The following is a 54,498-nucleotide window of genomic DNA, read 5'->3' as shown; positions in this document are numbered from 1 at the left end:
GCGGGCCCTGCTCGCCCTCCCGGACCGAGGTGTCGAGCAGGTGCACCCCGGCCGCCGCGACGGCGATCCGCACCTGGCCCGGGCCGGGCTCCGGGGCCTCGACGGTCTCGTAGGTGAGGTTCTCGGCGGGGCCGAAGGCGTGCAGACGTACGGCGTGCATGGCGAACTCCTCAGGGGTGCGGGCTTGCTGGACCGGCGGGAACGGCCGACCACCACCCACCCTTCAACCTCAAGCAGACTTGAGGTCAACCCAGGGTGTGGTGGCGGTCAGTCGGCCCGTGCCGGTCAGGGCGAGCGACACCGCCTCGATGGCGCTGTTGAAGGAGACCTCGCTGAGCAGCCCCGGCGCCGCCACCTGGTCGCCCACCAGGAACACGCCGTCGCCCCGGTCCACCGCGGGCCGGTCGCGCCAGGTCGTGCCCGGCCGGTCGACGGCGCCCGTGCGGCCGTTCGCCACCGAGGCGCGGCGCCAGGTCACGCGCTCGCGCCAGTCGCGGAACCCGAGGTCGAGCAGCTCCTCCGCGCGCCTGACGCCGTCCGCCTTCGACTCGTGCGGGGCGAGCGGGATCTGCCCCTGGACCAGCTGCTCCCCCTGCGGGGCGAGTGTGTGGTCCTGGGCGGTAAAACGCTCTATCCAGCCCGTGCCGTCCAGGTCCGACACCGCGAACAGATCGCCCCGGCGCGAGCGCAGCGCCACGTCCACGAGCGTGGTGCGCCCGCTCTCCCAGGTCAGCCCGTCGTCCCGCAGGAGCCGCCGTGCCGCGTCGAGCGAGGTGGCGACGATGACGGGCCCGCGCCGCGCGGGCTCCGCGATGTCGCCGACACGGGCCAGGGTCTCCACCCGGACGCCCAGGTTCCAGGCGCGGGCGGCCATCCGGTCCACGACCGTGCCCCAGCCGCCCACCGGGTAGTGCGCCTCCGGAGGCAGCTTCGCGGCCCGGCGGAACCGGGTGTGCACGAAACGGGCGGACAGCGCGCCCGGGTCGTGGTGGAAGAGCGCCACGGCGGTGTAGTGGGCCGCCGTGCGGGCGCCCTCCGGGCCCACCTCGCGCGTGGCCCAGGTCAGGAAGTCCTCGTCGACGGGGGCCTGTTCGGGCGCCCGGCGCAGCAGCCGCAGCATCGCGAGGGGCGGGGTGCGGCGCAGCGCGCCCCGGTGGCGGAGCCGCAGCCGCGTGCCCTCCAGGGGCGGCAGCGGGGCCAGTTCGCCGATCAGGTCCCGCTGCTTGAGCCAGGTCCAGTGCGGGCCGCCGTTGTACAGCGCGTGCGGTCCGTCGTTCGTCCGGTACGTGCCCTCAGAGGTGCGGGCGCGGCCGCCCAGCGTGTGGTGCGCTTCGTGCACGGTGACCCGGGCTCCGCCCTCGGCGGCGGCGATGGCCGCGGTGAGGCCGGCGAAGCCGCCGCCGATCACCGTGACGGTGGGGGAGGTCGAAGGGGTGCGGGGCATGGGTGGGGTCCGTTTCTGTCGTGGTCCTGTACGGGTACGACGGGTCTGCCCCTGAGCGGTGTGACATCAGCAGGCCAGGGCCTCGCGGGGGCCCGCGCCACAGCCCTGCCGCCCGCCCCGCCCCGGCTTTCGCCCGCGCGGGCCCGACGCGGGGCGCTGCGGCTGGCCCGAGTGCGTGGGGCGCGTAGTGGGGCGGGAGGGGTGGGGGGCGCGTGGGACCATCGAGGGGTGCTCGACATCGGCTACGCCCTCTCCCGCCGCTTCCCCGACCCGCCCCAGCTGGACTACCGCACCGCGGACGTCCACGCCCTGCGCCACGACCTGTTCTGCGGGGACGTGTACCTGGCCGACACCAAGGCCGACCGGGAGTTGTCCACAGCCTGGGGATGGGTGCCGGTGCTCGACTTCGCGTGGGCCCTGTGCGACATCGCGGAGCGGCTCGACCAGGACCCGATGGGCAGCAGGGCCGCGCGGCCCCAGCACGCCGAGCTGGACTTCACCGAGTCCACGGACCGGATGCTCTTCGAGCGGCGCTTCGGCTGGGTCGACATCGACGCGGACTGGCTGGACCCGGGCGAGCCGCCGCTCACCTTCTCGCACGCCGAACTGCGCCGCGAGGCACGCGACTTCCTGCACGACGTGGTGGCCGACCTGACCGACCTGCACGAGGGGCTCGGCGAGAACCCGGCGCTGTGGACCCTCCTGGCCCGCTTCCCGCGCGTGTCCTAGGCCCCGGCCGGAGCAGGCGTCTGCTCCTTCGCCCCGGCTAGAGGAGCCGCTGTTCCTTGGCCACCGCCACCGCGCCCGCCCGCGTCTCCACGCCGAGCTTGTCGTAGATGCGGCCCAGGTGCGTCTTCACCGTGGCCTCGCTGATGAACAGCGCACGGGCGATCTCGCGGTTGCCGAGGCCCTGCGCCAGCTGGCCAAGGATGTCGCGTTCGCGCGGGGTGAGGCCGGGCCGGGGCTCCCGCATGCGGGCCATCACGCGGGACGCGACGGGCGGCGAGAGCGCGGTGCGGCCGCACGCGGCGGCGCGGATCGCCGAGAACAGCTCCTCGGGCCGCTCGGCCTTGAGCAGATAGCCGGTGGCGCCCGCCTCGATCGCCCGGGTGATGTCGGCGTCGGTGTCGTACGTGGTGAGGACAAGGACGTGCGGCCTCCCGCCCCCGGCCGCCGCCGTGATGCGGCGCGTGGCCTCCACGCCGTCCATTCCGGGGCCCAGCTGGAGGTCCATGAGGACGACGTCCGGCCGCAGCTTCGCGGCGAGGGCCACCGCCTCCTCGCCGGAACCGGCCTCCCCGGCCACCTCGACCCCGGGCGCGCTGCCGAGCAGGGCGAGCAGGCCCGCCCGTACGACGGCGTGGTCGTCGCAGACGAGGAGCCGGACCGGCGCGTCGTCCGGGCTGCCGTCCGGGCTGCCGTCCGGGCCGCCGCCGGGCCCGCCGCCCAGGTCAGGATCCTCAGCCGCGTTCATCGTGCCTCCCGTGTCGGTCCTCTCGGCCTTCTCGGCCCTCGTCGTCGAGCCCCGCGTACGCGCCGTCCCCCAGTGGGATCGCCACCGAGAGCACCGTCCCCTCGCCCGGCGCCGACTCCACCGTCAGCGTCCCGCCCAGCTGCGCCGCCCGCGCGCGGATCGCGGGAAGGCCGTGCCCGCGCGCCCCCCGCGTACCGCCGGGCGCCTGGGGTGAGAACCCCCGCCCGTCGTCCGCCACGTCGAGGACGACCTGGTCGTCGAGGTACGTCAGGGTCAGCGCGGCCGTGCCCGCGCCCGCGTGCTCGCGTACGTTCGCCAGCGCGCCCTGCGCGATCCGCAGGAGCGCCGAGCGGGCCCGGCCCGCGAGCGGGACGGGGGTGCCCTCGGCGTGGAAGCGGACCGTCAGGCCCGCGCCCGACTCCCGCCCCGCCAGCGTCCGCAGCGCCGCGGGGAGCGCGTACGCCGGGTCGGGTCCCGCCTCCGCCAGGTCCACCGGGGCCAGGTCGTGGACGAGGCGGCGGGCCTCGGCGAGGCCGCGGTCGGCGATGGTCCCGGCGGTACGGACGTGCGCGCGGGCCGCCGCCGCGTCCGTCTCCCACACCCGGTCCGCCGCCTGGAGCAGCATCCGCTGGCTGGACAGGCCCTGGGCCAGCGTGTCGTGGATCTCCATGGACAGGCGCTGCCGCTCGGCGAGCGTGCCCTCGCGCCGTTCGGTGGCGGCGAGTTCGCGCCGGGTGCGCAGCAGGTCGTCGATGAGGGCGCGCTGCCGCGCCGTCTGCCGCTGCATGTGGACGAACACCGCCGTCGCCACGGCCGCCACGGCGGGCGGCGCGAACGCCAGGTTCGGGTCGAAGCCGTCCGCGAGCCGCAGCTGGGCCGCGACCACGAGGGCCGTGAGGACGGTGACGAGGGCGAGGGCCGCGCGCGTGGGCAGCGTCCGCAGGCCGGTGTAGAAGAGCGGCACCGCGCACCACGCGTAGCTCGGCGCGAGGACCACGAGGACCACCCAGACGCCGACGACCGCGCCGAGCCACAGCAGCCGCCGCGGGTTCGGCGTGGCGCCGAGGGCCGGGCCGAGTACGTACAGAAGGGCGAGTACGGCCGAGAGCGCGATGATCCAGGGCGTGCGGGGCTCGCCGGGGTGGCGCAGCAGGAAGCGGGAGAGCGAGGCGGCGAGCAGCAGGAAGAACGCGGTGTGCATGACGGCCGCGAGCCACCGGCCCTCCGGGCCGACGACTCCGGGACGGTCCGCTCCCGCACCGTCGCCTCCGTGCATCCCCGACCTCCTGTCACGCGCTTGAACTGGGCAAACACCCTCATTGTGGCCCGCTGGGCGCAGGCCCGGGTCAACCGATCGGCTGACCCGGACGTCGTCCGAACCGCGCGCGACCCGCAGCCGGTGTGCCGACGGGGCGGACCGGAACCCGCCGGGAGGATCGAAGCACAGGGCCCGCCTCCGGACCCGTACCGCCGCACAGACCGTGCCGCCCCAAGGAGTCACACCATGAAGCAGCTCTCGCCGCGTGCCCGCGTCCTCACCGCCGCCGCCGTCCTCGGCGTCGTCGGCGCCGGGACGGTCGGTGCCGTGTCCGCAAGCGCCGACGCCCCGCAGGCCGCCGCCAAGGCCGCCGTCAGCGCCGACGCGGGCAGCCGCAACCTGACGCAGAGCACGCACCTCACCGTGGCCGCCGCGACGAAGGCCGCGCAGGCGACGCTGGACGCAGCGAAGAAGGAGAACCAGCGCGTCACGGTCGCCGTGGTCGACCGCAACGGCAACACCGTCGTCACCCTGCGGGGCGACGGCGCGGGCCCGCAGTCGTACGAGTCCGCCGAGCGCAAGGCCTACACCGCCGTCTCCTGGAACGCGCCCACCTCCGAGCTGGCCAAGCGCCTGACGCAGACGCCGAACCTCAAGGACATCCCGGGCACGCTGTTCCTCGCGGGCGGCGCCCCGGTCACGGCGAAGGGCGCCCCCGTCGCGGGCATCGGCGTCGCGGGCGCGCCCAGCGGCGACCTGGACGAGAAGTTCGCGCAGGCGGGCGTGGCCGCGCTGGGCCGCTGACCCCGGGCGCGCGGGGGGCCCAGCGCGACGGGGAGCGGTGGCCATAGGATCACCGGGGTGATCTACCGAGCCACCGCCCCCCTGACCAAGGGGCCCCGCCGCACCCCCCTCGCGCTGCTCTGCGCCACCGCCCTCGCGACCGCGCTCACCGCGTGCACGAGCAGTGGCGTCGGCGGCACCCCGGGGGCCGCGGGCGTCCGCGACCCGTACTTCCCGAAGCTCGGCAACGGCGGCTACGACGTGGCTCATTACGGACTGAAGATCGGCTACGACCCCGAGTCCCGCCATCTGACCGGCACCGCCGACATCACGGCCCGCGCCACCAAGACGCTCAGCGCCTTCAACCTCGACCTCAAGGGCCTGGACGTGAAGTCCGTGACCGTCGAGGGCAAGGAGGCCCGCTTCCAGCGCGCGGGCAGCGAGCTGACCGTCCGCCCCCGCGACGACCTCGACCGGGGCGAGACCTTCCGCGCCACCGTCCGCTACTCCGGCACCCCGCAGACCATCACGGACGTGGACGGCTCCAAGGAGGGCTGGCTGAAGGGCGAGGACAGCGCCCTCGCGACGGGCCAGCCCGCCGGGTCGATGGCGTGGTTCCCGGGCAACCACCACCCGGTCGACAAGGCCTCGTACGACATAGAGGTCACCGTCCCCAAGGGCCTGAAGGCCATCTCCAACGGCGAGTTGACGAAGGAGACCACCGCCAACGGCCGGACCACCTTCGGCTGGCACAGCGCCGAGCCGATGGCCAGCTATCTGGCGACGGTCGTCGTCGGCACGTACGACACCGAGACGTCGATGACCGAGAACGGCATTCCCGTCTTCACGGCGATCGACCACACGCTCCCCAAGGACAAGCGGAAGAAGACCGAGAAGGTCCTCGCGAAGATCCCCGACATCATGGAGTGGGCGGAGCTCAACTTCGGCGGCTACCCGTTCTCGTCCACCGGCGCCGTCGTCGACGGCCGCGCGGGCCTCGGCTACGCCCTGGAGACCCAGACCAAGCCGCTGTTCCCCGTCCGGGACGCCGACACCTCGACCCTCGTGCACGAGCTGGCCCACCAGTGGTTCGGCGACTCGGTGACGCCGAAGAGCTGGCAGGACATGTGGCTCAACGAGGGCTTCGCGACGTTCGCCGAGTGGCTGTACGAGGAGGACAACGGCGGCGACACCGTCGAGGAGACCGTCGACGCGTTCTACGAGGACGAGTACTGGGACACCAAGGAGGACCACGAGTCCCTCTGGGAGTTCCCGCCCGCCAAGCAGCCGGACGCCGCGAGCATCTCCGACGACCCCGTCTACTACCGGGGCGCCATGGTCATCCAGAAGATCCGCGAGACCGTCGGCGACGAGACCTTCTACGAGATCGTCAAGGGCTGGACGAAGAAGTACCGCCACGCCAACGCGGACACCGAGGACTTCACCACGTACGTCGAGAAGCACGCGGGCGACGACGAGGCCCGCGGCGAGCTGAAGCGGGTGTGGTCGGACTGGCTGTACGGCGACGGCAAGCCGGACGAGCGCTGAAGCGCTCCGCTGGGGCTGCGGCGTCCTGTCGTCGGTCGTCCGCGGGCCCGTCGTGGCTGGGCGCGCAGTTCCCCGCGCCCCTTCAGGGCGCTCCCGTGCCGCGCACCCGGTCCACCCAGCGGCCCGGGTGCGCGGCGGCCTCTCAGAGGCCGAACTCCTGGGGTGACAGGCCGAGGGCCGCGCAGGCCTCGCGCAGGACCTGCTCCTCGGCCGGGGCCACATAGCCGTCCGCCCCGGCGATGACGAAGCCGGTCTGGACGACCGCGCGGGCCTCGGCGGGCTTCTTCGCGGCCTTGGCGATCTCCTGCATGACCGTGGCCTTGCCCTGCTGGAAGTTGAAGGACAGCTGGTCCGCGTGCTTGTTGAAACGCTGGCGGAGCTGGTCCGGGGGGAAGTTCTGCAACACGTCGTTCTGCAGGATCAGGGATTCGACGTGCTGGCGCTCGGCCGGGTCGACGGTGCCGTCGGCGGCGGCCACCAGGGCGCACATGGCCATGCTCGCGTCGCGGTAGGCGCCGCTCTTCAGCTCCGACTTCAGCGAGGTCAGCTGGGTCTTGAGCAGGCCGATCAGCTGGGCCTTGGACCCCTTGGAGCCGCTGCCGTGCGTGCCGTGCCCGGGGGCGCCGTGGCCGCCGGAGGTGCGCCCGCCCTGCGTCTGCTGCAGGTTCTTGGCCTGGTCTTTGATCCGGTCCCACATAGCCATTCCGCGCCACCTCGGCTTCTGCCCGTGTCGTACCCGTCGGCCGCGCGCGCTGTGCGCACGTCGTCCTGGCAACGCCGCCCCGCGCCGCGAAGTTCCCCGCGCGGCCCGCGTCTTGGGGCGGACGCGGGACGGGCCCCGGCCGGAAGGAGTCCGGCCGGGGCCCGTGGTCAGTCGCGGTGGACTCAGACGTTGACGCCGAAGTCCTGGGCGATGCCGACCAGGCCCGAGGCGTAGCCCTGGCCGACGGCGCGGAACTTCCACTCGGCGCCGTTGCGGTAGAGCTCGCCGAAGACCATGGCGGTCTCGGTGGCGGCGTCCTCCGACAGGTCGTAGCGGGCGATCTCGGCGCCGCCGGCCTGGTTCACGATGCGGATGAACGCGTTGCGGACCTGGCCGAAGTTCTGCGAGCGGTTCTCGGCGTCGTAGATCGAGACCGGGAAGACGATCTTCTCGATGTCGGCGGGCAGGCCCGCGAGGTTGACGTTGATCTGCTCGTCGTCGCCCTCGCCCTGGCCCGTGACGTTGTCACCGGTGTGGACGATCGTCTGGTCCGGCGTCGCCTTGTTGTTGAAGAAGACGAAGTGGGCGTCCGAATAGACCTTGCCCTGGGTGTTCACCGCGATCGCGGAGGCGTCCAGGTCGAAGTCGGTACCCGTGGTGGTGCGGACGTCCCAGCCGAGGCCGACCGTGACGGCGGTCAGGCCCGGTGCCTCCTTGGTGAGCGAGACGTTGCCGCCCTTGGACAGGCTTACAGCCATTGTTGGGAGTCCCTTCCCTAGTCGCCTATGTGCGGGCTTCACTCTGAGGGCGAAGCTACCGGCACCCTTATGAACGCCGTGGGGGGTATCCAAGGTTCCATATGCGGACGCGCTTCTTTACTTTCTTTACCGAAGCTGCCCCGGGAGGCGGCCGCGGCGGCGGAAAACAGGTGTCGTCCGGGGGCCCGGCGCGGGATCATAGGAGACATGTCTGGTCGCGAACACGTCATCCGTGGCTCGGTCGTCCTGCCGGAGGCCGAGCTCCTGTGGCGTTTCTCGCGCTCCTCGGGCCCCGGCGGCCAGCACGTCAACACCAGTGACTCGCAGGTCGAGCTCCGCTTCGACCTGGCGCGCACCGAGGCGCTGCCCGAGGTCTGGAAGCGGCGGGCCCTGGAGCGGCTCGCGCCCCGGCTCGTCGACGGCGTCGTGAGCGTCCGGTCCAGCGAGCACCGCTCCCAGTGGCGCAACCGGGAGGCGGCGGCCGTCCGGCTCGCCGCGCTGCTCGCGGAGGCCACCGCGCCGCCGCCCAAGCCCCGGCGCCCCACCCGTGTCCCGCGCGGGATCAACGAACGGCGGCTGCGGGAGAAGAAGCAGCGCGCGCAGACCAAGCAGGGCCGTTCGGGCAAGGGCTGGCAGTAGCCGCCGCGCCTCAGCCCAGTCGGCAGTAGCCGCCCCGCCTCAGCCCAGCTGCCGGTAGCGGCCCCGGAAGTACAGCAGCGGGCCGCCGTCCCCGCCGGGCAGCTCCGCCGTGAGGACGCGGCCGATCACCAGGGTGTGGTCGCCCGCCGCCACCGTCTGCTCGGTGCGGCACTCCAGGGCGGCGAGCGCGCCGCCGACCAGGGGCGCGCCGCTCTCCCGGCCGCGCACGCAGGGGATGTCCGCGAAGAGCAGGCGGTCGCTGATGCGGCCCTTCATGGCGAAGCGGCCCGCGATGTGCCGCTGGCTCTCGGTGAGGACCGACACGGCCCACAGGGGCTGCTCGGCGAGCAGGTCGTCCATGCGGGAGCCCGTCCGCAGGCTGACCATGACCAGGGGCGGGTCCAGGGAGACCGAGAGGAAGGCGGTGGCCGTCATGCCCACGTCCTCGCCGGCCGGCGCCATCGGGTCGTCCGGGTCCAGCGGGGGCTCCTGCGCGGTCACCAGGACCACGCCCGCGGCCAGGCGGGACATGGCGGCGCGGAACTCGTCGTTGCTCACCCCCACAGGATGAGGGGTGGACGGGGCGGGAGGGGGCTGTGTGTTCAAGGTCAGATCGGCAACCACACGACTGACGCTAGTGCCGGACCGGGCCGCGCCGCATCGGCCCCGGGGCCGAGACCGGTCCTAGGTCGGGACCTAGGACTCCGCTTGTGCCCCGGTCCGTCACCCACCCGTTCCTCCCGCGTCCCACCAGGGCAACGGAGCCTCATGTTCCGGTCTTAACCATGCGCTCTCACCTGTGACTTGAGTCACAGGGCCCATATTTTGTTGACCCTGTGTACCGGGTGGGCAGCTCGCTGTGATTCAGTGACCGTGGCAATCAGACAGACGCTGAGGGCACGGAAGCACAGCACCGTACGTAGAAGTACGAAGGCGTACAGCACCGTACGAAGCCAGAAGAGTCACGAAGAGTCAGAGATTACGGACACTGAGGACGCTGCGGATCCTGGAGTTGCTGTCGAGGTCTCGGGGAGAGCGAGCATGGAGACCGAGTCGGAGCCGTACGTCCGTCTTGCGACCCTGCGGCAGCTGCACCAGGTGGTGGCGGACCTCAACACGGCCCGCAGCCTCGCGGACACGCTGCAGACCGTCGCCGACGGCGTGGTGAACGGCCTGGGCTATGAGCTGGCGTGCGTCAACCTCGTGCGCCCGGACGGCGACCTCGTCGTCGCCGCCTTCGCGGGCAACCCCGCCGCCGAGGCGCTCATCACCGGCCGGGTCGGCTCCCGCGAGTCCTGGGACCGCCGCCTCGCCATGGGCGAGGGCTGGGGCGCCCTGCGCTTCATCCCGCACACCGAGGGCTGGGTCCTCGACGAGGACGACGTACCGCAGTGGTACACCGAGGGCCCCGAGCCCCGCTTCGAGGACGAGTGGCACCCCTCCGACCGGCTCTTCGCCCCCATGTACGCGACCGGCGGCTCCGGCGGCGAACTGCTCGGCGTGATCTCCGTCGACCGCCCGCGCAACGGCCGCAGGCCCGGCGCCTGGGGCCGCGAAGCCCTCCAGATGTACGCCTTCCAGGCCGCGATCGCCATCAGCAACGCCCGGCTGCGGGCCAACATGCAGCGCGCCCTCGTCCGCCTGGAGCGCGAGCAGCAGGCGCTGCGCGCCAGCGAGGAGTCCTTCCGGCAGGCCTTCGAGTACGCGCCGAGCGGCATGGCCATCGCCGAGATGGGCGGCGACCAGCACGGCCGCATCCTGCGCACCAACGACGCGCTGTGCCGGCTGCTCGGCCGCCCCGCCTCCGCGATGCGGCGCTACTCCTTCTCCGACCTGGTCCACCCCGAGGACATCGGCACGCTCCTGCGCACCTCCGCCGAGGGCGGCCGCGCCGAGCTGCGCTTCGGGCGCCGCGACGGCACCTACGTCTGGGTGTCGCTGCGCAACTCCGTCGTCGCGGACGCCGCGGACGGGCCCCGGTTCCTGCTCACGCACGTCGAGGACATCGAGGAGCGCAAGCGGCGCGAGCTCCAGCTCGCGCACCGCGCCTCGCACGACTCGCTCACCGGCCTGCCGAACTCCGCCGAGCTGCGCGCCCGGCTGAGCGCCCGTCTCTGTCGCAGGCCGCACGCGGGCCGGCCGAGCACGGTGGACTCGCTGGATGCGGCGTACGACAACAGCGGCCTGTACGGCGGCGCCGCCGGTCACCCGGCCGGACACGGGCACGCCGCCCCGCCCGGCGCGCACCACGGCGCCCAGGGCGATTTCGACCACCACGTGCACACCGTCGCCCCGCCCGAGGAGACCGAGGCGGACGACGGCACGAAGGGGCTCGCCGTCCTCTTCTGCGACCTCGACGGCTTCAAGTCGATCAACGACCGCTTCGGGCACCACACGGGCGACGCCGTCCTCATCGAGGTCGCACGGCGCCTGACCAGCGGCGTCCGCGACGGCGACACGGTGGCGCGGCTCGGCGGTGACGAGTTCGTGGTCCTCGCCGACGGGCTCGGCAGGGCCGACGCGCAGGACCTCGCGGTGCGGCTGCGGAACGCCATCATCCCGCCGATCAGGGTCGACGGCCGGGCCGTGCGCGTGGGCGCCAGCTTCGGCATCGGCTGGGCCCACTGCGGCATGTCGGCGGACGAGGTGTTGCACTCCGCCGACCAGCGGATGTACGTCGAGAAACGTTCCCGTGCCAAGCAGCACCGGCGGGCCGGATAGGTCCCGTACCGGGAACTTGTTGACGTCAACGGCACCTTGGGCGGTCACCTGGAGCGGGTAGGCTCGCCCGCATCCGCGATGCGAGGGAGTGACCTGCGAATGACGCCCGGCAACAACGGCGAGCAGACGCCGAACGCGCCACAGGGCGACGACGACCCGTTCGGCTATCTGTACGCCGACGGCCAGGCGGCCGGTGCCACCCCGCCCCCTGGAGGCGGCGGTTACGGCTACCCCGGGCCCCGGTCCTCGTACCACCAGGTGCGCCCGGTGGGCGAGCGGCAGTACGGGCAGCAGCCGCAGCAGCCCCCGGCCCAGGGCGGCTACGGCTACCCCCCGCAGCAGCAGCCCTACGGCCAGCCCAGCGCGCACTACACGGCCCCCGAGGCCCAGCCCGGCGCCACCGCGCCCGTCCGGCAGGTGCCGCCCCCGGCCCCCGCGGGGCGCGGCCGCGGGCCCAACACCAAGGGCCTGCTGATCGGTGCGATCGCGGTCGTCGCCGTGGTCTCGCTCGGCATCGGCGCGGCCATGCTCACCGGCGGCGACGACAAGGGCGACGACAACAAGGCCGGGCCCTCGCAGCGGCAGAGCGAGTCCGGCGACCCCAGCCCCAGCGCGTCCAAGGGCAAGGACAAGCCGGACAAGAAGGCCGAACTGCCCGAAACGGACGCCAAGGCCCTCAAGTTGGAGGGCGGCACCACCACCGCGTCCGACATCGACGGCGCCAAGTCCGCCGACGGCGTGTACGTGGCCGGGCTCAACAAGGTCGGCGCGCAGGTGACCTGGACCGTCAACGGCATCCCCAAGGATGGCGCGTACACGGTCTTCGTCGGCTACGGCGTGCCCGGCAAGGCGGCCGAGACGACCCTCGTGATCAACGGCACGCCGTCCCCGCGCAAGCTCAACATGGACAACTTCGCGCACGCGGAGGACGGGGCCTGGGACAAGGGCTGGACGAAGACGTTCGCCTTCGTGGAGCTGAACAAGGGCACGAACACGATCTCCGTGTCCTGTCAGCAGGGCGACAAGTGCGACGCGAACCTCGACCAGATGTGGCTGAAGGCGGGCCACGTCAAGGGCTGACCCTTTACGGCGCTTCGCGCCTCGTCCTCCCACGCCGGACGGGCTGATCGGCTTGCTGTCAGCCGGTCAGCTGGAGGAAGTGGGTGACTACCTCTGCCATCGCTTCCCGGGCAGGGGTCAGGTACTTGCGGGGGTCCACCGCCTCCGTGTCCTCCGTCAGGAAGTGGCGTACCGCCCCGGTGAAGCCGGTGTTCAGGGCCGTGCCCACGTTCACCTTCACCATCCCGGCGGCGACCGCCGCGCGGATCTCCTCGTCGGGGACGCCGCTCGACCCGTGCAGGACCAGCGGAACGGGAACCCGCGCGCGCAGGGCACGGATCAACGCGTGGTCCAGGGAGGCCGAGCGCTCCGTCATGGCGTGCCGGGAGCCGACCGCGACGGCGAGGGCGTCGACACCGGTGTCGGCGACGTAGGCGACGGCCTCGTCCGGGTCCGTGCGCACGCCGGGCGCGTGCGCGTCGAGGGGCGCCTCGCCCTCCTTGCCGCCCACGCGGCCCAGCTCCGCCTCGACCCAGATGTCCCGCTCGTGGCCCCAACGCACCGCGTCCGCCGTGGCCTTCACGTTCTCCGCGTACGACAGCTTCGAGGCGTCGAACATGACGGAGCTGAAGCCCGCGGGGTGCGCGGCCCGCAGCAGGTCCACGTCCGTGACGTGGTCCAGGTGCAGGGACAGCGGGGCCGAGGAGGCGCGGGCGACGGCCGCGGCGGCCTGGGCGATCGGGGTGAGGGCGCCGCCGTGGAACCGCACCGCGTTCTCGGATATCTGGAGCACGGCCGCGCGGCCCGCGCGCTCCGCGCCGAGCGCGACGGCCTCCGCATGCTCCAGGGTGATGACGTTGAACGCGGCGAGGCCGCGCCCCTCGGCACGGGCCCGGCCGACCAGCTCGCCGGTGGTGATCAGTGGCATGGTGCCCTCGATTCCCGGGCACACGCGGCCCGTGTCGCCCAACCCCGTTACGCGGCCGACGCCTTGCCGCTCACCGTCACCTTCGGCAGGACGTCCTCGTACACCGCCCGGTCGAACTCGCCCGCGGCGGGCGCCGCGACGGTCGCCGACGCCAGGGCCGTCGCCCGGGCGAGCCGGTCCGGCCAGGCCAGGCCCTCCACGAGCCCGGAGAGCAGGCCCGCGACCGCCGAGTCGCCCGCGCCCGTCGGATTGCCGCGCACGGCGGCGGGCGGCGTCGCCCGCCAGGTGCCCTCGGGGGTGACGGCAAGGAGGCCGTCGGCGCCGAGGGAGGCGACGACGGCGTGCGCGCCCCTGCGGCGGGCGTCGCGGGTGGCCCGCGACGGCTCGTGGGCGCCGGTGAGTTCGGCGAGCTCCTCGGCGTTCGGCTTGACGAGGTCGGGGCGGGCGGCGACGCCGCGGCGCAGCGGTTCGCCGCTGGTGTCGAGCAGCACGGGCACGCGGGCGGCGCGCGCCGCCCGCACCAGGAGGGCGTACGCGCCGACCGGGACGCCGGGCGGCAGGCTGCCGCACAGGGCCACCGCGGTGACGTCGCCGCCCCCCACCAACTCCTGGTACGCGGTGAGGAATCCGGACCACTCGGCGGGCGACACGGCCGGGCCCGGCTCGTTGAGCTGGGTGGTGTCGCCGGTGCGGGCGTCCACGACGGCGAGGGTGCGGCGGGTCGGGCCCTCGACGGGGCGCAGCGCGTCCACGAGGCCGGGGGTGCGCGTGAGGTGGTCGCGCAGGGTGCGCCCGGTGGGGCCGCCCGCGAAGCCGGTCACCGTCACGGTGTGGCCGAGCGCGGCGAGCACCCGTGCCACGTTCACGCCCTTGCCGCCCGCGCGTTCGGTCACCTCGGTGACGCGGTGGGTGGTGTGGGGCATGAGGGCCGGGACGCGATAGGTGAGGTCGAGGGCGGCGTTGAGCGTGACCGTGACGATCACTGCTTCACCCCCGAGTCCCCGGATCCAGGACGCGCCTTCCGCGTGCGGCCCGTTCTCTACGACGCGGCTCCGCGCCCCCTGTTGACGGCTTTCGGGGCCTGATCATGCCAAAAAGAAGGCGGTTGGCCCAGACCTCGGGGCCAACCGCCTCACTGCGACCGGTTCACGCGCGGCCGCGCGCGCCTCAGCGCGGGTCGATGATCCACTCGCCCTTGCGGAGCACGCCCTTGAGCGCGAAGTCCGCGTCCAGGACGACGAGGTCGGCGTCCTTGCCGGGCTCCAGGGAGCCGACCCGGTCGTAGAGGCCGAGCACCTTCGCCGGGGTCACGGAGATCGCGGTGACGACGTCCTCGACGGGCAGCCCGTCCACTGTCACCGCGCGGTAGAACGCTCTATCCAGAGTCAGAGTAGAACCCGCGATGGCGCCGCCCTCGGCGAGCCGCGCGACGCCCTCCGACACCACGACCTCCAGCGGGCCGAGGTGGTACGTGCCGTCGCCGAAGCCCGCCGCGTCCATCGCGTCCGTGATGAGCGCGACGCGGTCGGCGCCCGCGCGGTGGAACGCCAGCTGGAAGGCGGCCGGGTGCAGGTGCGTGCCGTCATCGATCAGCTCGACGGTGACCCGCTCGTCCTCCAGGAGCGCGGCGATGGGCCCCGGCGCGCGGTGGCCGAGCCCCGGCATCGCGTTGTACAGGTGGGTGGCCACGGTGGCGCCCGCGTCGACGGCCGCCGCCGTCTGCTCGTACGTGGCGTCGGTGTGGCCGATCGCGGCGATCACGCCGTGCTCGGCGAGCAGGCGCACGGAGTCGATGCCGCCGGGCAGTTCGGTGGCGAGGGTGACCATCTTGGCCTGGCCGCGGGCCGCGTCGAGCAGCTTGCGGACCTCCGCCGGGTCCGGGTGGCGCAGCAGGGACTCGCTGTGCGCGCCCTTGCGGCACGGCGAGATGAACGGGCCCTCGAAGTGGACGCCCGCGATCTCGCCCTGCTCGGCCAGCTCGCTGAGCAGGCCCGCGCGCTGCGCCAGGGCGTCCATCTCGCCGGTGACCGTGGAGGCGACGAGGGTGGTCGTGCCGTGCAGGCGGTGCGTGTGGACGCCGTGCAGGATGTCGTCGACCGTGCCGTTGGTGAAGGACGCGCCGCCGCCGCCGTGGTTGTGCATGTCCACGAAGCCGGGCACGAGCCAGTGGCCGGTCAGGTCGATCGTCTCGGCGTCCGCGGGAGCGCTCCCCACGATGCGCGAGCCGTCCACGATGACGCGGCCGCCGTCCACGGTCCCGGTGGGCAGGACCACCCGGGCACCGGCGAGAACCTTGCTAGTGGCCATCAGGTGGATACCTCCGGGGGTGCGTCGGTGGGGGTGGTGGTGGATGTATCGGTACGGGAGCCCTCCGGCGTGAGCAGGTCCCAGGCGAGCAGGCCCGCGCCCAGGCAGCCGGCGGCGTCGCCGAGTGCCGCGGGGACGATCCCGGGCAGCGTCTGGAACTGCACCACGCGGTCCGCCACCGCCTGGCGCAGCGGCGTGAACAGCGTGTCCCCGGCCTCCGCGAGTCCGCCCCCGACGATCAGCGTGTCGGGGTCCAGGAGGGTGAGGGCCGTCAACAGGCCGTCGGCGAGGGCGTCCACGGCGTGCTGCCAGACCTCGATCGCGCGCGGGTCGCCGGAGCGCACCGCCTTGGCGCAGTCCGCGGCGTCCGCCGCCGGGTCGCCGCTCGCCTCGGCCCACGCCTTGCTCACGGCGGACGCCGAGGCGAGCCGCTCCAGACAGCCGCGCTGGCCGCAGCCGCAGGGCGGGCCGCCGGGCCGCACGACGATGTGGCCGATCTCGCCCGCCGAGCCGTGCGCGCCTGGCTCGATGACGCCGTTGATGCCGATGGCGCCCGCGATGCCGGTGCCGAGCGGCACGAACAGGAAGCGCGCCGTGCCCCGGCCCGCGCCGAGACGGCCCTCGGCGAGGCCGCCGGTGCGCACGTCGTGGCCGAGCGCCACGGGGACGCCCCCGAGGCGGGCGCTGATCAGGTCGCGCAGCGGTACGTCGGTCCAGCCGAGGTTCGCCGCGTACACGGCGAGGCCGCGCTCGGCGTCGACGATGCCGGGGACCGCGACGCCCACCGCGGCGGCGGGCTCGCCGAGGTGGGCCACGCCGTGGGCGCGCAGCTCCGCGGCGAAGTCCAGGATCGACTCGACCACGGCGTTCGCGCCGCGCTCACGGCCGGTGGGGCGGCGCGCCTCGTGCAGCAGCGTGCCGTCCGCCCCGACCAGGGCGGCCTTCATTCCGGTGCCGCCCACGTCCAGGGCGATGACATGTCTCACGGGGACAGTGTCGCGTGTGACCCCACAAGAGGTCTAGTCCAGTGTGCGCACCGTCCCCGTCCCGGGTCCCGCTACTTGAGGACGACGCTCCGGGTCAGGTTGCGCGGCCGGTCGGGGTCCTGGCCCCGGTCCTCGGCCAGCCGCACGGCCAGGCGCTGGGCGCGGACCAGGTCAGCCAGGGGGTCGACGTCGTCCCGCGCGACGAGGGTGCCGCCGACGCGGGCCACGTCCTGCGCGAGGCCCTCCGGCAGCGCCCCGAACATCCACGCCACCCGGCCCGGCGCGGTGATGGAGATCGGCCCGTGCCGGTACTCCATGGCCGGGTACGCCTCCGTCCACGCGCCCGCGGCCTCCCGCATCTTCAGGCCGGCCTCCAGGGCGAGCCCGTACGTCCAGCCGCGGCCGAGGAACGTCCACTGCTCCGCGGCGACCACGGCCTCCGGCAGCGGCTCGGCGACGGTGCGCTCGGCGTCCGCCGCGGCCTCGGCGACCGGCTTGACGCCCGGGACCGCGCCGAGCCCGGCCCGCAGGAAGGCGAGCGCCGTGGTCGCGAACCGGGTCTGCACGACGGACTCCTCGTCCGCCCAGTCCAGGACGGCCACCGCGTCGGCGGCGGCCATGACCGGCGTCTTCGGGTCGGCGGTCAGGGCCAGCGTCGGCACGCCGCCCCGCACCCGCCCGAGCAGGTCGAGCACCTCCGTCGTCGTACCGGAGCGGGTGATCGCCACGACCCGGTCGTAGCGCCGCCCCGCGGGGAACTCCGACGCCGCGAACGCGTCCGTCTCGCCCTGCCCCGCGGCCTCCCGCAGCGCCGCGTACGCGAGGGCCATGAACCACGAGGTGCCGCAGCCGGTCACGGCGATCCGCTCGCCCGGCTCCGGCAGTCCGGAGAAGGCCGCGGCGCTCCCGGCGGCCCGCCGCCAGCAGTCGGGCTGGGTGGCTATCTCATTTGCGGTACGCGACATGTGCCAAGGCTCCTTGCCGGTGCGGGAGTTGTGCCGGGCGCCGTGGGGACGGCGCCCCGAGCAGTGCTTAGCAGCAGGGCGACCGGCCGGGCAATGGGTGACCGCCGTTGCAGAAGCGATACTGGGGTGGTGTAGACCTGGTGTGTCGACGCGGGGGAGACTCGCGTTCCGGTAAGTCTCGGCAAGGGTGGGAAAAAGCGGTGCAGCGGCGCGTGACAGGCCTTACGGCGGCGGTGGCCGCACTGAGCATGGCGGCGCTGCTCGCCGGATGCGGCGAATCGGGCGGATCGGGCGATGTGACCCTCAAGCTCGTGGCGGCCGACTACGGCGACTCGACGGCGAACAGCTCCAAGAAGTACTGGGGCGAGCTGGCCGAGAAGTTCGAGGACGAGCACCCGGGCATCAAGGTCGACGTGACCGTGTACTCCTGGACGGACGTCGACCGCAAGGTCAAGGAGATGGTCGCGGACGGCGAGGCCCCCGACCTCGCGCAGATCGGCGCCTACGCGGACTACGCGGCGCAGGACAAGCTGTACAGCGCCGACGACGTGCTCTCCATCCCCACCCAGGCCGACTTCCTCGCGCCGCTGGCGAAGGCGGGCGTCTTCAACCGCGTCCAGTACGGCATGCCGTTCGCCGCGTCCACGCGCCTGCTGTTCTTCAACGAGAAGCTCTTCAAGAACGCCGGGGTCACCCCGCCGGAGAGCTGGAGCGAGCTCCAGGCCGCCGCGAAGAAGCTCAAGGCGCGCGGCGTGAAGATCCCCTACGCGCTGCCGCTCGGCCCGGAGGAGGCGCAGGCCGAGACGTACCAGTGGCTGCTCAGCGGGGGCGGCGGCTACACCGACAACGTCGGCTCGTACGACTTCGACTCCAAGCAGAACGTCAACACGTTCACGTGGCTGAAGAACGAGCTGGTCGGCAAGGGCCTGACCGGGCCGACGCCGCCCGGCAAGCTCAACCGCGCCGAGGCCTTCGCCGCCTTCACGCGCGGCGAGGTCGGCATGCTCAACGGCCACCCGACGCTGATGCAGATGGCCGCCAAGAAGCACCTGAAGTACGGCATGGTCCCCATGCCCGGCGTCAACGGCAAGGCCCAGTCCACGATGGGCGTCGCCGACTGGATGATGGCCTTCAAGGAGAACGGCCACCGCAAGGAGATCCGCGAGTTCCTCGACTTCGCGTACTCGAAGGACAACGTCCTGGAGTTCTCGCGCGAGTACGACCTGCTGCCGGTGACCACGTCGGCGTCCCAGGAGATGGCCGACGACAAGGCGGACGCGAAGAAGCTCGGCGGCTTCCTGGAGGAGCTGCCCGCCTCCCAGCTGTACCCCGTCGGCAAGACGTCCTGGGCCCAGGTGTCCGTGCAGATCAAGAAGTACATCGGCAAGACCGTCGACCCGAACGGCGACCCGCAGGCGATCCTGAGCCAGCTCGACGCGAAGGCGGCGGCGGAGGAGAACGCGAGCTAGCGTGGGCCGGGTGAACGGTGTGCCTGAGGCCGAGCCTCCCGTGCCCGAGCCCTCCGGGGCCGAGGGCGGCCTGTCCGCGCAGGCCAGGGCCGTGCTGGCCCTGGAGCGGCGCAACTGGAGCGGCCCCGGCGCCAAGGAGCGGGCCATCCGCGAGGACCTGGGCCTCGCCCCGGTCCGCTACTACCAGCTCCTCAACGCCCTGCTCGACGACGAGCGCGCCCTGGCCCACGACCCGGTCACCGTGAACCGGCTGCGACGGGTACGCGCCGCACGCCGCGCGGAGCGCTGACGCTAGGGTCGGTCCCATGGGCGACGACCGCACGCACTCCCCGTACGAGCCACTGACCCCCGCGGGCCGCGACGGCCTCGCCGCGATCCTGGCCCGCCCCGAACGCGCCGTGATCGCCCTGGACTTCGACGGCACGCTCGCGGCGATCGTGCCGGACCCCGAACGGGCCCGGGCCCACCCGGACGCCGTCCCCGCGCTCGCCGCCCTCGCCCCGAGGGTCCGCTCCGTTGCGGTCGTCACCGGCCGCCCCGCGGGCGTGGCCGTGCGCTACGGCGGCTTCGCGGGCGTCCCCGGCCTGGAGCACCTCGTCGTGCTCGGGCACTACGGCGCGGAGCGCTGGGACGCCGTCACCGGCACCGTGCGCGCGGCCGAGCCGCACCCCGGCGTCGCCGCCGTCCGCGCCGAGCTGCCCGGCTTCCTCGACGCGATCGGGGCCTGGCAGGGCACCTGGATCGAGGAGAAGGGCCGGGCCGTCGCGGTGCACACGCGCCGGGCCGAGGACCCCCAGGCCGCCTTCGAGGCCCTGCGCGGCCCCCTCGGTGAGCTCGCCGCCCGCCACGGGCTGATCGTCGAGCCCGGCCGGATGGTCCTGGAGCTGCGGCCGCCCGGCGTGGACAAGGGCGTGGCCCTCGTCGAGTACGTACGCGAAGTGGGCGCCGAGTCGGTCCTCTACGCGGGGGACGACCTCGGGGACCTGCCCGCGTTCGGTGCCGTGGACAAGCTGCGGGCGGACGGGGGAGTGCGGGGGCTCCTTGTGTGCAGCGGCAGCGCGGAGGTCGCGGAGCTCGCGTCGCGCGCCGACCTGGTGGTCGACGGCCCTGCCGGGGTGGTCGGGCTCTTGGCCCGGCTGACCGCGGCCCTTGCCTGAGGGCCTACGCCTCCAGCGCCGCCAGCTGGTCCAGGAACCAGCGGGCCGGGGGGAGGGCCGTGGCCGCGACCGCCAGGCGTTTGGTGCGTTCGGCCCGCTCCGCCGCGGGCAGGAGCAGGGCCTCGTGGAGCGCGGCGGCCGTCCCCGTCACGTCGTACGGGTTCACCGCGAACGCGTCCTCGCCGAGCTCCTCGTAGGCCCCGGCCTCCCGGGACAGGACGAGCGCGCAGCCCTCGTCGGAGACGACGGGGACCTCCTTGGCGACCAGGTTCATGCCGTCCCGGATGGGGTTGACCAGGGCCACGTCGGCGATCCTGTACGCGGCGAGGGAGCGGGCGAAGTCGTCCTTGACGTGCAGCACCACCGGCGTCCAACCGGCCGTGCCGAAGCGGGCGTTGATGCCCTCGGCGACGCGGGAGACCTCCGCCGTGTAGGCGCGGTAGACCGCGAGGTCCTGCCGCGAGGGATAGGCGAACGCGACGTGCACCACGCGCTCGTGCCACTCGGGGTGCTCGTCGAGCAGCAGCTCGTACGCCCGCAGGCCCCGGACGATGTTCTTCGACAGCTCGGTGCGGTCCACGCGGACGATGACCTTCCGGCCCGCGCCCACCTGCTCGCGCAGCGTCACAAGGCGCTCCTCGACGTCCGCGCGCCGCGACCGCTCCCGCAGGAAGTCCGCGTCCGCGCCGAGCCCGTGCACCCCGACCCGCGTCCCCGACGTGCCGCCGAGCAGCCGCACGCAGCACTCCGTGAACGCGTCCGCCCACCGCCCGGTGAGGAAGCCGAGCCGGTCCGCGCCCAGCATGCCGCGCAGCAGCTGCTCGGCGATGTCGTCGGGCAGCATCCGGAAGTAGTCGACGGGCGCCCACGGGGTGTGCGAGAAGTGCCCGATCCGCAGGTCCTCGCGGAGCTCGCGGAGCATCCCCGGGACGAGCGCGAGGTGGTAGTCCTGCACGAGGACCGCCGCGCCGGGCGCCGCGCTTTCGGCGAGCGCCTCCGCGAAGGCCTCGTTGTACTGCTCGAAGGCGGCCCACTGGGCGCGGAACTCCGGGCCGAACTCCGGCTCCAGGGGCGTCTGGTACAGCATGTGGTGCACGAACCAGAGCACCGAGTTCGCGATGCCGTTGTACGCCGCCGCGTGGGTCTTCGCGTCGATGTCGAGCATGCGCACGCCGGGCTCGGAGACCCCGCGCCGCACCGCCTCGCGGTCGCCGTCGCCGAGCGCGGAGCACACCCACAGCGCGTCCGCCTCGTCGCCGATGGCGCTGAGCCCGGAGACGAGCCCGCCGCCGCCGCGGCTAGCGGTCAGCTCGCCGTCGTCCCCGACGGCGTACGAGACGGGGCCGCGGTTGGACGCGACGAGGACCCGGGCGGCGGCGTGAGGGGAGACCATGTTGGCGAACCTAGCCCGAGCCGGGTGCGCGTAAACGCGCACCCGTGCGAGTGGCCCCTCACTTGGCCGACTCGACGTGGGGGGCAACGCCCCAGAGGGGCGCGGGGCTGTGTGACTGTGCGGCTCCGCCGCGTGGGCGCGACCAGCCCCGGACGGCCCGCAGCTGAAGACCGGCGAAGAGCCCCGCGCGGCCGCACCGCTCAAGCCACGCGCCGCGCCTCGTACTCCTCGATCTCCGTCATCGGCGGCCGCTCCTCCGTGTCCACCGGATACGTGCGCGGCTCGAAGCCGGACGCGCCCCGGACGAACTGCGTCAGCTCGGGGCGTACGAGATGGGCGCGGGCGAGCCGCAGCTGCGCCGTGCGGTAGATCGACGCGGCCATCCTGCCGAGGGCCTGCCCGTCCTGGTGCCGGTGCTTGCGCACCCCGACGTCGACCTGCGCGAGCGCGTCCAGTCCGACGGTGTGCAGCGCGTCCACGAGCAGCCCGAGCTCCACCCCGTACCCGACCGGGAACGGCAGGCGCTCCAGGAGCGACCTGCGGGCCGCGTACTCGCCGCCGAGGGGCTGGACGAACCCCGCGAGCTGGGGCCAGTGCATGTTGAGCAGGGGTCGCGCCATCAGCTCGGTGACGCGGCCGCCCTGGCCCGCCGTGGCGCCGGGGCCCTCGCCGTCGGGGTCGCCGGGGGCGCCCGGGCCGTCGAGCACCGTCAGCGGGCGGTCGTACATCGCCTTCACGAAGTGCACGTCCGGCTCGGTGAGCAGCGGGCCCACGATGCCGGTCACGAAGTCCGCGGAGAACTCCTTCAGGTCGGCGTCCACGAACGCGATCACGTCACCGTGCGTGACCAGGAGCGACCGCCACAGGACCTCGCCCTTGCCGGGCACCGCCGGGACGCGCGGCAGGATGTCGTCCCGGCGCACGACCCGGGCGCCCGCGGCGCGCGCCACCTCCGCGGTGCGATCCCGCGAGCCGGAGTCCACCACCACGAGCTCGTCGACCAGGGGGATCTTCTCGACCAGCTCGCGGCGGATCTCCGCGACGATCTCCCCGACCGTCCGCTCCTCGTCGAGGGCGGGCAGCACGACGCTGACCGTGGTGCCCGAGGCCCGCTTCGCGGCGGTGAGACGGTCCAGCGGGCGGTCGGTCACGGACCAGGAACGCCTGCTCAGCCAGCGCTCGACCTCTTCCAGCACGCGGGTTCCTCCCGTTGGTGGCCGTATGTGATCCATCTCGCGGTTCGGACGACTATCTCAACTGTCCTGGCCGTCGGTTACAGTCTTGAACAAGGCCGGTGACCGTCGCATGTCGGGGGTCGCCGTCCGTCACGGGTGCCACAGGCACACCGCGTACAACAACCGAATACCGCTCATCCAGAGGGGCAGAGGGATACGGCCCGTTGAAGCCCCGGCAACCCTCCAGCCGGTCTCGTAGCGCCATCGGCGCACCGCGAGGCTCCCGGCTCGGGAAGGTGCCAATTCCGTCTCGTGGCGAGATGCGCCGCGAGGAAGATGAGGAGAAAGGGCCTCGCCTCCATGGCTGTGCAGACCGTCGACACCACGTCCCCCGCGGGCACCGCGGACGCCACCGTCGACCTGGGACCCGCCTCGGGTCTCTCCTGCCGCGAGTGCGGCACCGTCTTCCCGCTCGGACCGATCTTCGCCTGCGCCGAGTGTTTCGGCCCGCTCGAAGTCGCCTACGACCTCCCCGTCGGCGACCCCGAGGCGCTCCGCGCCAGGATCGAGTCGGGCCCGGCCAACATCTGGCGGTACGCCCCGCTGCTGCCCGTCCCGGCCGACGTCGCGGACAAGCCCAATCTGAACCCCGGCTGGACCCAGCTCGTCAAGGCCGACAACCTGGCCCGTGAACTGGGTGTCGAACAGGGCAAGTTGTTCGTCAAGGACGACTCCGGCAACCCCACGCACTCCTTCAAGGACCGCGTCGTCGCGCAGGCCCTGGAGGCCGCGCGCGCCTTCGGCTTCACCACGCTCTCCTGCTCCTCCACGGGCAACCTCGCCGGGGCCGTCGGCGCCGCCGCCGCCCGCGCGGGCTTCCGCTCCTGCGTGTTCATCCCGCACGACCTGGAGCAGGGCAAGGTCGTCATGGCCGCGGTCTACGGCGGCGAGCTCGTCGGCATCGAGGGCAACTACGACGACGTGAACCGCTTCTGCTCCGAGCTCATCGGCGACCCGCTCGGCGAGGGCTGGGGCTTCGTCAACGTGAACCTGCGGCCGTACTACGGCGAGGGCTCCAAGACCCTCGCGTACGAGATCTGCGAGCAGCTCGGCTGGGAACTGCCGGACCAGCTCGTGATCCCCATCGCCTCAGGATCGCAGCTCACGAAGATCGACAAGGGTCTGAAGGAGCTGATCAAGCTCGGCCTGGTCGCGGACAAGCCGTACAAGATCTTCGGCGCCCAGGCGGAGGGCTGCTCGCCGGTCTCCGCCGCCTTCAAGGCGGGCCACGACGTCGTCCGCCCGCAGAAGCCGAACACCATCGCCAAGTCCCTCGCCATCGGCAACCCGGCCGACGGTCCGTACGTGCTCGACATCGCCCGGCGCACGGGCGGCGCGGTGGAGGACGTGACCGACGAGCAGGTCGTCGACGCGATCAAGCTCCTCGCCCGTACGGAGGGCATCTTCGCGGAGACCGCGGGTGGCGTGACCGTCGGGGTCACGCGCAAGCTGATCGAGGAAGGGCTCCTCGACACCTCCCTCACCACGGTCGTCCTCAACACCGGTGACGGCCTGAAGACCCTCGACGCGGTGGCCGCGACGTCTCAGGCGACCGCGACGATCCGGCCCAGCCTGGACGCGTTCCGCGCCGCGGGGCTCGCGGGCTGAATGCCTTCAGCGGATCCGTCGTGGCTGGTCGCGCCCGCGCGGCGGAGCCGCATATTGACATGGCCCCGCGCCCCTTCGGGGGCGCCCTTGAGCGGGGCGCTCCTGAACGGGGCGCCCTGTCTGAACTACCGAGGTGAAGAGTATGAGCGTCAACGTTCGCATCCCGACCATCCTTCGTACGTACACCGGCGGGCAGGCCGAGGTGAGCGCCGAGGGCGCCACCCTCGCCGAGGTCATCACCGACCTGGAGAGGAACCACGCCGGGATCGGCGCCCGCGTCCTGGACGACCAGGGCAAGCTGCGCCGCTTCGTGAACGTGTACGTCAATGACGACGACGTGCGTTTCGAGCAGGGCCTCCAGACCGCGACGCCCGACGGCGCGGGCGTCTCGATCATTCCGGCGGTCGCCGGCGGCTGAGCCGTTCCGGCGTTCCGGAACCGCCGCGGAGCCGTTTCGTATACAACGGCTCTTGTTCCCACGCAGAGTTACCTCGATTGCCCCCTCCGCGAGAGAAGCGGAGGGGGCAATTCTGCATGGTTGAGCGCGGTACAGTTGGGAATGGAGCTTCGCTTTTGATCTCGGGCGGCATGAGTCGCCTCGGTGAAGTCGGCCGCGGAGCCGACAAGAAGCAGCCAAAGTGTCCTGCCTATTTGAGCCGAACGTGGCTTTTGTCTGGCCCGACTTGCCCTGAACGCCGGTGAATTATCCGCATATCGGCGATCGGCCGTGCCCAGAATTCTCGTCCGATTGACCTGTTGCAGACGGCAGTTGGACAGATACATTCAGCCGCGGTCGACGCGTTCCGGCGCACATCCCCCAACCCATGGGGGGTGAGGTCTGACCCGGGTCCGTGAAGTGCGGTCCTGCGCAAGGGCCAGTAATAGGGGAGTTAGGCATGGCTCAGGGCACCGTCAAGTGGTTCAACGCGGAGAAGGGATACGGCTTCATCGCGGTCGACGGTGGTGCGGATGTATTCGTCCACTACAGCGCGATTCAGATGGACGGCTACCGCACCCTGGAAGAAGGTCAGCGAGTCGAGTTCGAGATCTCGCAGGGCCAGAAGGGTCCGCAGGCGGACATGGTCAAGCTCGCTGTTTGAGCGGCTTGACGCGATCGGCCACCAGCGACGCGTGGGCCCGCCTCCCGGTTCGGGAGGCGGGCCCTCCTCTGTTGGGCCCCGCCCCACCCGGGCCCTGCCCTGCCCCGCCCGGGCCCTGCCCCGCCCTGCCCCTGCCCCTGCCCCGCCCTGCCCCTGCCCCTGCCCCGCCCTGCCCTGCCCGGGGCCTGCCCCGCCCGGGCCCCGGCGCGCCGACCGCCCCTCGGCCACGGGCCGTCGCCCTCCCGCCGCCCCGCCGTATGTCTGGCCGCCCGTCCCTCCTGCGCCGCCGCTGACGCGGCGGGATGCTTCCCGCCCGCCCACCCATGGCCAGGCGGCTTCACGGCGCGGGTGGGCCGTGCGCCTTGCCGTCTGTCTTCTGTGCCGCCGCTGACGCGGCGGGTGGCCCCCGCCCGCCCATGGCCAGGTGGCTTCACGGCGCGGGTGAGCCGTGCGCCTTGCCGCCGTCTCTTGGGCGCGGCTTGTCGCCCTCTGCGCCGCCCGCCCGCCCATGGCCAGGCGGTTTCCTGTGGGGGCGGGGTGTTCGCCTTGCGTCGGCTCTCGGGCGCGGGGCGTCGTCCACGGCACCGGCGCTGACGCGCCGGATGTTTCCCACCCACCCGCCCGTTTGCTCGGCAGTGCACCGCGCGGGCAGGGGAGCGCGCCCCCGGCTTGCGCCGTGAAGCTGGCTGGTCATGGGTGGGCGGGTGGGAGGCATCCGCCGCGGAGCGGCGGCGTCGTGGGTGGCAGCCCGCAGCCGGGGGACGGGCAGGCGGCAGCGGCGGGCCAGGGCTCGTGCTTCGGAAGGGGGCGGGGGAGCGCGCCCCCGGCTTGCGCCGTGAAGCTGGCTGGTCATGGGTGGGCGGGTGGGAGACACCCGCCGCGGAGCGGTGGCGTCGTGGGTGGCGGCCCGCACCCGGGGGAGCGTCGCGGAGCGGTGGCGGCCCGCAGCCGGGGGCCGGCGGCGGGCCGGCGCTCGGGCTTCGGGAGGCGCAGGTTCCGGGGGGACCGGGCGGCAGGGGAAGCAGGGAAGCCGGACCCCAGTGTGTGGGGGCGACCTTGCACTCGGAGGGGGCGAGTGCTAATCATTGGCGTTAGCACTCTACGAGTGAGAGTGACAGAAGGACCGGGTGGGTGAGGTCCGCAGGCCGGGTGGGGCAAGGAACCACAAGGCAGGCAGACCGTCCGTCGCGGGCGCCGGCGCGGTCCGAGTTTTTCCACCCCTGTCCGGGAGGACCACTTCACATGGCCAAGATCATCGCGTTCGACGAGGAGGCACGGCGCGGCCTCGAGCGCGGCATGAACCAGCTCGCCGACGCCGTCAAGGTGACCCTGGGCCCCAAGGGTCGCAACGTCGTCCTCGAGAAGAAGTGGGGCGCCCCCACGATCACCAACGATGGTGTGTCCATCGCCAAGGAGATCGAGCTCGAGGACCCGTACGAGAAGATCGGCGCCGAGCTGGTCAAGGAGGTCGCGAAGAAGACGGACGACGTCGCCGGTGACGGCACGACGACCGCGACCGTCCTGGCCCAGGCGCTGGTCCGCGAGGGCCTGCGCAACGTGGCCGCGGGTGCCAACCCCATGGCCCTGAAGCGCGGCATCGAGAAGGCCGTCGAGGCCGTCTCGGGCGCCCTGCTCGACCAGGCCAAGGAGGTCGAGACCAAGGAGCAGATCGCCTCCACGGCCTCCATCTCCGCCGCCGACACCCAGATCGGCGAGCTCATCGCCGAGGCCATGGACAAGGTCGGCAAGGAAGGCGTCATCACCGTCGAGGAGTCGCAGACCTTCGGGCTTGAGCTTGAGCTCACCGAGGGCATGCGCTTCGACAAGGGCTACATCTCGGCGTACTTCGCGACCGACATGGAGCGCATGGAGGCGGCGCTCGAGGACCCGTACATCCTCATCGTCAACTCCAAGATCTCCAACGTGAAGGACCTCCTTCCGCTCCTGGAGAAGGTCATGCAGTCGGGCAAGCCGCTGCTGATCATCGCCGAGGACGTCGAGGGCGAGGCCCTGTCCACGCTGGTCGTCAACAAGATCCGTGGCACCTTCAAGTCCGTCGCCGTCAAGGCCCCGGGCTTCGGCGACCGCCGCAAGGCCATGCTCGGTGACATCGCCATCCTCACGGGCGGCACGGTCATCTCCGAGGAGGTCGGCCTCAAGCTGGAGAACGCCGGTCTCGACCTGCTCGGCCGCGCCCGCAAGGTCGTCATCACCAAGGACGAGACCACGATCGTCGACGGTGCCGGTGACTCCGAGGCCGTCCAGGGCCGGGTGAACCAGATCCGCGCCGAGATCGAGAACAGCGACTCGGACTACGACCGCGAGAAGCTCCAGGAGCGCCTGGCGAAGCTCGCGGGCGGCGTGGCCGTCATCAAGGCCGGTGCCGCGACCGAGGTCGAGCTCAAGGAGCGCAAGCACCGCATCGAGGATGCCGTTCGCAACGCGAAGGCGGCCGTCGAGGAGGGCATCGTCGCCGGTGGTGGCGTGGCCCTGCTGCAGGCCTCCTCGGTGTTCGAGAAGCTGGAGCTCGAGGGCGACGAGGCCACCGGTGCCGCCGCCGTCAAGCTGGCTCTTGAGGCCCCGCTGAAGCAGATCTCCGTGAACGCCGGCCTTGAGGGTGGCGTCATCGTGGAGAAGGTCCGCAACCTCACCCCCGGTCACGGCCTGAACGCCGCGAACGGCGAGTACGTGGACATGATCGCCGAGGGCATCATCGACCCGGCGAAGGTCACGCGTTCCGCGCTGCAGAACGCCGCGTCGATCGCCGCGCTGTTCCTCACCACCGAGGCCGTCATCGCCGACAAGCCGGAGAAGGCCGCCCCGGCCGCTCCGGGCGGCATGCCCGGCGGTGACATGGACTTCTGAGCCTGACGGTTCAGCCTGTCCTTTCCGAGGGCGGTATCCCTTGCCACTGGCGGGGGGTGCCGCCCTCGGGCGTTTCCGCGTCAGCCGACGCGACCGGTCTTCAGCACGTGGACGGTGACGGTGTCGCCGTCCGCCCGGTACAGCACACGCCAGGCTCCGACGTGCAGCCGGTAGTAGCCGGACGACCCCAGCGGACGGGCCGCTTCCGGGCATGGATCGTCAGCGAGTGCCCGAACCGCCGCAGCCGTTGCCTTGGCGCCCGTGGGGTCAGCCAGGCGGAGCCGCCGGAACTCGGCCATGGCCTGATGTTCCCAGACCACGGTGTACGTCACGAGGCGGCCTCTCGGTGGTCCTCCGCCTCCAGCTGCGCCATGAACTCGTCGTGGGACAAGGCAGGCCCCGTGGGGGCGGCCTCGCGCGCCCGAGCCTCGACGATGTCAGCCTCGTCGCGCAGCCGCTGCAGTTCTTCGAGCTCGCTTATGGGGATGAGCGCGGCAGCGGGCTTTCCGTACTCGGTGATCAGGATGTGCTCTTGTCCGTGGCGGACCCGGCCGACCAACTGCCCGAGCTGGTTGCGGGCGTCCACGAGGGGATAGGTCTCCATAGTGAAACTGTACACACCTGCTGGTGTGTGGAGTGTCCTCAAGACGTCGTCCTTTCGTGTCAGGGAGCGGCCGCCGCGCGGACTCGTGCCGCGTGGGTGTGGACCTGGGCGGCCGTGAGCGGGGGTGTGCGGGGTGCCGCTTCGCCCCGGCAGGGGCCGCAGTGGCCGCCCGGCAAGGCCTCCGGGCGGCCCGGAGCGCCGCAGCGTGCGCACTCCAGTACGCGCAGCACGGGGCGCGCGGCGATCGGCTCCGGTGGGAGCTTTGAGGTCAGGCGGCTGCGGACGAGGGCCGCCGGGCTGTGGACCGGGGTGGGCAGGCCCGTGGTCAGGGCGCGCAGGATCGCCTCCTCCGTGGCGCCCCGCGCGAACCACCGCTCCGCGAGGGGGCCGAGCGCCGCGCAGTCCGCCGCCGAGAGGGAGAGCGCCGGGGCCGTCCGGCCCAGGGCCGCCAGGAGGATGAACGCCCTGCTGCGCGTGGGGCGTTGGCGCTCCCTCGGTAAGTCGCCCCGGGTGAACTCCGCCCACCACGTGTCGTCCCTCGCCGTGCGTGAGAACCACGTCCGGGTGATCCAGCGGGCGCTCCCGCTGCCGTGCACGTGTTCGCGTCCCCGGCGCAGATGGCCCGCCGCCTGAAGGGCGTTGAGGGCCGTCCGCAGCGCGCACTGCCCGTACGGGAGGGTCTTGGCCAGCGTCTTCACGGAGATGTCCGTGCCGTCGGGCAGCCGGTCGACGTACGCGGCGACGGTCGCCTCGCGGGGAGGTAAGTGCGGGAAGTCGTCCCCGGTGCGGGGGAGTTGGTCCGGCGCGGAGCGCTTTCCGTAACCCGGATTGGCCATCGGGTGCGGGGCCGCGTGCGGGGCGCGGACGGCGTCGCTAAACTTGGCGTCAGCCATGGGATCGACCTCTATCTCGATCTTGCTGGTTAAACCCCCGCAGGTGTTCCAGCACCGGGCGGGGGTTGTTCGTTATGCGGGCACGTTAAGGCGTCGCTACGTTGCGTGGCAAGTCAGTTGCGGGAAGTGAGGCTTCCGTCAACTCGCGGGGAGGGTGGGCGGGTTGAGACCCACCGCCCGTTCCTTGGAAAGAGGGCTCGGGGCTGGCGGCTTGAGCTTCGGGCTCGCCTTCAAGCGCCGGATGGGCTGGAGCTGTGCTTGAGGCCCTCTATGAAGGCGCACCAGGCCGCAGCCTGGAACACGAGCTTCGGGCCGTGGGGGTTCTTGGAGTCGCGGACGGGAGTGACATCCGGGTAGCAGTCGGCGACCTCCAGGCAGTCGTTGGCGCCGGCGCTGTGGCTCGACTTGTGCCAGGCGGCTGTGCTCAGGTCGTAGTCAGGGATGTTCCTCATGGGTGTAATCCTGGGCCAACGCCTCGATCAGGGCCAGGGACTTCTCCGGCGAGAGCGCGTCGGCCGCTAGGAGGTCGAACACGAACCTCAGTTGGTCGACCATGGCCGGGTCATCCTCCAGCCGCCCGTTGCGCACTCCCTCGAAATAGACCAGCGGAGGTGCGTCCTCGAACTCCATCAGCTTCAGGGCGCCCTGCGCTGCTGCGTGTGCTCCCGCGCTGAGCGGTAGGACTTGCACGATGGCTCGGCTTCGGCGGGCCAGTCCCGCGATATGGCGCAGGGCCTCAGCCATGACTGCCCGGCCACCGGTCTCCCGACGTAGCGCCGACTCGTCAAGCACCACCCACAGCAACGGCTTCGTTGGATGGTCGAGCAGCCGGGCCCGTTCCATCCGACCGTCCACCCATTCGTCGACGGTTTCTTCCGGTGTCGTTGGGTCGTATGCACGGTTCACGGCCCGTGCGTACGCGGGAGTCTGGAGCAGCCCGGGGATCAGGAGCGGAGCGTACTGCCTGATCGCGGTGGCCTGAGCCTCAGCTTCCGCTGCCTCTGCGAAGTGCTCGTCGTATTTCGACTTGGCTGCCGCCTTGCAGTTGCGGGCGAAGAAGCCCCCTGTCCCCAGCACTTCGTCGAGCATCCGCGCATGGTCCGGCTGCATCCGCCGCGTACCGGCCTCCAGCTGGCCGATGAACGAGCCGCTGACGAAGATGCGGCAGCCAAGCTCCTCCTGGCTGAAGCCGGACTTCTCGCGCGCATGGCGCAGCTCCGCGCCCAGTAACGCGCGGGGGTTGGACGACGGATCGAGGTCTTTGGGGCGGGTCATCGGCAGGTAGCTCCTCGGACAGCGGGGTCTGTTGGGTGGCCTGCGCTTTTCAGGGTAGGCGCGGATGAACACCCTGGGTGAGGAACGTTGAACACTCAGTAGAAAGGCGTAGGTCATGGCAATGACGGCGGAGGAGAGGGGCCGCGCGGCCGAGGACGCGGTGGCCGCGCTGCGCGCGGAGCTGGCCCGGCTCGGGCTGACGCTGCCCTCGCTGCGCGTGGACCCCCTGACGATGGCGGCCGAGGCCCCGTACCCCCTGGTGGAGTTGGGGAGGTGCAACCTCGACACGGCGATGCGCCTCGTGGCCGTGTTGCGCGGGGCCGCGAAGTGAACCCCGGGGAGTACGCGGTCGACGTACGGGACGGCAGCGTCGGCCAGGTGATGGGCCACGAGGGCGGCTACGTCCAGCTGCGGCCGGTCGGCGGCGGCCGGGAGTGGGACTGCCCGCCGGAGTCGACGGCCCCGGCGTCGACGGGGGAGGTGCTGCGGGCCCGCGTCCGCCAGGTGAACCGCGAGGGGCGGCTGCCGTGAGGGGCGTTGTCAGTGGCCGGTGGGACGGTGGGGCGCATGGGACTTTCGACCCGGTGCCACCGGGATCAGCTCACCGGCCTGTGGACCGCCACCGGTGAGGACGGGGAGCGCCCGGCGGTGACGGTGACGGCGGGGACGGCGGACGAAGCGGCTGCGCTGGTACGGGAGGCGTTCGGCCTGGCGGCGTACCGCCCCCGCCGCCGCTGCCACCCGGGTGGCAGCGCTTCGACCTGATCCACTGCCCGGTGGGGCGGCTGCCCGGGTTCGGGGATCCGCTGTACGGCACGATCAAGGCGAGCCCGCCTCAGGGCTGCACGGTGGAGGCGTTCGGGGCGTACTTCGGGCTGAGGTGCGAGCGGCGGGTTCCGAGGGCGGGACCGACGGGTGGGGCGCCGGGATCGTGGGGCAACTGCTCCTCATGGCCGCCGAGCGCGGCCTGGCGCTCGGCTACCGCCCGGCGGAGCTGGTGGCGTTCCTGCGCCGGGCGGTGGGGGACGCCGGGCCCTAGGCCCGGTCCTTCGCCGCGAGGGCCGCGCGGAGGTGGCCGTTCGACTCGGTGAGAAGGCGCGCCGCCGTGGGGGCGTCCACCGCGCCGAGGATCGTGAGGATCGCGGGCTTGACCTCGCCGTCCGTCGCGGCGAGGGCGCGCTCGATCTCGTCGTCGGGGGCGCCCGTCGCCAGGGACACGATGCGGCGGGAGCGGGCGCGCAGCTTCTCGTTGGAGGCGCGGACGTCGACCATCAGGTTCCCGTACGTCTTGCCCAGGCGGATCATCGTGATCGTAGAGATCATGTTGAGGACCAGCTTCTGCGCCGTGCCCGCCTTCAAGCGGGTGGAGCCGGTGAGGAGTTCGGGGCCCACGACGACTTCGATGCCGTGCTCGGCGGCCGCCGCGAGCGCGCTGTCCGCGTTGCAGGACAGGCCGATCGTCAGGGCCCCGACGGTCCGGGCGTGCTCGACCGCGCCGATCGCGTACGGGGTGCGGCCGGACGCGGAGATCCCGACGACCGTGTCCTCGGGGGTGAGCGCGAGCGCCGTCAGGTCCTCGGCGGCCAGGAGTTTGCTGTCCTCCGCGCCCTCGACCGCCGTGACCATCGCGGTCGGCCCGCCCGCGATCAGGCCGACCACGTCACCGGGGTCGGTGTTGAAGGTCGGCGGGCACTCGGACGCGTCCAGGACGCCGAGGCGCCCGGCCGTGCCCGCGCCCGCGTAGACCAGACGGCCGCCGCGCGCCATGCGCTCCGCCGTGGCGTCGATCGCGGCGGCGATCCGGGGGAGCTGCGCGGCGACGGCGGTGGGGACGGTCGCGTCCTCGCCGTTCATGATCCGGGCGATGTCCTCGGTGGGCAGCCGGTCGATCTCGGCGAGCTCCGGCCGGAAGGCCTCGGTGGTGAGGGACGCGAGCTCGGCGCGTAGTTCGCCGTAGCCGTCGGAGGTGGAGGTCATGGGTCCTGCGACTCTTTCGGGGGAGAGGCGGGCGGTGTACTCAAGCCCGTCCGGCGTTTGAGGACGAGCGCGAAGCGCGATACGCGGTGTGCCGAGGCGGACTCAGCCGTTCCGGTGCCGATGAGCCAGGGCCTCGTACGACGCCGCCAGCGCAGGCGCAGCCGTCTCGTACGTGCGCTGGGCCACGCCCACGAACAGGCAGTCCACGACGAGGAGTTGGCTCGTGCGGGACGACATGGCCGCCGGGCGCAGCTCGCTCTCGCGGGCGGTGGAGGTGGTCAGTATGTGGTCGGCGTACTGCGAGACGGGGCCCTCGGGGCGGCCGGTGACGGCGATCGTCGTGGCGCCGTGCTCGAAGGCGACCCGCAGCGGTTCGATGACGTCGCCCGTCGAACCGGAGTGGGTGATCGCGATGGCCACGTCCTTCGCGCGCAGCGTCACCGCGTTGGTGACGGCCAGGTGCGGGTCCGAGTGCGCGTGCGCGACCTGGCCGATGCGCAGGAGCTTCTGCGCGAGGTCCTGGGCGACGAGCCCGGACGCGGCCACGCCGTAGATCTCCGTGCGGCGGGCCGTGGCCAGCGCGGCGACGGCCGCCCCGAGCTGCACGGTGTCGAGCCCGGCGGCCGTGTCGGCGAGGGTCTGCTGCTCGTCGTACGCCAGCTTGGCGACGACGTCGGCGATCGGGTCGTCCACGGCGATGTCGGCCGTGACCGCCGGGGCGCGGCCCGACTGCTGCTGAGCGGCGAGCCCGGCGAGGGCGAGCCTGAGGTCGCGGTAGCCGGGGTAGCCGAGGAGGCGGGCGGTGCGGACGACCGTGGCCTCGCTGGTGCCGGTGAGCTCGGCGAGGCCGGTGACCGTGAGGGCGGCGCAGCCCGCCGGGTCGCCCGCGACGGCCTCGGCGACGCGCTGCATGGAGCGGGTCATCGACGGCCCGAGCGTGCGCACCTTCGCCGCGAGGGCGGCCGGGGCGGGCGGAGCCCCGCCCGCGAAAATTTCCTTCACGTCAGAGGTCACTCCTGAAAGATATTTTCACCGCCGTGACCGGGTCAAGACGCGTGCCGACCGCACCGCGCGGCACGTGGGGCGACAATGGCTGCATGGACACGATTGACCCTCTGGAGCAGGCGTTGCACGCGGCCCGCGCCCTGGTCCTCGCCGACCTCGCCGCGCGCGAGGTGGCGCAGGCCGACGTGGTCTCCTTCGTCGAGGAGTCCGTGGCGCACCGCCGCTGGTGGGTCGAGCAGTGGCCCGAGGGCGCGGCGTACGTCGCCGGGCTCGTCGCCCAGGACGTGCAGGACCGGATCCTGGAGCGGTACGGCCGCTGGCCGCTGTGCCCGGTGTGCGGCACCGGGGAGCCGCACGCCCTGGACGTGGAGCCGGAGCTCGGGCCCGACCCGCACTGGGTGTGCGCCAAGGCCGGAGTCGTCGTGGCGCCGGTGGGCAGGCTGTCGTGACGCTGTACATCGACCCGCCGGTGTGGCCCGGCCACGGCCGCCTCTGGTCCCACCTCGTCAGCGACGTCTCGTACGAGGAACTGCACGCGTTCGCCGCGCGGATCGGGGCGCCCCGGCGCGCCTTCGAGCGCGACCACTACGACGTGCCCGCGGAGCGGTACGAGTCCGCTGTGGCCGCGGGGGCGCTCGAAGTGGGGTCCAAGGAGCTGGTGCGGAGGCTTACGGAGGCGGGGCTGCGGCGGCGGAAGGGGGCTCAGCCCTCGCGGATCGTGTAGGTCCGCCGGCCCTCGCGGTCGGCGTCCCGCTCGAAGCCCGCCCTGAGCAGGACCGCCTCCGACGCCGTGTTGCCCTCGTCGACCACCGCCCGGATGCCCCGGACGTCCGGCAGGTCCAGGGCCCAGCGGGACAGGGCGCGCAGCGCCTGGGTCGCGTAGCCGTTGCCCCGGGCCTCGGGGGCCAGGTCGTAGCCGACCTCCGCCCAGCCCTCGTGGTCGGGGACGCCGTGGAAGCCCATGGCGCCCACCGCCACCTGGTCGGCGGTCCGCACGATCGCGTACGAGCCCCACTCGGGGCGGTGCGTGCCCGTCGCGTACGCCTTCGCGATCAGCCCGGCGCCGGTCCGTGTGCCCTCGCACGGGCCGCCCGCGATCCAGTCGAGGCCGCCCGCGCCGCCCGCGGCGAGGTCGGCGAGGGCCGGGGGCGACAGCTCAAGGAGCGCCACGGGCCCGGCGGGCAGATGGATCTGGTTGTGCCAGCGCCAGCGCTCCAGGCGGGACCGCCCCGGCAGGGTGCCCCGGCCCGTCGCCCACAGCAGCGTCCGCCAGTGCGACGCGCCGTCCCGCGCGGGCGGCACGTGCGGGAACTGCCAGGCGAGCAGGGCCTCGCAGAGCCGCGCCGGGGGCTCGTACGCCACGTCGAAGGCGCTCAGTACGTCGTACGTGTGCAGCAGCAGCTCCACGATGCCCATGGCGGCGAAGCCGTGCGCGTCCGCGCTGCCGTACGGGAACGGGTGGAAGCCGCGCCCGCCCCTCGGCGTCGTGCGCACCACCGCCGCGAGCAGGCCGCCCGACGCCTCCACGGCGTGCACCGCCGCGGCCGGGCCCGTGCCCTCTTCGAGGCGGACGTCGAGGGGGACGTACGCGTCCTTCGTCCGCCCCGTGAGCTGGGCCGCGTACGCCGTGAAGTCGCTCACCACGTGCTCCGCCGTCGCCAGACAGCTCCACTCCAGGCCGCCCGCGGGCCGCGTCCAGTCGTACTCCGCCGTCGCCGCCGCGCGCAGCGCGCCGCAGGCGTGCGCCACCGCCTCGTCGATCTCGTCCGCACCCATCGTCAGCATGGGGCGAGGCTACGTGAGCAGTGCCAGCTCGGCCGAGAGGTTTTCGCGCGCCGGGGCCTCCCAGCGCGCGGCCCCGTGCGGGGTGCGGAACAGCCTCGGCAGGGCCAGGAGTTGGCGCAGCACGTCCGCCCGGCCCTGGCGGAACGCCTCGTCCGGGACGAAGGCGTACTCCTCGCGGACCGCCGCCGCGTACGCCGCGTACGCGTCCGGGGGCGCGGCCAGGACCGCCAGGTCCGCGTCGCACAGGACCTCGCCGTCGCGGTCGCCCTCGGCGGGGTCGTGGGTGACGGTGAGGCGGACGAGGCGGGCCACGTGCGCGGTGTCCTCGTCCGTCAGACCCGCCTCCGGCAGGGCCCGCTCGGCCAGGCGGGCGCTGCGCTCCTCGTTCTCCGAGCGGTCCGGGGCGTAGACGGCGTCGTGGAACCAGGCGGCGAGCCGCACCAAGTGCGGGGCGTCCGCGTGCTGTTCCAGGGTGTCGATGTGGTCCAGGACAGCGGTGAGGTGGGTGATCGTGTGGTAGCGGCGGTGCGGTTCGGCCCAGCGGGCCAGGAGGTTGTCCGCGTACGGTTCCGGGGCCGGGGCCGGGGCCGCTGTGGTGGCGCGGGCTGTGGTGAGGGTGGTGTGCCAGCGGGTGCGGAGCTCTTCGTACGGGTCGGCCATGCCTCCGACCTTACGCGGACCTCCAGTCCGGCCCCGGCCCGGCGGCTTGCGCGTTGCCGTTCGGCGGGGGCGGGTGGGTGGGGGGAAGAGCCGGGGTCGGGGCGTTGCCAAGCGGCGCCCGGGGCGGTTGGGTGGCCGGCATGACGAGCGAGCCCTCAACGCCCGGCGCGGCGTCGGAATGTGACCGCCCCGGCCGACTCCTGCGTACCGAACGCGACGCCTTCATACCCCTGTTGCGCGCCGCGGACGAGTCCGCCTTCGCCGCGCCCACCTGCTGCCCGGGCTGGACGGTCCGCCACGTGCTCGCCCACTGCGCGGCCGCGCTGACCCGGGTGATCGAGAGCCGGTTCGACGAGGGCGTGTTCACCGCCGAGGGCAACGACCGGGACATCGCCGAGCGCGCCGACTGGCCCGTCGCGCGCGTCGTGGACGAGCTGGAGCACGGCATGACGAACGCGGGCGCCGCCATCGCCGCGGGCAAGGGCCTGTTCGACGGGGTCGCGCTCGGCGAGTGGGTGCACGCCGGTGACGTACGGGACGCGTGGGGGCTGCCCGGCGCCTACGGCGGCGCGGGGCTCGGTGACGCCCTTCCGCTGCTCGCGGACTTCAGCAGACAGCGTGCCGCGCTGCCGCTGCACGCCGACGTGGACGGCCTGGACGAGCCGCTGGTCCTCGGCGTGAGCGACGGCCGCAGGCCGCCCGCGCGGTACATCGGGGACGCGCCGACGCTGGTCCGCCTTTACGCGGGACGGCCGCTGGGGGACGCCCGGTTCGAGCTCGCGGGCGCGACGGCGGGCGAGTTGACGGTCTTCGGCTGAGGCCGGGCCGGGGACGGCCTCAGTGGGTGTGGCTGTCGGTGGTGGCGCCCTCGGAGCGGGGCCCTCCCTCGCCCGCCCGCACGGTGAACGCCGCCGTCCGCACCTTCCCCTCGTGCCGGAAGTCCAGGAACAGGCGGTACGTGCCCGCGCTCGGCGCCGTCGCCGTGAAGGAGACCTCCGGGCCCGGCTTCGTCGTGGCGTCGCCCGGCTCGTCGTTGGGGTGGACGTGGAGGTAGGCGAGGTCGCCGGAGCGCAGCGCGACCAGGTGGCCGTACGCGCCCAGATACGGCTGGAGGTCGGTGACGGGCTTGCCCCGACGGGTGACGCGCAGGGTCAGTTCGCCCGGCTCGCCGGGGGTCAGGGAGCCGTCCAGGCGCACTTCGTAGCCGCCCGCGGCCTTCGCCGTGGACGACGGCTTCAGCGCGGGCGCGGGGGCGTACGCGCCCGTCACCGCCAGGTCCGCGCCGAGCGTCACCTTCTCCTTCGCCCGCTCGGGCCTGAAGTCCGCGAAGACGCGGTAGTCCCCGGCCTCGGGCAGCGTCGCCGGGGTGGTCCAGGTGCCGTCGGCGGCCCGGGTGGGGTGCAGATGGCGGTACGTCGTCAGATCGCGTGAGGCGACGATCAGGTGCAGCTCCTTGCCGTGCTCCTCGGCGTACCGGGTCACGGGGCGGCCCGAGTCCGACGCCAGGATCCTGAAGCGCAGGTCGGTGCGGTCGCCCGCCCGGGCGCGCGGGGTCCTCAGGTCCAGGGCGTAACCGTCGGCCGCGATCTGGAGGCCTCCCGGGGTGTGGCCGCCGCCCTCGGCCGGAGGGTCGCCCTTCGCCGTCTTCTCGCCGTGTTCCTCGGCGTGCGCGACGGGCTTGCCCACCGTGTCGACGCTCGCGCCCACCGCGTACGTGGTGCCGAACGTCGCCGCGACGGCTGCGGCGAAGGCGGTGATCTTCAGTCCGGTGTTCATGGCGTCGGCTCCTCGTGACGGGGTCGCTGAATGTCTGTGACAATACCCCTGGGGGGTATGAAGTCAAGTCATGGTCCCTTCTTGCTTTCGGTACCCCCCGGGGGTATAAATGAGCCTCGTCAGGCATACCGGCCCCGGGTACCCCGGGCAGAGCGCGTCACGAGGAGCAGAGGACATGTCCACTACCCAGGTAGAACTCTCCATCGGCGGCATGACCTGCGCCTCCTGCGCGGCGCGCATCGAGAAGAAGCTGAACCGCATGGACGGCGTCGAGGCGAGCGTCAACTACGCCACGGAGAAGGCGAAGGTGAGCTTCGAGGGCGACGGCCTCGCCGTGGCCGATCTGATCGCCACCGTGGAGGCCACCGGGTACACCGCGCAGGAACCCGCGCCGCCCCGCGCGGAGAAGGGGGGCGGGGGAGATCCGGACGGCGAGGACGAGGACGCCGCGCTGCGGCCGCTGCGGCAGCGCCTGATCGCCGCCGTCCTGCTGTCCGTGCCCGTCATCGCCATGGCGATGGTCCCCGCCCTCCAGTTCACGTACTGGCAGTGGCTGTCCCTGACCCTCGCCGCGCCCGTGGTGACGTACGCCGCCTGGCCCTTCCACAAGGCGGCGTACACCAACGCCCGGCACGGCGCGGCCACGATGGACACGCTGATCTCGGTCGGCACCTCGGCGGCGTTCCTGTGGTCGCTGTGGGCGCTGTTCTTCGGCTCGGCCGGGGAGCCCGGCATGACGCACGCCTTCGAGCTGACCATCCAGCGCACCGACGGCGCCGGGAACATCTATCTGGAGGCCGCGGCGGGCGTCACCGCGTTCATCCTCGCCGGGCGGTACTTCGAGGCCCGCTCGAAGCGCAAGGCGGGGGCCGCCCTGAAGGCGCTGCTCGAACTGGGCGCCAAGGACGTCACCGTACTTCGACATGGGATTGAAAAGAACGTTCTAGTCAGTGACTTGAAGGTCGGGGACCGGTTCCTCGTGCGGCCCGGCGAGAAGATCGCCACCGACGGGCGCGTGGTCGAGGGCGCCTCCGCCGTGGACGCCTCCATGCTCACCGGCGAGTCCGTGCCCGTGGAGGTCGGCGAGGGCGACGCCGTCACCGGCGCGACCCTGAACGTGGGGGGCCGGCTGGTCGTCGAGGCGAGCCGCGTCGGCGCCGACACGCAGCTGGCCCGGATGGCCAAGCTCGTCGAGGACGCGCAGAACGGCAAGGCCGCCGCACAGCGCCTGGCCGACCGCATCTCCGCGGTCTTCGTGCCCGTCGTCATCGCGCTCGCGGTGGCCACGCTGGGCTTCTGGCTCGGCAACGGCGTGGGCCTCACCGCCGCGTTCACCGCCGCCGTGGCCGTACTGATCATCGCCTGCCCGTGCGCCCTGGGCCTGGCCACGCCGACCGCGCTCATGGTCGGCACCGGGCGCGGCGCCCAGCTCGGCATCCTCATCAAGGGCCCCGAAGTCCTGGAGTCCACCCGCCGCGTCGACACCATCGTCCTCGACAAGACCGGCACCGTCACCACCGGCAAGATGACCCTCCTCGCCACGCACGTCGCCGAGGGCACCGACGAGAGTGACGTCCTGCGGCTCGCGGGCGCCCTGGAGCACGCCTCCGAGCACCCGATCGCCCAGGCCGTGGCCGCGGGAGCGACCGCGAAGGTGGGCGCGCTGCCCACCCCCGAGGACTTCGCGAACGTCGCCGGGCTCGGCGTGCAGGGGGTCGTCGAGGGGCACGCGGTGCTCGTGGGGCGCGAGCAGCTGCTCGCCGAGTGGGTGATCCGGCTGCCCGCGGAGCTGAAGGAGGCCAAGGACGCGGCCGAGGCGGCGGGCCGCACCGCCATCGCCGTCGCCTGGGACGGCGAGGCGCGGGCCGTGCTCGAAGTGGCCGACGCCGTGAAGGAGACCAGCCCCGAGGCCATCCGCCGCCTGCGCGAGCTCGGCCTCACGCCGATCCTGCTCACCGGTGACAACAAGGCCGTCGCCGCGTCCGTGGCCGCCGAGGTCGGCATCGCCCCCGAGCACGTCATCGCCGAGGTCCTGCCGCAGGACAAGGTCGACGTCGTCAAGCGCCTCCAGGGCGAGGGGCGTTCGGTGGCCATGGTCGGCGACGGCGTCAACGACGCGGCCGCCCTCGCCCAGGCCGATCTGGGCCTCGCGATGGGCACGGGCACGGACGCCGCGATCGAGGCGGGCGACCTGACCCTCGTCCGCGGCGACCTGCGCGCCGCCGCCGACGCGATCCGGCTCTCCCGCAAGACCCTCGGCACCATCAAGTCCAACCTCTTCTGGGCCTTCGCCTACAACGTGGCGGCGCTGCCGCTGGCCGCCGCGGGCCTGCTCAACCCGATGATCGCGGGCGCGGCCATGGCCTTCTCCTCGGTCTTCGTGGTCGGCAACAGCCTGCGGCTGCGCGGTTTCCAGCCACTGAGCTGACCCATCCGAGCCCATGTGGCTTGATCACCCCGGTGCGCCTCCGCCGCGCGCCGGGGTGATCTGCGCGTACCCTGGTAATTGGACTAGACCTGTGTTTCTGTGGTGCGGCTGCCGGCACGACGCCGGCCCGCAGAAGGCCAGAAGGAAGGCACCCATGAGCAAGCGCGCACTCCTGGAGGTGATCGCCCTCGACGCCGAGGACGCGATCGCGGCCCAGGCCGGAGGTGCGGACCGGCTGGAACTGGTCACCGACATGGCCGCCGACGGCCTCACGCCGTCCCGCGCGGACTTCGCCGCGATCCGTGCCGCCGTGGACATCCCCCTGCGCGTCATGCTGCGCGTCGCCGACGGCTTCGCGGCCGGGGACGTCGACGAGTTGGTGCGCCGGGCGCGCGAGCTGCGCGCCGAGGGCGCCGACGAGTTCGTCCTCGGCTTCCTCGACGAGGCGGGCGGGGCCGACCTGGCCGCCGTCGAGCGGATCGTCGACGCGCTCGACGGCTGCCGCTGGACCTTCCACCGCGCCGTCGACCGGGCCGCCGACCGCGACGCCCTGCGCAAGCAGCTCGCGGACCTGCCCGGACTCGACACGTACCTCACGGCGGGCGCCGCGGGCGGCGTCGACGAGGGTCTGCCCACCCTTGTGGGCGAGGCCGCGCGGGCCGGGGAGCCCGGGTACGAGCCGCGCATCCTCGTGGGCGGCGGCCTCCGGCTCGAACACCTCGCGCGCCTGAAGGCGGCGGGGCTCGACGCCTTCCACATCGGCGGCGCCGCCCGGCCCCACGGGTGGGGCCGGGCCCTCTCGGCGGAGTCCGTGGCGACGTGGCGCGAGGCCGTGGACGCCTGAGCTCCGGCGGCGTCAGCCCAGGGCCGGGGGCAGGGCCCCGGTGTGGAGCACCGTGAGGCCCGAGACCGCTCGGGTCAGGGCCACGTACAGGCGGCGCAGGCCGGTGCGTTCGTCGGGCTCGCCGGCCACCACGGCGGCGGGCTCGTCGAGCACCACGTAGTCGTACTCAAGACCCTTGGCCAGCGAGGCGGGCACGAGGGTGAGCCGGGCCTCGGCGGTCGTCTCCTCGCCGGGCGAGAGGTACGGGACGCCCGCCGCGTCCAGGGCCCCGGCGAGCGCGGCGATCCGCGCGTCCGCCGCGATGAGGCCGATGGACCCCTCGCGCCGCAGCGACGCGGCGCAGGCGTCGAGGACCGCCGCGTCCAGGCCGTCGGCCGTGACCGCGCGCACCTCCAGGGAGCCGGGCGACTCGCGGACCGACGCGACCTCCGTCAGGCCCGGCGCGATCACGGGCAGCAGCCGCGACGCGTACGCGATGACCTCGCGCGGCACGCGGAAACCGGCGGTCAGCTCCTCCACCACCGCGTCCCGCTTGCCCAGGTGGCCGAGCGCCTCGGCCCACGTCGGCGTCGCCCACGGCGTGGTGCCCTGCGCCAGGTCGCCGAGGACGGTGACGGAGCCGGTCGTGCAGCGGCGGCCCACCGCGCGGTACTGCATGGGGGAGAGGTCCTGCGCCTCGTCGAGGACGACGTGGCCGAGGGAGTGGGTGCGGGCGACGAGGTCCGACGCCTCGTCGATCAACACCGCGTCCGCGGCGGACCACTTGGTGCTCTTCGGCGTCCGCGCGGGCTTCGCCCACAGGACCGCCCGCTGCTCCTCACCGGTGAGGACCCCCTCGGCGTGCGCGGCGAGGAACTCCGCGTCGGCGAGCAGCCGGTGCACCAGCTTCGCCGGGTCGACCGGCGGCCAGATCGCCTTGACGGCGGCCTTCACCGCCGCGTTGCGGGCCACCGCGTCCTGCACGCGGTCGTCGGGGGCCTCCCCGGACCGCTCCATCTGGACGAGCACGGCGTGCGCGATCCGCTGCGGCAGCGCCTCGCGCGCCGCGCCGTAGCGCATGTCGCGGGCCTGCAACTCCCGCACCATGTCGTCGAGTTCGTACGACGGTACGCGCCAGCGCCGGGAGCCGCGGACGACCACGACGCCCTCGGTGGGCGGCGTGACGTGCGAGCGCACCGCGCGCCGCAGCACCTCGGCCATGCGGGCGTCGCCCTTGACCAGGGCGGCGGCCGGGTCGTCCGTGCCCCGCACCTCCACGTGCGCCACCAGGTCGTCGACGGTGGCCTGCTTGACCTCCAACTCGCCGAGCGCGGGCAGGACCTGCTCGATGTAGTGCAGGAAGGAACGGTTCGGCCCGATGACGAGCGTGCCCGTGCGGGCGAGCCGCTCGCGGTGGGCGTACAGGAGGTAGGCGACGCGGTGCAGGCCGACCGCGGTCTTCCCGGTGCCGGGGCCGCCCTGCACGCACACCGAACCGGCGAGCCCGCTGCGGACGATCTCGTCCTGCTCGGGCTGGATCGTCGCCACGATGTCGCGCATGGGGCCCACGCGCGGGCGCTCGATCTCCTCCTGGAGCAGCTTGCTGACCTGCTCGGCCTCGGTCGCGTCCGTGAGGTGCTCGTCCTCGTACGCGGTCAGGTCGCCGCCGGTGTAGCCGAAGCGGCGGCGCAGCGTGACGTCCATCGGGTCCTTCTTGGACGCCCGGTAGAACGGCTGCGACACGGGGGCGCGCCAGTCGATGACCATGGGGTCGCCGTGGGCGTCGTGCACGTGCCGCCGCCCGATGTAGAACTGCTCGCCCTCGGCCCCCTCGGCCTCCTCGGCCCCCGGCGCGTGCGCGTAGTCGAGGCGGCCGAAGAACAGCGGGGTGTGCGCGAGGTCCGCGAGGGCCTTGATCCGGTCGTCGATCTGGCTCTGGAGGACCTCGGCGTTGACCCAGTTCGCGGTGACGTCGCGGATGTCCAGGGCCTCGACGTCCTCCCGCATGGCGCGCAGCGCGGCGCGGGAGGACGTCAGATGGGCCCGCTCACGGGCGAGCGGGTCGGCGGATACGGCGTTCACGGGGGCTGCCTCCGGTGACGGACGTTCTCGGTGCGTGGCTCGGGGCCGCCGGTTTCCGACCGGGCGGCGGCGCTCCGTGGGCGGGAGGCGGGGAAGGAGGAATCCTAGGCCGGCCGCCGGTAGCGGCACCAACGGATTTCCTGGTCCGGAAGCCGAACCCTGACTCATCCCTGAGACGGTCCTCAGGGTCGCCGTCCATCCCCAGGTGTAGAGGGCGCGGGCCCGGAGTCGTACCGGTGGACACGGACGGTTAGACCCGCAGGCCGATGTCCGCGGGCGCCCCGGGGACGACCATGGAGACATGAGCAGCGCAGTCATCACCCCCGCGTCCCTGTCCGCCCCCTCCAGCGGCCCGCGCCGCGCCGACGGCGCGACCGCCGTCTCCGAGGCCCACCGCCCGCACCGCGTCGGCGACGCCCTGCGCGCCGCGAAGGTCTTCGTGGGCGCCGTCGTCGGCGTCGTCGTCCTCGGGGAGTACGCGGAGGAGGCGGGCGTCCGCCGCCGCTGACGCCCCCTCTCCCGCTCCGCTCGCTCCGTTCACTCCGCGAGCAGCGACTCCGCGTCCACGATGCGGTACGCGTACCCCTGCTCCGCCAGGAACCGCTGGCGGTGCGCGGCGAAGTCCTGGTCGATGGTGTCGCGGGCGACCACGGAGTAGAAGTGCGCCTGGTGGCCGTCGGCCTTCGGGCGCAGCACGCGGCCGAGGCGCTGGGCCTCCTCCTGCCGCGAGCCGAAGGTGCCCGAGACCTGGATGGCGACGGTCGCCTCCGGCAGGTCGATGGAGAAGTTGGCGACCTTGGACACCACGAGCACGGAGATCTCGCCCTCGCGGAAGGCGTCGAAGAGCTTCTCGCGCTGGGCGTTGGACGTCTCGCCCTTGATCACCGGCGCGTTCAGATGCTCACCCAACTCGTCCAGCTGGTCGATGTACTGGCCGATGACGAGGATCTGCTGCCCCGCGAACTTCCGGACGATCGCCTCCGTCACCTTCCGCTTCGTGGCCGTCGTCGCACAGAAGCGGTACTTCTCCTCGGCCTCCGCGGTGGCGTAGGAGAGGCGCTCGCTGTCGGTGAGGTTGACGCGCACCTCCACGCAGTCGGCGGGCGCGATGTACCCCTGCGCCTCGATCTCCTTCCACGGCGCGTCGAAGCGCTTGGGCCCGATGAGCGAGAACACGTCCGACTCGCGCCCGTCCTCGCGGACGAGGGTCGCGGTGAGCCCGAGGCGGCGCCGCGCCTGGAGGTCGGCGGTGAACTTGAAGACGGGCGCGGGCAGCAGGTGCACCTCGTCGTAGAGGATCAGCCCCCAGTCGCGGGAGTCGAAGAGCTCCAGGTGCGGGTAGATGCCCTTCCGCTTGGTCGTCAGGACCTGGTACGTGGCGATCGTGACGGGCCGGATCTCCTTCTTCGTACCGCTGTACTCGCCGATCTCGTCCTCGGTGAGCGAGGTGCGCTTGATCAGCTCGTGCTTCCACTGGCGGGCGGAGACGGTGTTCGTGACGAGGATCAGCGTGGTCGCCTTCGCCTCGGCCATGGCCCCCGCGCCGACGAGGGTCTTGCCCGCGCCGCAGGGCAGCACGACGACGCCGCTGCCGCCGTGCCAGAAGCCCTCGACGGCCTGGCGCTGGTAGGGCCGCAGCGCCCAGCCGTCCTCGTTGAGGTCGATCTTGTGGGCCTCGCCGTCGACGTACCCGGCGAGGTCCTCGGCGGGCCAGCCCAGCTTGAGCAGCGTCTGCTTGATCTGGCCGCGCTCGGAGGGGTGCACGACGACCGTGTCCGGGTCGATCCGGGCGCCCACGAGCGGCTGGACCTTCTTCGACCGCAGGATCTCTTCCAGGACCGGCCGGTCGGTGGAGGTGAGCACGAGGCCGTGCGTCGGGTGCTTGCTGAGCGTGAGCCGGCCGTAGCGGGCCATCGTCTCGGCGACGTCGACGAGCAGCGCGTGCGGCACCGGATACCGCGAGAACTCCACGAGGGCGTCCACGACCTGCTCGGCGTCGTGCCCCGCCGCCCGCGCGTTCCACAGCCCGAGCGGCGTCACGCGGTACGTGTGGATGTGCTCGGGGGCGCGCTCCAGCTCGGCGAACGACGCGATGGCACGACGGCAGGCGTCGGCCCGCTCGTGGTCGACCTCCAACAGGAGCGTCTTGTCCGACTGGACGATGAGGGGTCCATTCACGACTTCAGGGCCCTTTCTGCTGCGATCACTGCTGGAGATCAGCCGGGCGGCCAAACCTCCAGTGTGCCGCATGGCGCCCCGTCGCCGGGGCGCCGTGCTCGGCGGGCGCCGGGTTCAGCCGGTCAGGGGCGTCAGGTGGACCGAGAGGGTCTTGTGGCCCTCGGGGGTGGGGTGGAGGCCGTCGGTGAGGAGGTCGGGGCGGGCGTGCAGGGGGTCCCACAGGTCGAGGAAGTCGATGTGGTGCCCGGCGCACCAGGAGCGCAGGCCCTCGCGCAGTCGGAGGGCGCGGGCCTCGGTGAAGCACAGGCCCTCGTAGTCGGCGGTCCTGGACTCGTCGAGCCAGAGGGGTCCCGCGACGACGAGCCGGGCGTTGTGGGCGTGGGCCGCGGCGGCCAGGGTGCCGAGGTGGTCCGCGAGCCGGTCGAGGCCGCCGGGCAAGGCGGAGTCGTTGATGCCCGCGGCGACCAGGAGGGTGTCGGGCAGCCGGGGCGCGAGGAGCGCGGGCGTCTGCGCGGCGACGTCGGCGAGGGTGCTGCCGGGGATGGCCAGGTTGAAGACGCGGTGGGCGCTCTCGTCCGCGGCGATGTGGGCGGACGCCAGGTGCGCGGCCCAGCCGCCGTACGGGTCGCAGCGGCCGTAGGCGATGCTGTCGCCGACGATCACGATGCGCGCCGCCGGGCGCAGCGGCCGCGCGTCCAGATAGGCCCAGGCGCTCTCGCCGGAGGTGAGCAGCACCCGCCGCCGCACGTAGTCGTCGACCTCGTAGGCGTCGGCCGCGGCGAGGTCGGCGTCGGTCAGACGGAGGACGGCGCCCCCGACCTCGGCGCCGACGCGGCGCTCCAGAGTCAGGTGCACGTCCAGGCCGCTGGTGGCGATGACGCCGGGGTCGGTGATGGTCAGGGGCCTGGTCGCGTACCCGGCGAGGGCCGCGGGGGAGCTGGGCACGGCCCTGCCGAACAGGGTCGTCTGGACGTGCTCGTCCAGGAGCGTGCCGAAGGAGAACAGAGCGTGCGGGCGGGACTCGGACACCGGAGCTGCCATGGCCTTTCTGGAAAGAACGTTCTAGCCAGTCTAGTGATCGGTCCGGCCCCCGGGCCGCCCGTGGGGGGCGCGCGGGCCCGCTCGCCCGCCGGGGCGCGTACGGCACGGCACACCGGCGCCCGCCGGTGACCCGCTACCGTTGCCAGGATGAGTACCCCGGAAGCCCCCCGTTCCCTTGCGGAAGCCCTCCGGGCGAGCGACGACGCGACGCTCGTCGCGCTGTTGCGATCCCGGCCCGACCTCGTCAGCCCCGTGCCCAACGACCTGACGCAGCTGGCCACCCGCGCGGGCACGCGGGCGTCGGTGGTACGTGCCCTGGAACGCCTCGACCGGTTCGCGCAGCAGGTCGCCGAGGCCCTGGCCGTGGCCCCGGAACCGGCGTCGTACGAGCAACTCGCGGGGCTGCTCGCGCCCGCGCCGGGCGAGGCCGTCGACCGGGCCCTGACGACGCTGCGCAGGCAGGCGCTCGTCTGGGGCGCGGAGAGCCGCCTCCGCCTGGTGCGCACCGCGCGCGAGCTGCTCGCGCCGACGCCGCAGCGGCCCTCGCCGACGGGGCTCGGCCCGACGGTCGCGGAGGCCACGGCGGGGATGTCGCCGGGGCGGGTGCAGAGCGTCGTCACGGCCGCCGGGCTCGCCTCCACGCACGACGCGGTGTCGGCCGTGGAGTCCCTCACCGCGCTCTTCACCGATCAGAGGCGGATGTCCCAGCTGCTCGACGAGGCGCCCGCCGAGTCCGTCGAGGTCCTGTCCCGGCTCGTGTGGGGCCCGCCGTACGGGCAGGTCACCGCGGACCCGGCCCCCCATCTGCGGTGGCTGCTCGACCGGGGCCTGCTGCTCCCGACCGCGCTGGGCACGGTCGTCCTGCCCCGCGAGGCCGCGCTGCACCTGCGCGGCGGCCGCGCCCACCGCACCCTGGAGCCGTCGCCCCCGGCCGTGCGGGTCGCGCGCGAACACCGTCCCCAGGTGGTGGACGCGACGGCCGCCGGGCAGGCCTACACCGCGCTCGCCACCGTCGAGGAGCTGCTCAAGGACTGGGACGAGGGCGGCCCCGCCGTCCTGCGCGCGGGCGGCCTGAGCGTCCGGGACCTGAAGCGGACCGCCGTCGCCCTGGACGCGGCGGAGCCCCAGGCCGCGTTCTGGGTCGAACTGGCCTACGCCGCCGGGCTCCTGGCCGCCGACGGCGAGGCGGACGAGCGCTACGCCGCGACCCCCGCCTACGACAGCTGGCAGGAGCTGCCCGCCGCCGAGCGCTGGTCCCGGCTCGCCACCGCCTGGTACGACGCCACCCGCACCCCCGGCCTCGTCGGCGGGCGCGACAGCAAGGACCGCACCCTGTCCGCGCTCGGCCCGGGGCTCGACCGCTCCGCCGCGCCCGAGGTGCGCCACCGCGTCCTGAGCCTCCTCGCCGACCTGCCCGAAGGCGCCGCGCCCGCCGAGGAGTCCGTGCTCGACCGGCTGCGCTGGGAGCGCCCCTCCGGCGGCGGCGCCACGGAGCCGCGGGCCCGCCTGGCCCGGTGGACGCTGGCCGAGGCGGAGCTCCTCGGCGTCACCGGGCGCGGGGCGCTCGCCGCCCACGGCCGCGCGCTGCTCGCCGGGCGGCCCCCCGCGGACCCCCTCGCGCAGGGCGCGCCCCCGTCCGCCGCCGAGCGCGCCGCCGCCGGTGCCGAGGCCGCCCGGCTCCTCACCCCGCTGCTCCCCGAACCCCTCGACCACGTCCTGCTCCAGGCCGACCTCACCGCGGTCGCCCAGGGGCCGCTGCGCCGCCCCCTCGCGGACGCCCTCGCCGTGCTCGCCGACGTGGAGTCCAAGGGCGGCGCCACCGTCTACCGGTTCACGCCGGGCTCCGTGCGCCGCGCGCTCGACACCGGGCAGAGCGCGTCCGACCTGCACGCGTTCCTCGCCGCGCACTCCCGTACGCCCGTCCCGCAGCCCCTCGCGTACCTCATCGACGACGTGGCCCGCAGACACGGCCATCTGCGCGTCGGCGCCGCCTCCGCGTACGTGCGGTGCGACGACGAGGGCGTGCTCGACGAGATCCTCGCGGACAAGCGGGCCCACGGGCTGCGGCTCCGGCGGCTCGCGGGCACCGTGCTCGCCGCCCAGGCCGACCCGTCCACGCTCCTCGAAGGGCTGCGCGCCATGGGCTTCGCGCCCGCCGCCGAGAGCGCCGAGGGCGACGTCCTGATCACCCGCGCGCACAGTCACCGGACCCCGCCGCGCACCGCCCCCGAGCCGGTCCCCGACGGGCCGCCGCTGCCCGACGCCACGCTCATCGACGCCGCCGTACGCGCCATCCGCGCCGGGGACCTCGCCTCCACGACCCCGCGCAAGGCGGCGCCCGCCGCGACCGGCGAACTGCCCCGCACCACGTCCGCCGAGACCCTCGCCACCGTGCAGGCCGCCGTCCTCACCGGCGAGGCCCTGTGGATCGGCTATGTCAACGCCGAAGGCGCGGCGAGCCAGCGCGTCATCGCGCCGGTCCGGGTCGAGGGCGGCTTCGTCACCGCGTACGACCACACGGCGGACGAGGTCCGCACTTACCCGCTGCACCGCGTCACGGGCGTCGCGGAGCTCGCCGACGACTGACGCCGAACCCCGCCGCCCAGGGGCCGTGACCTGCCGGGTCACGGCGACGCGGTAACTTCGTTGTCCGGGCCCACCTCAACACCGCAGCCCCGGAGGGAACTTCGTGGGGATCGAGAGCGACCAGCTCGTCTTCGACTATCTGAGCCGCGTCGGCGACCTCGCGCAGCAGCGTCAGCTGTCGTCCGCCGCCCGCATGCGACTCGTGTCCGAACTCCGGGGCGAGATCGACCGCCGCCGCGCCAAGGCCGCCGACAGCCCCGCCGCCGTGCGGCGCATCCTGGACCGCATCGGCTCCCCGGACGAGCTGGTCACCGCCGCCGCCACGGGCGCGCCCACCGCGCCCCCGCCGCCCGCCGCGGCCGCGCCCCCTTCCCCGTCCCCCGCTCCGTCCCGGTCGCGTGAGCCCAGGCGGCCGCGCCGGGGGGTGCCGCGCCCGCGCCGCGCCACCGGGGCCGCCGCGCCGGCGGCGCCCGCGAGCCCGCCCGCCCCCGAACCGCCGCGCCCCGCCCCGCCGCACCTCGCGGGCACCGACGAACTCGGCGACAGCGCACCGGACCTGGAACCCGACTGGTGGCGGGTGGAGCGCGTCCCGGAGGAGGGCGCGCACCGCGTGCACGGGTTCGTGGGCGGGGTGGAGATCCCCGAGATGCTGCAACGGCCGCCCACGGACCTGGAGAAGAAGGGGTCTGGTGCGGAGCGCGAGGAGGACGGGGCCGAGGACGCCGAAGCCGCTGAGGACGCCGAAGCCGCCGAGGAGGAGGCCGCGCCGGACGAGGCGCGCCGCCGCCGCTTCGGCATACTCCCGCTCCTGACGAAGGACGCGCAGCCCGCCAAGAAGCCGCAGCCCGCCAAGAAGGCACCGCTCACCAAGGGCGGCCCCGCCGCCAAGGGCCCCGCCGCCCAGGAAGCCCCCGAGGCGGAAGCGCCTGTTCCGGACGGCTCCGCCGGGGCCGGTGTGCTCGCCGGCGTCCGGTCCCTCAGCAACCCCGTCCTGCTGCTCGCCGCCGCCGCGCTCGTCGTCGGCGCGGTCATCGGCAACTGGTTCGCGCTCGGCGGCGGTTGGGTCGTCGCCTGGTTCTCGCGCAAGATCAGCCCGGCCGAGAAGAAGGCCGCGGTGATAGCCGTGCCCGCGCTCACGATCGCGGGCGGCATCGCCTGGCTGTGGGGGAGGGCGCAGGGCAAGTGGGGCGAGCCCATCGCCAAGGGCCAGATGAACGCGGCGGTCGAGGAGGCCTGGCCGTGGGTGGTCCGGGCGGCGGCCGTCGCCTCCGCGCTGTTCCTCGTGTGGAGGTCGCAGCGGAGCAAGCCCGAGTAGCCGCGCGGACTCCCCGGGCGAACCCCCGTACCGGGGCGGCTACTTCTTCTTCGTCAGCGCCGTCTTCATCTGGTCCAGGACCTTGTCGGCGGCGGTGTAGCCGATGCCCTGGAGCCACAGCTCGTCGTCGACAGCGTGGACGTTGCCGGACTTGACCGCCTTCATGTTCTTCCACAGACCGCTGTTCACGGTCTGCGTCTGCTTGGCCTTCTTCGGATCGCCGTACGTCGACCGGAAGATGACGTCCGTGTCGGCGAGGTCGATCTTCTCGGGGCTCACGTCGTAGGAGAACCCGTCCTTGGCCTTCCGGGAGACGGGCGCGCGGCCCAGGCCCACGTCCTTGAGGATCGTGGCGATGTACGACTGCTCGCCGTAGATGCGGATGTCGGCGCCCTGGACGAAGCGCACCACGTTGACCTCGGTGGCCTTGGCCCGCGCCGGGCCGCCGATCGCCGCCGTGACCTCCTTGACGTGCGCGTCGTAGGCGGCGACGGTCTTCTTCGCCGCGGCCTTCTTGCCGAGCGCGTCCGCGTGCGTCCGGAAGTTCTCCTTCCAGGGGTAGCCGGTGGTCTCCGTCATGACGGTCGGCGCGATCTGCTTCAGCTGGTCGTACTTCGCGCCGTGGCGGATCTTGGAGGTGAGGATCAGGTCCGGCTCCAGACCGGCGATGACCTCCAGGTTCGGGTTCATCATCTCGCCGACGTCCTTGACGCCCGCGAGCTCGCCCTTCGGCAGATAGCCCGGGAAGCCGCCGGCCGCGTCGGTGTGCGTGGCGCCGACCGGCTTCACGCCGAGGGTGAGCGCGGAGTCCAGCTCGGCGGTGTCGAGCACGACGACCCGCTCGGGCGCCACGGGCACCTTCACGTCGCCCATGGCCGTCTTCACGACGTGCGTGTCGCCGGACCCCGAGTCCTTGTCGTCGTCGGACGAACCGCACCCGGCGAGCGCGAGCGCGCCGGTCACGGCGAGGGCGCCCACGGTACGGACGCGGCGGCGGGAGCTGCGGTTCATGTGGAGGGCCTTTCGTCGGGGGAGGGCTTCTCGTCCTCCGGGGCCGGACGGTCTGCGGGAGCGGGACCGTCTGCGGGAGCGGGACGGGCGCCGGGCGCCGCCGGGCGGTCCTGCGGGGCCGGGGGCCGCCACGGGGTGCCCGGCACCACCAGCGGCGAGCCCGTCACCGGATCGGGGACGACGACGCACTCCAGGCCGAACACGTCCCGCACGAGCTCCGCGGTCACGACGTCGCGCGGCGCGCCCTCGGCGACCACCCGCCCCTCCTTCATGGCGACGAGGTGGTCGGCGTAGCGGGCGGCCTGGTTCAGGTCGTGCAGGACGACGGCGACCGTCCGCCCCCGGTCGTGGTTCAACTGCCGTACGAGGTCCAGGACCTCGACCTGGTGGGAGATGTCCAGGTACGTCGTCGGCTCGTCGAGCAGCAGCAGCTCGGTCTCCTGCGCGAGGGCCATGGCGATCCACACGCGCTGCCGCTGCCCGCCCGACAGCTCGTCGACGGCCCGCTCGGCGAGCCCGGCCACGTCGGTGCGCTCCATCGCCTCGGTGACGGCCCGCTCGTCGGCGTCCGACCACTGCTGCCACCACCGCTGGTGGGGCTGGCGGCCGCGCGCCACCAGGTCCGCGACGGTGATGGCCTCGGGCGCCACCGGGGTCTGCGGGAGCAGCCCGATCCGCTGGGCGATGTGCCGCGTCGGCAGCTTCGCCAGCTCCTCGCCGTCGAGCAGGACGGCGCCGCCCTTGGGTTTGAGCAGCCGCCCGAGCGCGCGCAGCGTCGTCGACTTGCCGCAGGCGTTCGGGCCGACGACGACGGTCACCGCGCCGTCGGGGATCGCGAGGTCGAGCGCGTGCACGACCGTACGGTCCTCGTAGGCGAGGGTCAGTTCGCGCGCGGTCAGACGCGCGCCGGCGGGGGCGCTCACGCGGTGCCTCCATTGCGGACGGAACGGCTGCGGACGATGAGCCAGATCAGATAGGGCGCCCCGACCGCGGCCGTGAGGACACCCACCGGCAGCTCGGTGGGCGAGAAGAGCCGCCGGGCGAGGAGATCGGCGAGGACGACGACGAGCGCGCCGAGCAGCGCCGAGCCGACCAGCGGGATCTGCGCGGTCCGGGTCAGGCGCCGGGCGATCTGCGGGGCGAGCAGCGCCACGAAGTCGACGGGCCCCGCGGCCCCGGTCGCCACCGACGCCAGGACGACGCCGAGCAGCACGAGCCCGGTGCGCACCCGGCCCAGCCGCACGCCGAGCGCCGTCGCCGTGTCGTCGTCCATCGACACGGTGCGCTGGGCGCGGGCCGCCCAGGCCACGCACGGCAGGAGGACGAGCAGCGTCAGGGCGAGGGGTTCGGCCTCCGGCCAGCCGCGGCCGTTCAGCGACCCGGTCATCCAGATCTGCGCCTGCTGCGCGACGAGGTAGTCGCCCTTCGTCATGAAGAGCGTGGTCACGGACCGCAGCGCGATCGCGAAGCCGATGCCGATCAGCACGAACCGCGTCGCGTGCAGGCCGCCGCGCCACGCGAACGCGTACACGAGCAGCGCGGCGGCGACGCCGCCCGCCACGGACAGATACGGCAGGACCGTGTACGAGGTGAGCCCGAAGGTCATCGCGGCGACCGTCACCGCGCTCGCCCCCTGGCTGATCCCGATGATGTCCGGGCTGGCCAGGGGGTTGCGGGCGACGGTCTGGATGAGCGCGCCCGCGACACCGAAGGCGGCGCCGACGAGCAGCCCCACCGTCATCCGGGGTTCGCGGAGGGTGCCCACGACCAGCTCGTCCGCCGAGGGCCGCCCGAAGACGACCTTCAGGGCCTCGACGGGCTGGACGTAGGTCTCGCCGACGCACAGATAGGTCAGGCAGGCGGCCGCGAGGAGGAGCGCGAGGACGGTCGCGACCACGGCCGCCCTGCGGTGGGCGAGGAACGTGGCCCGGCCCAGGCGGACGACCGCGTACCCGGCGGGACGCACCCGGCGCGGGGCGGCGGCGAGGACGTCGGGGCTCATGCCGCCACCGCCTTCCTGCGGACGAGGGTCACCAGGAACGGGACGCCGATCAGGGCGGTCATCACACCCGCGGGGACCTCGCTCGGCGGGAAGACGATCCGGCCCACCGTGTCGGAGACGAGGAGCATCACGGGCCCCAGGAGGGCGGCGAGCGGAAGCACCCAGCGGTGGTCGCTGCCGATGACGGCGCGGGCGATGTGGGGGACCGCGAGGCCGATGAAGGCGATGGGCCCGGCGGCGGCCACGCCGGCGCCGGTCAGGACGGTGGCGCCGAGGCCGCCCACGACGCGGACGAGGGCGACGTTCTGGCCGAGGCCCTTGGCCATGTCCTCACCGAGGGCGAGGGCGTCGAGGCCGCGGGCGACGGAAAGGACGAGCAGCAGCCCGGCGAGCAGGAACGGCCAGGTCTGGCCGACGATCGCGGCCTCGCGCCCGGAGAGCGCGCCGACCTGCCAGAAGCGGAACTCGTCGAGCGCGGACGCCCGGGTGGTGAGGATGCCCGTGGTGACGGAGACGAGCAGGGCGTTGATCGCGGCGCCGCCGAGGGCGAGTTTGACGGGGGTCGCGCCGCCCCGGCCACTGGCGGCGATCGCGTAGACGGCGACGGCCGCGAGGGCCGCGCCGGTGAAGGCGTACCAGACGTATCCGGTGAGCGTG

The 54,498-nt window shown here is 73.4% G+C and carries 55 protein-coding genes and 1 riboswitch (2 of these 56 cut by a window edge); of the genes, 24 read left to right on the top strand and 31 right to left on the bottom strand.

What is annotated here, in order from left to right:
- Together MQV74_RS19575 and MQV74_RS19570 are read right to left on the bottom strand one after the other, a co-directional pair.
- Positions 1 to 160: the beginning of a zinc-binding dehydrogenase gene (locus MQV74_RS19575; protein WP_242719467.1), read on the bottom strand. Its footprint begins 848 nt before the window's first position; 160 of the gene's 1,008 nt are visible here — the first part of the coding sequence; it begins with the start codon at positions 158 to 160; its stop codon lies beyond the left edge, outside the window.
- A gap of 69 nt (positions 161 to 229) precedes the next feature.
- Complete coding sequence (locus MQV74_RS19570; RefSeq protein ID WP_242719464.1) at positions 230 to 1,444, bottom strand: NAD(P)-binding protein; 1,215 nt, start codon at positions 1,442 to 1,444, stop codon at positions 230 to 232.
- 228 nt (positions 1,445 to 1,672) lie between these two features.
- Here MQV74_RS19570 and MQV74_RS19565 point away from each other — a divergent pair, with 228 nt between their 5' ends.
- Complete coding sequence (locus MQV74_RS19565) at positions 1,673 to 2,173, top strand: hypothetical protein (protein WP_242719461.1); 501 nt, start codon at positions 1,673 to 1,675, stop codon at positions 2,171 to 2,173.
- 37 nt (positions 2,174 to 2,210) lie between these two features.
- Here MQV74_RS19565 and MQV74_RS19560 read toward each other — a convergent pair whose 3' ends face one another.
- Both MQV74_RS19560 and MQV74_RS19555 read right to left on the bottom strand, forming a co-directional pair.
- A complete protein-coding gene (locus MQV74_RS19560) occupies positions 2,211 to 2,918 on the bottom strand; it encodes a response regulator (protein WP_242719460.1) in 708 nt (235 codons plus the stop codon).
- Positions 2,905 to 4,194, bottom strand: coding sequence for a sensor histidine kinase (locus MQV74_RS19555; protein WP_242719458.1), 1,290 nt, complete (start codon positions 4,192 to 4,194; stop codon positions 2,905 to 2,907). The genes MQV74_RS19560 and MQV74_RS19555 overlap by 14 nt, the downstream gene beginning before the upstream one ends.
- 228 nt (positions 4,195 to 4,422) lie before the next feature.
- Here MQV74_RS19555 and MQV74_RS19550 point away from each other — a divergent pair, with 228 nt between their 5' ends.
- Positions 4,423 to 4,980, top strand: coding sequence for a GlcG/HbpS family heme-binding protein (locus MQV74_RS19550; RefSeq protein ID WP_242719456.1), 558 nt, complete (start codon positions 4,423 to 4,425; stop codon positions 4,978 to 4,980).
- A 57-nt stretch (positions 4,981 to 5,037) separates the two neighbouring features.
- A complete protein-coding gene (locus MQV74_RS19545; RefSeq protein ID WP_242719454.1) occupies positions 5,038 to 6,507 on the top strand; it encodes a M1 family metallopeptidase in 1,470 nt (489 codons plus the stop codon).
- 142 nt (positions 6,508 to 6,649) lie between these two features.
- Here MQV74_RS19545 and MQV74_RS19540 read toward each other — a convergent pair whose 3' ends face one another.
- Entirely contained in the window at positions 6,650 to 7,210 is a 561-nt protein-coding gene (locus MQV74_RS19540; protein WP_242719452.1) for a tellurite resistance TerB family protein, read from the bottom strand.
- A gap of 182 nt (positions 7,211 to 7,392) precedes the next feature.
- Positions 7,393 to 7,968 carry a TerD family protein gene (locus MQV74_RS19535; RefSeq protein WP_138960413.1) on the bottom strand — a complete coding sequence of 192 codons (576 nt, stop codon included), beginning with the start codon at positions 7,966 to 7,968 and terminating at the stop codon, positions 7,393 to 7,395.
- 207 nt (positions 7,969 to 8,175) lie between these two features.
- On the opposite strand from MQV74_RS19535, the gene arfB reads away from it, so the two are divergent.
- A complete protein-coding gene (gene arfB, locus MQV74_RS19530; protein WP_242719450.1) occupies positions 8,176 to 8,607 on the top strand; it encodes an alternative ribosome rescue aminoacyl-tRNA hydrolase ArfB in 432 nt (143 codons plus the stop codon).
- Between the two features lie 39 nt (positions 8,608 to 8,646).
- On the opposite strand, the gene MQV74_RS19525 is transcribed toward arfB, so the two are convergent.
- Entirely contained in the window at positions 8,647 to 9,231 is a 585-nt protein-coding gene (locus tag MQV74_RS19525) for a flavin reductase family protein (protein WP_374120647.1), read from the bottom strand.
- Between the two features lie 417 nt (positions 9,232 to 9,648).
- On the opposite strand from MQV74_RS19525, the gene cdgB reads away from it, so the two are divergent.
- The gene (gene cdgB, locus MQV74_RS19520) at positions 9,649 to 11,328 is read left to right on the top strand and encodes a diguanylate cyclase CdgB (protein WP_242719448.1); all 1,680 of its coding nucleotides are present in this window, start codon (positions 9,649 to 9,651) and stop codon (positions 11,326 to 11,328) included.
- Positions 11,329 to 11,427: 99 nt separating this feature from the next.
- A complete protein-coding gene (locus MQV74_RS19515; RefSeq protein WP_242719446.1) occupies positions 11,428 to 12,408 on the top strand; it encodes a carbohydrate-binding protein in 981 nt (326 codons plus the stop codon).
- 58 nt (positions 12,409 to 12,466) lie between these two features.
- Here the strand turns inward: MQV74_RS19515 and MQV74_RS19510 are convergent, their stop codons facing one another.
- The 5 genes from MQV74_RS19510 to MQV74_RS19490 form a co-directional block, all read right to left on the bottom strand.
- Positions 12,467 to 13,315, bottom strand: a complete 849-nt coding sequence (locus MQV74_RS19510) for a class II fructose-bisphosphate aldolase (protein WP_242719444.1) — start codon at positions 13,313 to 13,315, stop codon at positions 12,467 to 12,469.
- Positions 13,316 to 13,362: 47 nt separating this feature from the next.
- Positions 13,363 to 14,298, bottom strand: a complete 936-nt coding sequence (locus MQV74_RS19505) for a 1-phosphofructokinase family hexose kinase (RefSeq protein ID WP_242719442.1) — start codon at positions 14,296 to 14,298, stop codon at positions 13,363 to 13,365.
- 184 nt (positions 14,299 to 14,482) lie between these two features.
- Positions 14,483 to 15,622: an N-acetylglucosamine-6-phosphate deacetylase gene (gene nagA / locus MQV74_RS19500; RefSeq protein ID WP_242719440.1), complete on the bottom strand. Its 1,140-nt coding sequence runs from the start codon at positions 15,620 to 15,622 to the stop codon at positions 14,483 to 14,485.
- Positions 15,622 to 16,608, bottom strand: a complete 987-nt coding sequence (locus MQV74_RS19495; protein ID WP_242719438.1) for an ROK family protein — start codon at positions 16,606 to 16,608, stop codon at positions 15,622 to 15,624. The genes nagA and MQV74_RS19495 overlap by 1 nt, the downstream gene beginning before the upstream one ends.
- Positions 16,609 to 16,679: 71 nt before the next feature.
- Positions 16,680 to 17,573, bottom strand: coding sequence for an SIS domain-containing protein (locus MQV74_RS19490; RefSeq protein WP_242719436.1), 894 nt, complete (start codon positions 17,571 to 17,573; stop codon positions 16,680 to 16,682).
- Positions 17,574 to 17,773: 200 nt separating this feature from the next.
- Between MQV74_RS19490 and MQV74_RS19485 the strand changes: the two genes are divergently transcribed.
- From MQV74_RS19485 to otsB, 3 genes are read left to right on the top strand one after another with little or no spacing between them, the layout of a single operon-like run.
- Positions 17,774 to 19,042 (top strand): extracellular solute-binding protein, encoded by a 1,269-nt coding sequence (locus MQV74_RS19485; RefSeq protein WP_441349343.1) that lies wholly within the window; start codon positions 17,774 to 17,776, stop codon positions 19,040 to 19,042.
- Positions 19,043 to 19,082: 40 nt separating this feature from the next.
- Positions 19,083 to 19,331 carry a DUF3263 domain-containing protein gene (locus tag MQV74_RS19480; RefSeq protein ID WP_374120786.1) on the top strand — a complete coding sequence of 83 codons (249 nt, stop codon included), beginning with the start codon at positions 19,083 to 19,085 and terminating at the stop codon, positions 19,329 to 19,331.
- Between the two features lie 16 nt (positions 19,332 to 19,347).
- Positions 19,348 to 20,199: a trehalose-phosphatase gene (gene otsB / locus MQV74_RS19475; RefSeq protein ID WP_242719432.1), complete on the top strand. Its 852-nt coding sequence runs from the start codon at positions 19,348 to 19,350 to the stop codon at positions 20,197 to 20,199.
- A 4-nt stretch (positions 20,200 to 20,203) separates the two neighbouring features.
- Here otsB and MQV74_RS19470 read toward each other — a convergent pair whose 3' ends face one another.
- Both MQV74_RS19470 and MQV74_RS19465 read right to left on the bottom strand, forming a co-directional pair.
- Positions 20,204 to 21,592 (bottom strand): alpha,alpha-trehalose-phosphate synthase (UDP-forming), encoded by a 1,389-nt coding sequence (locus MQV74_RS19470; protein ID WP_242719424.1) that lies wholly within the window; start codon positions 21,590 to 21,592, stop codon positions 20,204 to 20,206.
- 200 nt (positions 21,593 to 21,792) lie between these two features.
- Positions 21,793 to 22,788 carry a glucosyl-3-phosphoglycerate synthase gene (locus MQV74_RS19465; RefSeq protein WP_242719422.1) on the bottom strand — a complete coding sequence of 332 codons (996 nt, stop codon included), beginning with the start codon at positions 22,786 to 22,788 and terminating at the stop codon, positions 21,793 to 21,795.
- Between the two features lie 170 nt (positions 22,789 to 22,958).
- Positions 22,959 to 23,110, top strand: a riboswitch (SAM riboswitch).
- Between MQV74_RS19465 and thrC the strand changes: the two genes are divergently transcribed.
- The 4 genes from thrC (at position 23,104) to groL (ending at position 28,400) form a co-directional block, all read left to right on the top strand.
- Positions 23,104 to 24,435 carry a threonine synthase gene (gene thrC, locus MQV74_RS19460; protein WP_242719420.1) on the top strand — a complete coding sequence of 444 codons (1,332 nt, stop codon included), beginning with the start codon at positions 23,104 to 23,106 and terminating at the stop codon, positions 24,433 to 24,435. It overlaps the preceding riboswitch by 7 nt.
- Before the next feature lie 142 nt (positions 24,436 to 24,577).
- Positions 24,578 to 24,853 carry a MoaD/ThiS family protein gene (locus tag MQV74_RS19455; protein WP_242719418.1) on the top strand — a complete coding sequence of 92 codons (276 nt, stop codon included), beginning with the start codon at positions 24,578 to 24,580 and terminating at the stop codon, positions 24,851 to 24,853.
- Between the two features lie 478 nt (positions 24,854 to 25,331).
- Positions 25,332 to 25,535: a cold-shock protein gene (locus MQV74_RS19450; RefSeq protein ID WP_005315736.1), complete on the top strand. Its 204-nt coding sequence runs from the start codon at positions 25,332 to 25,334 to the stop codon at positions 25,533 to 25,535.
- Between the two features lie 1,242 nt (positions 25,536 to 26,777).
- Complete coding sequence (gene groL / locus MQV74_RS19445) at positions 26,778 to 28,400, top strand: chaperonin GroEL (RefSeq protein ID WP_030682188.1); 1,623 nt, start codon at positions 26,778 to 26,780, stop codon at positions 28,398 to 28,400.
- Positions 28,401 to 28,480: 80 nt separating this feature from the next.
- Here groL and MQV74_RS19440 read toward each other — a convergent pair whose 3' ends face one another.
- The 5 genes from MQV74_RS19440 to MQV74_RS19420 form a co-directional block, all read right to left on the bottom strand.
- Positions 28,481 to 28,732: a type II toxin-antitoxin system RelE family toxin gene (locus MQV74_RS19440; RefSeq protein ID WP_242719416.1), complete on the bottom strand. Its 252-nt coding sequence runs from the start codon at positions 28,730 to 28,732 to the stop codon at positions 28,481 to 28,483.
- Positions 28,729 to 29,004, bottom strand: a complete 276-nt coding sequence (locus MQV74_RS19435) for a type II toxin-antitoxin system Phd/YefM family antitoxin (protein ID WP_242719414.1) — start codon at positions 29,002 to 29,004, stop codon at positions 28,729 to 28,731. The genes MQV74_RS19440 and MQV74_RS19435 overlap by 4 nt, the downstream gene beginning before the upstream one ends.
- Before the next feature lie 59 nt (positions 29,005 to 29,063).
- Positions 29,064 to 29,897, bottom strand: a complete 834-nt coding sequence (locus MQV74_RS19430) for a hypothetical protein (RefSeq protein ID WP_242719411.1) — start codon at positions 29,895 to 29,897, stop codon at positions 29,064 to 29,066.
- Positions 29,898 to 30,127: 230 nt separating this feature from the next.
- Positions 30,128 to 30,349, bottom strand: coding sequence for a DUF397 domain-containing protein (locus MQV74_RS19425; protein ID WP_242719409.1), 222 nt, complete (start codon positions 30,347 to 30,349; stop codon positions 30,128 to 30,130).
- Positions 30,333 to 31,172, bottom strand: a complete 840-nt coding sequence (locus tag MQV74_RS19420) for a helix-turn-helix domain-containing protein (RefSeq protein WP_242719407.1) — start codon at positions 31,170 to 31,172, stop codon at positions 30,333 to 30,335. Before MQV74_RS19420 ends, MQV74_RS19425 begins: the two co-directional genes overlap by 17 nt.
- Before the next feature lie 115 nt (positions 31,173 to 31,287).
- On the opposite strand from MQV74_RS19420, the gene MQV74_RS19415 reads away from it, so the two are divergent.
- Genes MQV74_RS19415 through MQV74_RS19405 form a run of 3 tightly spaced genes read left to right on the top strand, consistent with a single transcriptional unit; the run spans position 31,288 to position 31,937 of the window.
- On the top strand, positions 31,288 to 31,503 hold the full coding sequence (locus tag MQV74_RS19415) for a hypothetical protein (RefSeq protein ID WP_242719405.1): 216 nt from the start codon (positions 31,288 to 31,290) through the stop codon (positions 31,501 to 31,503).
- A complete protein-coding gene (locus MQV74_RS19410; protein WP_172388100.1) occupies positions 31,500 to 31,703 on the top strand; it encodes a hypothetical protein in 204 nt (67 codons plus the stop codon). The genes MQV74_RS19415 and MQV74_RS19410 overlap by 4 nt, the downstream gene beginning before the upstream one ends.
- Positions 31,704 to 31,739: 36 nt before the next feature.
- Positions 31,740 to 31,937, top strand: a complete 198-nt coding sequence (locus MQV74_RS19405) for a hypothetical protein (protein ID WP_242719403.1) — start codon at positions 31,740 to 31,742, stop codon at positions 31,935 to 31,937.
- A 270-nt stretch (positions 31,938 to 32,207) separates the two neighbouring features.
- Here the strand turns inward: MQV74_RS19405 and murQ are convergent, their stop codons facing one another.
- Positions 32,208 to 33,149 carry an N-acetylmuramic acid 6-phosphate etherase gene (gene murQ, locus MQV74_RS19400; protein WP_242719401.1) on the bottom strand — a complete coding sequence of 314 codons (942 nt, stop codon included), beginning with the start codon at positions 33,147 to 33,149 and terminating at the stop codon, positions 32,208 to 32,210.
- Between the two features lie 102 nt (positions 33,150 to 33,251).
- Complete coding sequence (locus tag MQV74_RS19395) at positions 33,252 to 34,163, bottom strand: MurR/RpiR family transcriptional regulator (protein WP_242719399.1); 912 nt, start codon at positions 34,161 to 34,163, stop codon at positions 33,252 to 33,254.
- Between the two features lie 83 nt (positions 34,164 to 34,246).
- Here MQV74_RS19395 and MQV74_RS19390 point away from each other — a divergent pair, with 83 nt between their 5' ends.
- Positions 34,247 to 34,603: a hypothetical protein gene (locus MQV74_RS19390; protein ID WP_138960394.1), complete on the top strand. Its 357-nt coding sequence runs from the start codon at positions 34,247 to 34,249 to the stop codon at positions 34,601 to 34,603.
- Positions 34,600 to 34,878 carry a DUF4031 domain-containing protein gene (locus MQV74_RS19385; protein WP_242719398.1) on the top strand — a complete coding sequence of 93 codons (279 nt, stop codon included), beginning with the start codon at positions 34,600 to 34,602 and terminating at the stop codon, positions 34,876 to 34,878. The genes MQV74_RS19390 and MQV74_RS19385 overlap by 4 nt, the downstream gene beginning before the upstream one ends.
- On the opposite strand, the gene MQV74_RS19380 is transcribed toward MQV74_RS19385, so the two are convergent.
- On the bottom strand, positions 34,857 to 35,939 hold the full coding sequence (locus MQV74_RS19380; protein WP_242719396.1) for a GNAT family N-acetyltransferase: 1,083 nt from the start codon (positions 35,937 to 35,939) through the stop codon (positions 34,857 to 34,859). The genes MQV74_RS19385 and MQV74_RS19380 overlap by 22 nt on opposite strands.
- A 9-nt stretch (positions 35,940 to 35,948) precedes the next feature.
- On the bottom strand, positions 35,949 to 36,599 hold the full coding sequence (locus MQV74_RS19375; RefSeq protein ID WP_242719394.1) for an HD domain-containing protein: 651 nt from the start codon (positions 36,597 to 36,599) through the stop codon (positions 35,949 to 35,951).
- Positions 36,600 to 36,739: 140 nt separating this feature from the next.
- Here MQV74_RS19375 and MQV74_RS19370 point away from each other — a divergent pair, with 140 nt between their 5' ends.
- Positions 36,740 to 37,417, top strand: coding sequence for a maleylpyruvate isomerase family mycothiol-dependent enzyme (locus MQV74_RS19370; protein WP_242719392.1), 678 nt, complete (start codon positions 36,740 to 36,742; stop codon positions 37,415 to 37,417).
- Between the two features lie 19 nt (positions 37,418 to 37,436).
- Here MQV74_RS19370 and MQV74_RS19365 read toward each other — a convergent pair whose 3' ends face one another.
- Entirely contained in the window at positions 37,437 to 38,375 is a 939-nt protein-coding gene (locus MQV74_RS19365; RefSeq protein WP_242719390.1) for a DUF748 domain-containing protein, read from the bottom strand.
- A 175-nt stretch (positions 38,376 to 38,550) separates the two neighbouring features.
- Here MQV74_RS19365 and MQV74_RS19360 point away from each other — a divergent pair, with 175 nt between their 5' ends.
- Positions 38,551 to 40,803 (top strand): heavy metal translocating P-type ATPase, encoded by a 2,253-nt coding sequence (locus MQV74_RS19360; protein WP_242719388.1) that lies wholly within the window; start codon positions 38,551 to 38,553, stop codon positions 40,801 to 40,803.
- 154 nt (positions 40,804 to 40,957) lie between these two features.
- Positions 40,958 to 41,647 carry a copper homeostasis protein CutC gene (locus MQV74_RS19355; protein WP_242719386.1) on the top strand — a complete coding sequence of 230 codons (690 nt, stop codon included), beginning with the start codon at positions 40,958 to 40,960 and terminating at the stop codon, positions 41,645 to 41,647.
- 12 nt (positions 41,648 to 41,659) lie between these two features.
- Here the strand turns inward: MQV74_RS19355 and MQV74_RS19350 are convergent, their stop codons facing one another.
- Positions 41,660 to 43,708 carry a HelD family protein gene (locus tag MQV74_RS19350; RefSeq protein ID WP_242719384.1) on the bottom strand — a complete coding sequence of 683 codons (2,049 nt, stop codon included), beginning with the start codon at positions 43,706 to 43,708 and terminating at the stop codon, positions 41,660 to 41,662.
- A gap of 301 nt (positions 43,709 to 44,009) precedes the next feature.
- Between MQV74_RS19350 and MQV74_RS19345 the strand changes: the two genes are divergently transcribed.
- The gene (locus MQV74_RS19345) at positions 44,010 to 44,216 is read left to right on the top strand and encodes a hypothetical protein (protein ID WP_242719382.1); all 207 of its coding nucleotides are present in this window, start codon (positions 44,010 to 44,012) and stop codon (positions 44,214 to 44,216) included.
- Between the two features lie 29 nt (positions 44,217 to 44,245).
- On the opposite strand, the gene MQV74_RS19340 is transcribed toward MQV74_RS19345, so the two are convergent.
- Together MQV74_RS19340 and MQV74_RS19335 are read right to left on the bottom strand one after the other, a co-directional pair.
- Positions 44,246 to 45,886 carry a DNA repair helicase XPB gene (locus MQV74_RS19340; protein ID WP_242719380.1) on the bottom strand — a complete coding sequence of 547 codons (1,641 nt, stop codon included), beginning with the start codon at positions 45,884 to 45,886 and terminating at the stop codon, positions 44,246 to 44,248.
- A 114-nt stretch (positions 45,887 to 46,000) separates the two neighbouring features.
- Positions 46,001 to 46,927: a GDSL-type esterase/lipase family protein gene (locus MQV74_RS19335; RefSeq protein ID WP_242719378.1), complete on the bottom strand. Its 927-nt coding sequence runs from the start codon at positions 46,925 to 46,927 to the stop codon at positions 46,001 to 46,003.
- 147 nt (positions 46,928 to 47,074) lie between these two features.
- Between MQV74_RS19335 and MQV74_RS19330 the strand changes: the two genes are divergently transcribed.
- Together MQV74_RS19330 and MQV74_RS19325 are read left to right on the top strand one after the other, a co-directional pair.
- On the top strand, positions 47,075 to 49,513 hold the full coding sequence (locus tag MQV74_RS19330) for a helicase C-terminal domain-containing protein (RefSeq protein WP_242719376.1): 2,439 nt from the start codon (positions 47,075 to 47,077) through the stop codon (positions 49,511 to 49,513).
- 103 nt (positions 49,514 to 49,616) lie between these two features.
- The gene (locus MQV74_RS19325) at positions 49,617 to 50,828 is read left to right on the top strand and encodes a hypothetical protein (protein WP_242719374.1); all 1,212 of its coding nucleotides are present in this window, start codon (positions 49,617 to 49,619) and stop codon (positions 50,826 to 50,828) included.
- A gap of 39 nt (positions 50,829 to 50,867) precedes the next feature.
- On the opposite strand, the gene MQV74_RS19320 is transcribed toward MQV74_RS19325, so the two are convergent.
- The 4 genes in view from MQV74_RS19320 to MQV74_RS19305 are tightly spaced (each overlapping or abutting the next) and all read right to left on the bottom strand, a layout consistent with a single transcriptional unit that may run on beyond the window.
- On the bottom strand, positions 50,868 to 51,839 hold the full coding sequence (locus MQV74_RS19320; protein ID WP_242719372.1) for an ABC transporter substrate-binding protein: 972 nt from the start codon (positions 51,837 to 51,839) through the stop codon (positions 50,868 to 50,870).
- Positions 51,836 to 52,762 (bottom strand): ABC transporter ATP-binding protein, encoded by a 927-nt coding sequence (locus tag MQV74_RS19315; protein ID WP_242719370.1) that lies wholly within the window; start codon positions 52,760 to 52,762, stop codon positions 51,836 to 51,838. Before MQV74_RS19315 ends, MQV74_RS19320 begins: the two co-directional genes overlap by 4 nt.
- Positions 52,759 to 53,841, bottom strand: coding sequence for a FecCD family ABC transporter permease (locus MQV74_RS19310; protein ID WP_242719368.1), 1,083 nt, complete (start codon positions 53,839 to 53,841; stop codon positions 52,759 to 52,761). The genes MQV74_RS19315 and MQV74_RS19310 overlap by 4 nt, the downstream gene beginning before the upstream one ends.
- On the bottom strand, positions 53,838 to 54,498 hold the 3' portion of the coding sequence (locus MQV74_RS19305; RefSeq protein ID WP_242719366.1) for a FecCD family ABC transporter permease. The gene runs 338 nt beyond the window's last position; the window shows 661 of its 999 coding nt (coding positions 339-999); the start codon falls outside the window, past its right edge; its stop codon occupies positions 53,838 to 53,840. The genes MQV74_RS19310 and MQV74_RS19305 overlap by 4 nt, the downstream gene beginning before the upstream one ends.

This window comes from Streptomyces sp. AN091965, assembly GCF_022698285.1.
Lineage (GTDB): Bacteria > Actinomycetota > Actinomycetes > Streptomycetales > Streptomycetaceae > Streptomyces.
The sequence above is the reverse complement of the archived record's forward strand: the minus strand, read 5'-3'. Positions and strand labels throughout refer to the sequence as shown.

Bases quoted from the DNA above. Each gene is read 5' to 3' on its own strand.
- MQV74_RS19570 (WP_242719464.1), bottom strand. From the start codon at position 1,444: ATGCCCCGCACCCCTTCGACCTCCCCCACCGTCACGGTGATCGGCGGC.
- MQV74_RS19560 (WP_242719460.1), bottom strand. From the start codon at position 2,918: ATGAACGCGGCTGAGGATCCTGACCTGGGCGGCGGGCCCGGCGGCGGC.
- MQV74_RS19555 (WP_242719458.1), bottom strand. From the start codon at position 4,194: ATGCACGGAGGCGACGGTGCGGGAGCGGACCGTCCCGGAGTCGTCGGC.
- MQV74_RS19550 (WP_242719456.1), top strand. From the start codon at position 4,423: ATGAAGCAGCTCTCGCCGCGTGCCCGCGTCCTCACCGCCGCCGCCGTC.
- MQV74_RS19540 (WP_242719452.1), bottom strand. From the start codon at position 7,210: ATGGCTATGTGGGACCGGATCAAAGACCAGGCCAAGAACCTGCAGCAG.
- MQV74_RS19535 (WP_138960413.1), bottom strand. From the start codon at position 7,968: ATGGCTGTAAGCCTGTCCAAGGGCGGCAACGTCTCGCTCACCAAGGAG.
- arfB (WP_242719450.1), top strand. From the start codon at position 8,176: ATGTCTGGTCGCGAACACGTCATCCGTGGCTCGGTCGTCCTGCCGGAG.
- cdgB (WP_242719448.1), top strand. From the start codon at position 9,649: ATGGAGACCGAGTCGGAGCCGTACGTCCGTCTTGCGACCCTGCGGCAG.
- MQV74_RS19515 (WP_242719446.1), top strand. From the start codon at position 11,428: ATGACGCCCGGCAACAACGGCGAGCAGACGCCGAACGCGCCACAGGGC.
- MQV74_RS19510 (WP_242719444.1), bottom strand. From the start codon at position 13,315: ATGCCACTGATCACCACCGGCGAGCTGGTCGGCCGGGCCCGTGCCGAG.
- nagA (WP_242719440.1), bottom strand. From the start codon at position 15,622: ATGGCCACTAGCAAGGTTCTCGCCGGTGCCCGGGTGGTCCTGCCCACC.
- MQV74_RS19490 (WP_242719436.1), bottom strand. From the start codon at position 17,573: ATGTCGCGTACCGCAAATGAGATAGCCACCCAGCCCGACTGCTGGCGG.
- otsB (WP_242719432.1), top strand. From the start codon at position 19,348: ATGGGCGACGACCGCACGCACTCCCCGTACGAGCCACTGACCCCCGCG.
- MQV74_RS19470 (WP_242719424.1), bottom strand. From the start codon at position 21,592: ATGGTCTCCCCTCACGCCGCCGCCCGGGTCCTCGTCGCGTCCAACCGC.
- thrC (WP_242719420.1), top strand. From the start codon at position 23,104: ATGAGGAGAAAGGGCCTCGCCTCCATGGCTGTGCAGACCGTCGACACC.
- MQV74_RS19455 (WP_242719418.1), top strand. From the start codon at position 24,578: ATGAGCGTCAACGTTCGCATCCCGACCATCCTTCGTACGTACACCGGC.
- MQV74_RS19450 (WP_005315736.1), top strand. From the start codon at position 25,332: ATGGCTCAGGGCACCGTCAAGTGGTTCAACGCGGAGAAGGGATACGGC.
- groL (WP_030682188.1), top strand. From the start codon at position 26,778: ATGGCCAAGATCATCGCGTTCGACGAGGAGGCACGGCGCGGCCTCGAG.
- MQV74_RS19435 (WP_242719414.1), bottom strand. From the start codon at position 29,004: ATGGAGACCTATCCCCTCGTGGACGCCCGCAACCAGCTCGGGCAGTTG.
- MQV74_RS19430 (WP_242719411.1), bottom strand. From the start codon at position 29,897: ATGGCTGACGCCAAGTTTAGCGACGCCGTCCGCGCCCCGCACGCGGCC.
- MQV74_RS19425 (WP_242719409.1), bottom strand. From the start codon at position 30,349: ATGAGGAACATCCCTGACTACGACCTGAGCACAGCCGCCTGGCACAAG.
- MQV74_RS19420 (WP_242719407.1), bottom strand. From the start codon at position 31,172: ATGACCCGCCCCAAAGACCTCGATCCGTCGTCCAACCCCCGCGCGTTA.
- MQV74_RS19415 (WP_242719405.1), top strand. From the start codon at position 31,288: ATGGCAATGACGGCGGAGGAGAGGGGCCGCGCGGCCGAGGACGCGGTG.
- MQV74_RS19405 (WP_242719403.1), top strand. From the start codon at position 31,740: ATGGGACTTTCGACCCGGTGCCACCGGGATCAGCTCACCGGCCTGTGG.
- murQ (WP_242719401.1), bottom strand. From the start codon at position 33,149: ATGACCTCCACCTCCGACGGCTACGGCGAACTACGCGCCGAGCTCGCG.
- MQV74_RS19390 (WP_138960394.1), top strand. From the start codon at position 34,247: ATGGACACGATTGACCCTCTGGAGCAGGCGTTGCACGCGGCCCGCGCC.
- MQV74_RS19380 (WP_242719396.1), bottom strand. From the start codon at position 35,939: ATGCTGACGATGGGTGCGGACGAGATCGACGAGGCGGTGGCGCACGCC.
- MQV74_RS19375 (WP_242719394.1), bottom strand. From the start codon at position 36,599: ATGGCCGACCCGTACGAAGAGCTCCGCACCCGCTGGCACACCACCCTC.
- MQV74_RS19370 (WP_242719392.1), top strand. From the start codon at position 36,740: ATGACGAGCGAGCCCTCAACGCCCGGCGCGGCGTCGGAATGTGACCGC.
- MQV74_RS19365 (WP_242719390.1), bottom strand. From the start codon at position 38,375: ATGAACACCGGACTGAAGATCACCGCCTTCGCCGCAGCCGTCGCGGCG.
- MQV74_RS19360 (WP_242719388.1), top strand. From the start codon at position 38,551: ATGTCCACTACCCAGGTAGAACTCTCCATCGGCGGCATGACCTGCGCC.
- MQV74_RS19355 (WP_242719386.1), top strand. From the start codon at position 40,958: ATGAGCAAGCGCGCACTCCTGGAGGTGATCGCCCTCGACGCCGAGGAC.
- MQV74_RS19345 (WP_242719382.1), top strand. From the start codon at position 44,010: ATGAGCAGCGCAGTCATCACCCCCGCGTCCCTGTCCGCCCCCTCCAGC.
- MQV74_RS19335 (WP_242719378.1), bottom strand. From the start codon at position 46,927: ATGGCAGCTCCGGTGTCCGAGTCCCGCCCGCACGCTCTGTTCTCCTTC.
- MQV74_RS19330 (WP_242719376.1), top strand. From the start codon at position 47,075: ATGAGTACCCCGGAAGCCCCCCGTTCCCTTGCGGAAGCCCTCCGGGCG.
- MQV74_RS19320 (WP_242719372.1), bottom strand. From the start codon at position 51,839: ATGAACCGCAGCTCCCGCCGCCGCGTCCGTACCGTGGGCGCCCTCGCC.
- MQV74_RS19310 (WP_242719368.1), bottom strand. From the start codon at position 53,841: ATGAGCCCCGACGTCCTCGCCGCCGCCCCGCGCCGGGTGCGTCCCGCC.